This window comes from Criblamydia sequanensis CRIB-18, from assembly GCF_000750955.1.
Classification (GTDB): domain Bacteria; phylum Chlamydiota; class Chlamydiia; order Chlamydiales; family Criblamydiaceae; genus Criblamydia; species Criblamydia sequanensis.
Window position 1 is genome coordinate 223,211 of sequence record NZ_CCEJ010000001.1, and the last position, 56,354, is coordinate 279,564.

General features: G+C 39.6%; 62 protein-coding genes (2 of these 62 running past the window's edge). 47 read left to right on the forward strand and 15 right to left on the reverse strand.

The features are described 5' to 3' along the window. From CSEC_RS00885 to CSEC_RS13295, 3 genes are all read right to left on the reverse strand, one after another. A protein-coding gene (locus CSEC_RS00885) for an anthranilate synthase component II (protein ID WP_041016516.1) crosses the window boundary here: on the reverse strand, positions 1-420 show its 5' portion. 141 nt of this gene lie to the left of the window's left edge; 420 of the gene's 561 nt are visible here — the first part of the coding sequence; its start codon is at positions 418-420; its stop codon lies off the left edge, out of view. A 28-nt stretch (positions 421-448) separates the two neighbouring features. Beyond that, positions 449-874, reverse strand: coding sequence for a nucleoside-diphosphate kinase (gene ndk / locus CSEC_RS00890; protein WP_041016517.1), 426 nt, complete (start codon positions 872-874; stop codon positions 449-451). Positions 875-1,033: 159 nt separating this feature from the next. Next, positions 1,034-2,968, reverse strand: coding sequence for a coiled-coil domain-containing protein (locus CSEC_RS13295; RefSeq protein WP_041016518.1), 1,935 nt, complete (start codon positions 2,966-2,968; stop codon positions 1,034-1,036). Between the two features lie 221 nt (positions 2,969-3,189). Between CSEC_RS13295 and pheT the strand changes: the two genes are divergently transcribed. Further along, positions 3,190-5,589, forward strand: coding sequence for a phenylalanine--tRNA ligase subunit beta (gene pheT / locus CSEC_RS00900; RefSeq protein ID WP_041016519.1), 2,400 nt, complete (start codon positions 3,190-3,192; stop codon positions 5,587-5,589). A 27-nt stretch (positions 5,590-5,616) separates the two neighbouring features. Further along, the gene (locus tag CSEC_RS00905; protein WP_041016520.1) at positions 5,617-6,576 is read left to right on the forward strand and encodes a toxin-antitoxin system YwqK family antitoxin; all 960 of its coding nucleotides are present in this window, start codon (positions 5,617-5,619) and stop codon (positions 6,574-6,576) included. 32 nt (positions 6,577-6,608) lie between these two features. Here CSEC_RS00905 and CSEC_RS00910 read toward each other — a convergent pair whose 3' ends face one another. Next, on the reverse strand, positions 6,609-7,148 hold the full coding sequence (locus tag CSEC_RS00910) for a hypothetical protein (protein ID WP_041016521.1): 540 nt from the start codon (positions 7,146-7,148) through the stop codon (positions 6,609-6,611). A 120-nt stretch (positions 7,149-7,268) separates the two neighbouring features. Here CSEC_RS00910 and CSEC_RS00915 point away from each other — a divergent pair, with 120 nt between their 5' ends. From CSEC_RS00915 to CSEC_RS00925, 3 genes are all read left to right on the forward strand, one after another. Further along, positions 7,269-7,448, forward strand: a complete 180-nt coding sequence (locus tag CSEC_RS00915) for a hypothetical protein (RefSeq protein ID WP_041016522.1) — start codon at positions 7,269-7,271, stop codon at positions 7,446-7,448. A gap of 192 nt (positions 7,449-7,640) precedes the next feature. After that, entirely contained in the window at positions 7,641-7,826 is a 186-nt protein-coding gene (locus CSEC_RS00920) for a hypothetical protein (protein ID WP_041016523.1), read from the forward strand. A 134-nt stretch (positions 7,827-7,960) separates the two neighbouring features. Continuing rightward, on the forward strand, positions 7,961-8,785 hold the full coding sequence (locus tag CSEC_RS00925; RefSeq protein WP_041016524.1) for a hypothetical protein: 825 nt from the start codon (positions 7,961-7,963) through the stop codon (positions 8,783-8,785). Here CSEC_RS00925 and trhO read toward each other — a convergent pair. Together trhO and CSEC_RS00935 are read right to left on the reverse strand one after the other, a co-directional pair. Further along, complete coding sequence (gene trhO / locus CSEC_RS00930) at positions 8,772-9,785, reverse strand: oxygen-dependent tRNA uridine(34) hydroxylase TrhO (RefSeq protein WP_079977920.1); 1,014 nt, start codon at positions 9,783-9,785, stop codon at positions 8,772-8,774. The two genes, CSEC_RS00925 and trhO, sit on opposite strands and share 14 nt — an antisense overlap. 199 nt (positions 9,786-9,984) lie before the next feature. Beyond that, on the reverse strand, positions 9,985-10,959 hold the full coding sequence (locus CSEC_RS00935; RefSeq protein ID WP_041016525.1) for an aldo/keto reductase: 975 nt from the start codon (positions 10,957-10,959) through the stop codon (positions 9,985-9,987). Between the two features lie 189 nt (positions 10,960-11,148). Between CSEC_RS00935 and trxA the strand changes: the two genes are divergently transcribed. Beyond that, a complete protein-coding gene (gene trxA, locus CSEC_RS00940; RefSeq protein ID WP_041016526.1) occupies positions 11,149-11,469 on the forward strand; it encodes a thioredoxin in 321 nt (106 codons plus the stop codon). Between the two features lie 427 nt (positions 11,470-11,896). Here the strand turns inward: trxA and CSEC_RS00945 are convergent, their stop codons facing one another. From CSEC_RS00945 to CSEC_RS00965, 5 genes are all read right to left on the reverse strand, one after another. Then, the gene (locus tag CSEC_RS00945) at positions 11,897-12,346 is read right to left on the reverse strand and encodes a tRNA (cytidine(34)-2'-O)-methyltransferase (RefSeq protein ID WP_041016527.1); all 450 of its coding nucleotides are present in this window, start codon (positions 12,344-12,346) and stop codon (positions 11,897-11,899) included. A 67-nt stretch (positions 12,347-12,413) separates the two neighbouring features. Beyond that, on the reverse strand, positions 12,414-13,217 hold the full coding sequence (locus tag CSEC_RS00950; RefSeq protein ID WP_041016528.1) for an FKBP-type peptidyl-prolyl cis-trans isomerase: 804 nt from the start codon (positions 13,215-13,217) through the stop codon (positions 12,414-12,416). A 128-nt stretch (positions 13,218-13,345) separates the two neighbouring features. Beyond that, positions 13,346-15,106, reverse strand: coding sequence for an aspartate--tRNA ligase (aspS, locus tag CSEC_RS00955; protein ID WP_041016529.1), 1,761 nt, complete (start codon positions 15,104-15,106; stop codon positions 13,346-13,348). 68 nt (positions 15,107-15,174) lie between these two features. Next, entirely contained in the window at positions 15,175-16,632 is a 1,458-nt protein-coding gene (gene hisS / locus CSEC_RS00960; RefSeq protein ID WP_041016530.1) for a histidine--tRNA ligase, read from the reverse strand. Between the two features lie 134 nt (positions 16,633-16,766). Continuing rightward, positions 16,767-19,265 (reverse strand): FHA domain-containing protein, encoded by a 2,499-nt coding sequence (locus CSEC_RS00965; protein ID WP_041016531.1) that lies wholly within the window; start codon positions 19,263-19,265, stop codon positions 16,767-16,769. 505 nt (positions 19,266-19,770) lie between these two features. On the opposite strand from CSEC_RS00965, the gene pgtP reads away from it, so the two are divergent. The 5 genes from pgtP to CSEC_RS00990 all read left to right on the forward strand — a co-directional run bounded on the left by pgtP (position 19,771) and on the right by CSEC_RS00990 (position 27,372). Then, complete coding sequence (gene pgtP, locus CSEC_RS00970; RefSeq protein ID WP_041016532.1) at positions 19,771-21,153, forward strand: phosphoglycerate transporter protein PgtP; 1,383 nt, start codon at positions 19,771-19,773, stop codon at positions 21,151-21,153. A 110-nt stretch (positions 21,154-21,263) separates the two neighbouring features. Continuing rightward, entirely contained in the window at positions 21,264-25,058 is a 3,795-nt protein-coding gene (gene dnaE / locus CSEC_RS00975; protein ID WP_237559186.1) for a DNA polymerase III subunit alpha, read from the forward strand. Positions 25,059-25,176: 118 nt separating this feature from the next. Further along, positions 25,177-26,217: a tetratricopeptide repeat protein gene (locus tag CSEC_RS00980; RefSeq protein WP_041016533.1), complete on the forward strand. Its 1,041-nt coding sequence runs from the start codon at positions 25,177-25,179 to the stop codon at positions 26,215-26,217. A gap of 21 nt (positions 26,218-26,238) precedes the next feature. Further along, positions 26,239-26,832, forward strand: coding sequence for an LPS assembly lipoprotein LptE (gene lptE / locus CSEC_RS00985; protein WP_161780937.1), 594 nt, complete (start codon positions 26,239-26,241; stop codon positions 26,830-26,832). Between the two features lie 120 nt (positions 26,833-26,952). Continuing rightward, positions 26,953-27,372 (forward strand): ATP-binding protein, encoded by a 420-nt coding sequence (locus CSEC_RS00990; protein WP_041016534.1) that lies wholly within the window; start codon positions 26,953-26,955, stop codon positions 27,370-27,372. A 12-nt stretch (positions 27,373-27,384) separates the two neighbouring features. On the opposite strand, the gene CSEC_RS00995 is transcribed toward CSEC_RS00990, so the two are convergent. After that, positions 27,385-27,801, reverse strand: a complete 417-nt coding sequence (locus CSEC_RS00995) for a hypothetical protein (RefSeq protein ID WP_041016535.1) — start codon at positions 27,799-27,801, stop codon at positions 27,385-27,387. A 21-nt stretch (positions 27,802-27,822) separates the two neighbouring features. Between CSEC_RS00995 and CSEC_RS01000 the strand changes: the two genes are divergently transcribed. Continuing rightward, positions 27,823-29,235: a D-alanyl-D-alanine carboxypeptidase family protein gene (locus CSEC_RS01000; RefSeq protein ID WP_237559187.1), complete on the forward strand. Its 1,413-nt coding sequence runs from the start codon at positions 27,823-27,825 to the stop codon at positions 29,233-29,235. Here CSEC_RS01000 and rsmA read toward each other — a convergent pair. From rsmA to CSEC_RS01015, 3 genes are all read right to left on the reverse strand, one after another. After that, positions 29,227-30,090, reverse strand: a complete 864-nt coding sequence (gene rsmA / locus CSEC_RS01005) for a 16S rRNA (adenine(1518)-N(6)/adenine(1519)-N(6))-dimethyltransferase RsmA (protein WP_041016536.1) — start codon at positions 30,088-30,090, stop codon at positions 29,227-29,229. The genes CSEC_RS01000 and rsmA overlap by 9 nt on opposite strands. A 9-nt stretch (positions 30,091-30,099) precedes the next feature. Further along, the gene (locus CSEC_RS01010) at positions 30,100-31,161 is read right to left on the reverse strand and encodes a peptidylprolyl isomerase (protein ID WP_041016537.1); all 1,062 of its coding nucleotides are present in this window, start codon (positions 31,159-31,161) and stop codon (positions 30,100-30,102) included. Between the two features lie 113 nt (positions 31,162-31,274). Then, complete coding sequence (locus CSEC_RS01015) at positions 31,275-32,420, reverse strand: RsmB/NOP family class I SAM-dependent RNA methyltransferase (RefSeq protein ID WP_041016538.1); 1,146 nt, start codon at positions 32,418-32,420, stop codon at positions 31,275-31,277. Between the two features lie 219 nt (positions 32,421-32,639). On the opposite strand from CSEC_RS01015, the gene CSEC_RS01025 reads away from it, so the two are divergent. From CSEC_RS01025 to gap, 35 genes are all read left to right on the forward strand, one after another. Continuing rightward, positions 32,640-33,062 (forward strand): DoxX family protein, encoded by a 423-nt coding sequence (locus CSEC_RS01025; protein WP_041016540.1) that lies wholly within the window; start codon positions 32,640-32,642, stop codon positions 33,060-33,062. A gap of 220 nt (positions 33,063-33,282) precedes the next feature. Further along, positions 33,283-34,950: an apolipoprotein N-acyltransferase gene (gene lnt / locus CSEC_RS01030; RefSeq protein ID WP_041016541.1), complete on the forward strand. Its 1,668-nt coding sequence runs from the start codon at positions 33,283-33,285 to the stop codon at positions 34,948-34,950. A 130-nt stretch (positions 34,951-35,080) separates the two neighbouring features. Beyond that, entirely contained in the window at positions 35,081-35,971 is an 891-nt protein-coding gene (gene lpxC / locus CSEC_RS01035) for a UDP-3-O-acyl-N-acetylglucosamine deacetylase (protein WP_053331664.1), read from the forward strand. Then, entirely contained in the window at positions 35,940-36,401 is a 462-nt protein-coding gene (gene fabZ, locus CSEC_RS01040) for a 3-hydroxyacyl-ACP dehydratase FabZ (protein ID WP_041016542.1), read from the forward strand. The genes lpxC and fabZ overlap by 32 nt, the downstream gene beginning before the upstream one ends. A 20-nt stretch (positions 36,402-36,421) precedes the next feature. Then, on the forward strand, positions 36,422-37,255 hold the full coding sequence (gene lpxA / locus CSEC_RS01045; protein ID WP_041016543.1) for an acyl-ACP--UDP-N-acetylglucosamine O-acyltransferase: 834 nt from the start codon (positions 36,422-36,424) through the stop codon (positions 37,253-37,255). After that, the gene (fmt, locus tag CSEC_RS01050) at positions 37,255-38,187 is read left to right on the forward strand and encodes a methionyl-tRNA formyltransferase (RefSeq protein ID WP_041016544.1); all 933 of its coding nucleotides are present in this window, start codon (positions 37,255-37,257) and stop codon (positions 38,185-38,187) included. Before lpxA ends, fmt begins: the two co-directional genes overlap by 1 nt. Then, complete coding sequence (locus CSEC_RS01055) at positions 38,184-38,921, forward strand: hypothetical protein (RefSeq protein WP_041016545.1); 738 nt, start codon at positions 38,184-38,186, stop codon at positions 38,919-38,921. Before fmt ends, CSEC_RS01055 begins: the two co-directional genes overlap by 4 nt. A gap of 154 nt (positions 38,922-39,075) precedes the next feature. After that, positions 39,076-39,756, forward strand: coding sequence for a hypothetical protein (locus tag CSEC_RS01060; protein ID WP_154017594.1), 681 nt, complete (start codon positions 39,076-39,078; stop codon positions 39,754-39,756). 50 nt (positions 39,757-39,806) lie between these two features. Further along, positions 39,807-40,853, forward strand: a complete 1,047-nt coding sequence (locus CSEC_RS01065) for a hypothetical protein (protein ID WP_041016547.1) — start codon at positions 39,807-39,809, stop codon at positions 40,851-40,853. A gap of 89 nt (positions 40,854-40,942) precedes the next feature. Further along, positions 40,943-41,476 (forward strand): SLBB domain-containing protein, encoded by a 534-nt coding sequence (locus tag CSEC_RS01070; protein ID WP_041016548.1) that lies wholly within the window; start codon positions 40,943-40,945, stop codon positions 41,474-41,476. A 335-nt stretch (positions 41,477-41,811) separates the two neighbouring features. Further along, positions 41,812-42,855: a hypothetical protein gene (locus CSEC_RS01075; RefSeq protein WP_041016549.1), complete on the forward strand. Its 1,044-nt coding sequence runs from the start codon at positions 41,812-41,814 to the stop codon at positions 42,853-42,855. 643 nt (positions 42,856-43,498) lie between these two features. Further along, entirely contained in the window at positions 43,499-44,167 is a 669-nt protein-coding gene (gene rplC, locus CSEC_RS01080; protein WP_041016550.1) for a 50S ribosomal protein L3, read from the forward strand. 29 nt (positions 44,168-44,196) lie between these two features. After that, a complete protein-coding gene (rplD, locus tag CSEC_RS01085) occupies positions 44,197-44,889 on the forward strand; it encodes a 50S ribosomal protein L4 (RefSeq protein ID WP_041016551.1) in 693 nt (230 codons plus the stop codon). Positions 44,890-44,906: 17 nt separating this feature from the next. Then, positions 44,907-45,248, forward strand: a complete 342-nt coding sequence (gene rplW, locus CSEC_RS01090; RefSeq protein ID WP_053331665.1) for a 50S ribosomal protein L23 — start codon at positions 44,907-44,909, stop codon at positions 45,246-45,248. Positions 45,249-45,269: 21 nt separating this feature from the next. After that, positions 45,270-46,115 (forward strand): 50S ribosomal protein L2, encoded by an 846-nt coding sequence (rplB, locus tag CSEC_RS01095; protein WP_041016552.1) that lies wholly within the window; start codon positions 45,270-45,272, stop codon positions 46,113-46,115. Between the two features lie 2 nt (positions 46,116-46,117). Further along, positions 46,118-46,381 (forward strand): 30S ribosomal protein S19, encoded by a 264-nt coding sequence (gene rpsS, locus CSEC_RS01100; RefSeq protein ID WP_041016553.1) that lies wholly within the window; start codon positions 46,118-46,120, stop codon positions 46,379-46,381. A gap of 9 nt (positions 46,382-46,390) precedes the next feature. After that, on the forward strand, positions 46,391-46,726 hold the full coding sequence (gene rplV / locus CSEC_RS01105; RefSeq protein WP_041016554.1) for a 50S ribosomal protein L22: 336 nt from the start codon (positions 46,391-46,393) through the stop codon (positions 46,724-46,726). Between the two features lie 9 nt (positions 46,727-46,735). Continuing rightward, positions 46,736-47,383 (forward strand): 30S ribosomal protein S3, encoded by a 648-nt coding sequence (rpsC, locus tag CSEC_RS01110; RefSeq protein ID WP_041016555.1) that lies wholly within the window; start codon positions 46,736-46,738, stop codon positions 47,381-47,383. Positions 47,384-47,385: 2 nt separating this feature from the next. Further along, on the forward strand, positions 47,386-47,805 hold the full coding sequence (rplP, locus tag CSEC_RS01115) for a 50S ribosomal protein L16 (RefSeq protein WP_041016556.1): 420 nt from the start codon (positions 47,386-47,388) through the stop codon (positions 47,803-47,805). 9 nt (positions 47,806-47,814) lie between these two features. Then, a complete protein-coding gene (rpmC, locus tag CSEC_RS01120; RefSeq protein WP_041016557.1) occupies positions 47,815-48,024 on the forward strand; it encodes a 50S ribosomal protein L29 in 210 nt (69 codons plus the stop codon). A 13-nt stretch (positions 48,025-48,037) separates the two neighbouring features. Then, the gene (rpsQ, locus tag CSEC_RS01125) at positions 48,038-48,283 is read left to right on the forward strand and encodes a 30S ribosomal protein S17 (protein ID WP_041016558.1); all 246 of its coding nucleotides are present in this window, start codon (positions 48,038-48,040) and stop codon (positions 48,281-48,283) included. A 50-nt stretch (positions 48,284-48,333) separates the two neighbouring features. After that, the gene (rplN, locus tag CSEC_RS01130; RefSeq protein WP_041016559.1) at positions 48,334-48,702 is read left to right on the forward strand and encodes a 50S ribosomal protein L14; all 369 of its coding nucleotides are present in this window, start codon (positions 48,334-48,336) and stop codon (positions 48,700-48,702) included. Beyond that, a complete protein-coding gene (gene rplX / locus CSEC_RS01135; RefSeq protein ID WP_053331666.1) occupies positions 48,702-49,070 on the forward strand; it encodes a 50S ribosomal protein L24 in 369 nt (122 codons plus the stop codon). Before rplN ends, rplX begins: the two co-directional genes overlap by 1 nt. Before the next feature lie 17 nt (positions 49,071-49,087). Beyond that, entirely contained in the window at positions 49,088-49,645 is a 558-nt protein-coding gene (gene rplE, locus CSEC_RS01140; RefSeq protein ID WP_041016560.1) for a 50S ribosomal protein L5, read from the forward strand. 12 nt (positions 49,646-49,657) lie between these two features. After that, positions 49,658-50,056, forward strand: a complete 399-nt coding sequence (gene rpsH / locus CSEC_RS01145; RefSeq protein ID WP_041016561.1) for a 30S ribosomal protein S8 — start codon at positions 49,658-49,660, stop codon at positions 50,054-50,056. 18 nt (positions 50,057-50,074) lie between these two features. Beyond that, positions 50,075-50,614 (forward strand): 50S ribosomal protein L6, encoded by a 540-nt coding sequence (gene rplF / locus CSEC_RS01150; protein ID WP_041016562.1) that lies wholly within the window; start codon positions 50,075-50,077, stop codon positions 50,612-50,614. A 35-nt stretch (positions 50,615-50,649) separates the two neighbouring features. Beyond that, on the forward strand, positions 50,650-51,021 hold the full coding sequence (gene rplR, locus CSEC_RS01155; protein ID WP_041016563.1) for a 50S ribosomal protein L18: 372 nt from the start codon (positions 50,650-50,652) through the stop codon (positions 51,019-51,021). A gap of 17 nt (positions 51,022-51,038) precedes the next feature. Continuing rightward, complete coding sequence (rpsE, locus tag CSEC_RS01160) at positions 51,039-51,533, forward strand: 30S ribosomal protein S5 (RefSeq protein WP_041016564.1); 495 nt, start codon at positions 51,039-51,041, stop codon at positions 51,531-51,533. 1 nt (position 51,534) lies between these two features. Further along, positions 51,535-51,990: a 50S ribosomal protein L15 gene (gene rplO, locus CSEC_RS01165; protein ID WP_041016565.1), complete on the forward strand. Its 456-nt coding sequence runs from the start codon at positions 51,535-51,537 to the stop codon at positions 51,988-51,990. A 52-nt stretch (positions 51,991-52,042) separates the two neighbouring features. Then, a complete protein-coding gene (gene secY, locus CSEC_RS01170; protein WP_419761208.1) occupies positions 52,043-53,410 on the forward strand; it encodes a preprotein translocase subunit SecY in 1,368 nt (455 codons plus the stop codon). Positions 53,411-53,490: 80 nt separating this feature from the next. Continuing rightward, a complete protein-coding gene (gene rpsM / locus CSEC_RS01175; protein WP_041016567.1) occupies positions 53,491-53,859 on the forward strand; it encodes a 30S ribosomal protein S13 in 369 nt (122 codons plus the stop codon). Between the two features lie 23 nt (positions 53,860-53,882). Next, a complete protein-coding gene (rpsK, locus tag CSEC_RS01180) occupies positions 53,883-54,296 on the forward strand; it encodes a 30S ribosomal protein S11 (RefSeq protein WP_041016568.1) in 414 nt (137 codons plus the stop codon). A 47-nt stretch (positions 54,297-54,343) separates the two neighbouring features. Beyond that, a complete protein-coding gene (locus CSEC_RS01185) occupies positions 54,344-55,459 on the forward strand; it encodes a DNA-directed RNA polymerase subunit alpha (RefSeq protein WP_041016569.1) in 1,116 nt (371 codons plus the stop codon). A gap of 38 nt (positions 55,460-55,497) precedes the next feature. Continuing rightward, positions 55,498-55,926: a 50S ribosomal protein L17 gene (gene rplQ, locus CSEC_RS01190; protein WP_041016570.1), complete on the forward strand. Its 429-nt coding sequence runs from the start codon at positions 55,498-55,500 to the stop codon at positions 55,924-55,926. A gap of 383 nt (positions 55,927-56,309) precedes the next feature. Continuing rightward, positions 56,310-56,354 carry the 5' end (the start) of a type I glyceraldehyde-3-phosphate dehydrogenase gene (gene gap, locus CSEC_RS01195; protein ID WP_041016571.1) on the forward strand. 978 nt of this gene lie beyond the right edge of the window, so 45 of the gene's 1,023 nt are visible here — the first part of the coding sequence; the start codon lies at positions 56,310-56,312; the stop codon falls past the right edge of the window.

Below are 56,354 nucleotides of genomic sequence, written 5' to 3' on the forward strand. Positions count from 1 at the left end.
GATTTCAAGGGAATTTGGTATCGTTGTCTTATCTACCATTAAGGAATGGTAGCGAATAGCTTTAAAGCCATTAGGCAAGTTTTTAAAAATGCCCTTTCCTTCATGAAATATTTTTGAGAATTTTCCATGCATGGGAGCTCTAGCCCGAACCACTTTCCCCCCGAATAATAAATTTAAAGCTTGCATGCCTAAACAAACTCCAAAAAGAGGAACTTTACCAAGAAAAGCTTGCATGACCTCAAGCATAAATGAAGCATCTTTTGGATGACCGGGTCCTGGGCTGAAAACAACCCAGGAAGGAGATGCATTTAAACAATCTGAAACTTTAGCCGTGTGCGCTTTTACCATTTGGACCTCGCACCCTAAAATTTCAAAATAATGAATAAGATTGAAGGTGAACGAGTCTAAGTTGTCCACCATAAGAAGCGTTCCTTTAAACACTGGAGAACTATCTAGTCCGCTCGCAAATTTCGTTGCCGCTAAAGAAAAATTCAATTTCTTTTTTGGCGTTTTCTAAACTATCGGAACCGTGAACGGCATTTTCATCGATAGTTTTTGCAAAATCAGCGCGGATGGTTCCTTTTTCAGCTTTAGACGGATCGGTTGCACCCATAAGATCTCGGTTTACTTGTACAGCGTTATTGCCTTCTAAAACCATGACAAAAACAGGGCCTGTAGTCATAAAGCTTACTAAATCCTTAAAAAAAGGACGCGCTTTATGAACTTCATAAAATTTTTCAGCTTGGCTTTTTGAAAGATGCATCATTTTTGCAGAGATAACCTTCAGCCCGTTTTTTTCAAAACGTTGAATAATGTCTCCGATATGATTTTTTCCAACGGCATCCGGCTTAATAATGGATAAAGTTCTTTCCATGATTTCTAGTCTCCTAATCAATTTCGTGAGTTTTTAAAAACTTGGGCGTAAGCATAGCTTATAAGAAAAAAAAATAAAACTCTGATTTCAAGGAAAAGGGGAAAGAAAAAAGCCATGGAGGGTTTATCCATGGCTTAAAATTAAAATTTTTCAAAAAGATTAGACTGTCTTAGCTGAATTGTCTTCATTTTTAGCGTTAGGTTCGGCAGTTTGAGCAGCTTTTGCTTCTGCGGACTCAATTTTCCTTCTTGCCGCAAGCCCCTCAAAGGAGCTAAAAAGCGCCTTTGGTGTAGGATTTTGTATAATTTGGCTTCGTCTTTTAGCCGACGCCATTTGAGCAATATCTCCTGCGCTTGCTGTCGGGGGAGCAACCTTCTTCTCTGGTTCATCCTTTTTCCCCTCTAGAGCGTTAATAGCTCTTCTTTTTGAGGCAATATTTTTTTCAAGAGCTTTGAGTTCTTTTTCAACTTCTTCTTTTTCTTTTTGAATGGTGTTTCTTGAATTTTCTAAATCGATTTTGGCCTGCTCTGCTTTTTTAAATCTTTTTCCAAGCTTTTCAACGGTTATATTTAAAGCGTTAAAATTTAGTTTAATTGATCTTGTAACGGCTTTTTCTTCTTTCGGATCTCTTTTTAATAACTCTTGAGGCGCTGTAATGGTTTCTTTAAGCAAATCCTCAATAATTTTTTCTTCTTTTTGATATTCTGTTTCAAGTTTGATGATAGTAGACTCAAGGTTTTCTACTTCCTTCGAAGCATCCTCTAAAAGTTTAGATGCAATCTCACGCTTTAGCTCAGTCTCTTCACCGGCAAGAAGAACCTTAACAGATTCTTCTTGCTGTTCTTGAAGAAGATTTTTTAAATAGTCAAACCCTTGGTTGCAAATATCAAGCTCATTTTTCATAAACTCAATTTTTTCTTTTTTAACGAGCAATAAACGTCCGCCTGATTCTCTCTTTGTATAATTGCTGTCTGTCGCAATCAATGTGCTATAAAGGGTAAATCTTGGAGAAACTTCCTCGCGGAACTTTTTTTGCAACTCTGTTAACTCTTTCTTAAGCTTGGAAATTTTTCCGTTTTTCTCTTCAACTTCAAGGGTCCAGGCATCAATTTCTTTTTGGTAGCCTTCCTTTTTTTGCTTCAATTGCTCTGCGCGTTTTTTTGCAAGCTCTGCGCTATCAATTGTTGCGGCTTTGTTTGGAATTCCAGGAGCTCTCGGCGCATTAGGAGCCGGTGGGGCGCCAGGAGCCGGAGGCGGAGGCGGAGGTGGCGCATCAGGAGCCGGAGGCGGCGTTGGAGCTGCTGGCGGCGTCGGCGCAGGAGGAGGTGTTAAGCTCGATTCTTGGTCTGCTGAAGATTTTAAAGCAGCTTTAGCTCTAAAGGTTCGAACAGCACCAATAAGGGATTTTTTTACAGGCTTTACGGGTTCTCTTTCCTCTTTTTTTATCGCCTTAGTAAAAGTTATGCGAGTTTTTTTGGTGGTTTCATTTTTGACTTCTTTAGCAGGAAATCTTGAAGTGACATTCCTTCTTGTAAAACTCCGTCCTAAAGATTTTGACTTAAATCCTGGGAATCGTTTTTTTGATAGAGGCGCTGCCGCAGTCGTTATTTTTTCCATGGTGGAAAGAAGTTCTTTCGCAGCAGTTGTTTGACGAAGGTAATTTTTATTTTCAAATTCGGTAATGAGGTTTGGAAGAGCTACTTCAGAAACTTCTTTGATTAAAGTCTTAAGCGCCTTTCCTTCTTCTGTATCAGCCTCGCTCTCAAGCTCTTTTTGAGATTTTATAAGGAGATCGTTTAAACCTTTTAATACGACATCATTGTTGCTTGTGAAGCCGAATAGATAGCGGAATGGAGAGCAAAAAATAATTTTAATAACAAGGACAAACCAATTGGAGTAGGTCTGCTTTTCAAAACATCCCTTCTTTTGATTATAAAAAAGATAGCCCTGATCTTTAGTGGAAACGATTTTCCAGTTCTTTTTAATGTTTTCAAGGGCTTCTGAAGGTGCCGGGGCTGAAGGAGGTGTTACAAGAGATCCGCTGTCTCTGCTTGTTGATAACGGCGTCCTTGCCGTTGTATCTACTGATGACATACTTTCTGCCTTATTAATTAATTAAATAAAGTAGAAATAGTAAGATTGTTAAAATAACATTAAATTAAGTAAATTTAAATTTTGCATTAAGATGTTTTAAATTAAAAATTTAATTTTAGATGTTTCCTGAAGAAGAAAAGCCTTTTTCTCTGTTGTTAGATTTCTCTTATTCGAGTATTCTCTTTCTTTCCTATAATATTTAAAAAGACTCTTTGGTTTTTATGAAAATTCCCTTCAGCTGGTTGAAAGATTTTATTGATTTGGACCTTTCCCCTCAAGATATAGCAAAACATCTAACGATGGCAGGTCTTGAAGTTGAGGCTATAGAAACTCACGATCCCTCCTTTGATGGAGTAGTCGTCGGGTATGTCGAAGAGGTGGTTCCCCACCCAAATGCCGACAAACTAAGAATTGCGACCGTTTCAAACGGCAAAGAAAGCGTGCAGGTTGTTTGCGGTGCGCCTAACTGTCGAAAAGGAATGAAGACTGCTTTTGCAGAGATTGGAGCGAGCATTCTTCTTGATAACGATGAGAAATTAAAAATAAAAAAAACCAAAATTCGAGGCGTTGAGTCTAATGGAATGTTAGCTTCCGGAAAGGAGCTTAGAATTTCAGACGATACCGATGGTATTTTAGATCTTTCAGACGAATTTAAAGTAGGCGAAGATTTAAAAAAACATTTTACAGAAGTGGTTTTTGAAATTGCTCTAACCCCAAATCTAAACTATGCTTCTTCTGTTTTCGGGGTGGCAAGAGAACTCTCATCCATTTTAGGCATTCCCTTAAAAAAGGTGCCTTTAAAATTTCCTGTGGAGGAAACTAATGTTTCCGAGGAAGCTAAAGTCATTGTTGAAGCTAAAAAAAATGCTCCCAGGTACATGGGACGACTTGTCAAAGACGTTAAGTTAGGAGCATCTCCCGTTTGGATGCAAAATCGGCTTTCAAAAGCAGGCTTTAGACCTATCAATAACGTCGTTGACATCACAAACTATGTTCTTTTTGAAAGAGGTCACCCTCTTCATGCGTTTGATTTTGATAAAATAAGCGATAAGACCCTTTATGTTAGAGAAGCAAAAGAAAATGAGAGCCTTATAACTCTAGATGGCAAGGAGCGTAAGTTAACAGGAGAAGATGTTGTCATAGCGGACTCAAATAAAGTTCTTGCGATTGCCGGGGTTATGGGAGCTAATAATTCCGAAGTAGGGGAGAGCACCACTTCAGTTTTTCTTGAAGCCGCTTACTTTGATCCGGTTGCTGTAAGAAAAACAAGTAAAAGGCAAGGTCTATTAACCGAGGCCTCAAGAAGATTTGAAAGAGGAGCTGACCCAAATGCGTTGGAAGAGGCTCTTGACAGGGCTTGCTTTTTGCTAAATAGTCTTGCAGGCGGAAAAGTCTTGAAAGAAACCCTCGATATCTCCCACAAAGATTTCGCTCCGAAAATTATTCGCTGCGGCATCCCGAGAGTTAATGAAATCTTAGGCCTGCAATTAAGCTTAAGCGAAGTTGAGACTTTATTGCGGCGCTTAAATTTTGTGACCAAAGCAGAGGGAGAAGCGCTTTTAGTGCAAGTTCCAACCTATAGGTCCGATATTTCCCAAGAAATTGATCTTATAGAGGAAGTCGCGAGGCTTTACGGGTATGAAAATATTCGAGTGAGCGCTTCCATGCCTAAATGGAGAGGGTCTTTAAAAGAAAATGCTATCGGTTTTGATTTTGAGAGATTGATCCGAAAAATTCTCTTGTCGCAAGGGCTTCAAGAATTTTTAACCTGTGATCTGATAGGCCCTAAACTTAAAGAGATTGCTGAAGAGGCGTTGATGCCCTCTGAGGTTGAGGTGTCGGTATTGAATCCTACCTCGATAGAACAATCGATTTTAAGGACCTCTTTAATGCCTGGGCTTTTACAAGTTGTAAAGTTCAACTATGATAGACAAATATTTGATATAGATGGCTTCGAGGTTGGCAGAATTCACTTTAAGGATGGGGCAAGCTTTCGTGAAGAGAGCATGGCAGCGATAGTCCTTATGGGGAAAGAGCGTCCCGTTGAATGGGAAGAAAAGCCGGTTTCAGTAAATTTTTATGATTTAAAAGGCGTTATTGAAAATCTGTTTGACACCCTTGGGATAAAAGACGCTAAATTTCAAAACCAAAAATTGAAACCCTTTCATGATGGCAGACAAGCTTCGGTTTTTGTCGGGGAGTTAAAAGTCGGGGCCCTTGGGGAAGTTCACCCTTCGATTTTAAGAAAATTGAATGTTTCCGAACCCATCTATTTCGCAGAATTCAATTTAGCAGATCTTTACCGGGTATCTAATTTGGTTCCTAAAATTAAAGAAATCCCTCTTTACCCTACTTCAGAAAGAGATTGGACCTTGACTTTAAATGATGATGTGCCTTTCGATTACATTCTGCATTTGATTACGAGTGTTCCGTCCACTCTCTTAGAAAGCTGTCAATTGGTAAACGTATGGAAAGGTTCAAAACTAGGTGCCGGTTTAAAGAATTTGACGTTTAGGTTTGTTTATCGGGACCGTAATAAAACACTTTCACAAGAGGAAGTGGATAAGGAACATACAAGAATTTGCGATGCTGTCCGTACAGGACTTGTTAAGAAAAATTAGATAATTGAAGTTGATAGTGGGGAAAAAATGAAAGCGAAACTCATATTTATTGGGTGCATGGCAAGCCTTGTCTTAACAGGCTGTGGCACAAAAAAAGCCTATCAAGAGAGACATTACGTTTTAGGTGAAACCTATGTTCATAAGTATGGAATGGAGGTACAGCCGGAAGAGTGGATGACAAGAGGGCAAAGCGGCCAGGTCATCTCGGAGATGGATAATGGTGTCACTGTGACTAAATGCTATTCAGATGGTATTTTGAATGGGGAAACGAGCTATACTTACCCCCATAGCGATCGCATTCAAAAAGTTGAGGTGTACAACATGGGAAATCTTTCCAAGGTTATCCTTCATGATCCAAATGGCCATCCTATGTTTGAAACCCAATATTTAGGCAATGACAATTCGCTTGTCACCCATTGGTATGAAGGCGGATCGCCAAGATCCCAAGAACAATACCATGGCGACAGTTTAACATCCGGCACTTATTATACACCGGATCGAAAAGTTGAATCTCAGTTTGATGGCGGCGCAGGCCTTCGAATTTTACGTAATGAAAGCGGCGAGCTCCTTTGCCATGAAAATGTGATGGGCGGTATGACAACAAAGCGCACTCTATATTATCAAAATGGCGCTCCAAAGGAAGTTATCCCTATATCCAATGGCAAGATCAACGGCATTAAAAAAACTTACCTTTCCCAGGGCGAGCCAAGCACTATTGAACAGTGGGCAAGCAATGCTCAGCATGGTGTGACAACTGTGTTTAGGGCCGGTGAAAAGTATGCGGAAGTGCCTTACTACAATGGAAAAAAGCATGGCATTGAAAGAAGATTTCGCGATGGCAATATGGTGGTTGAAGAAATAACTTGGGAAAATGACTTAATGCATGGTCCTTACAATACTTATTTAAACGGTACTGTAAAAACCGAATGGTTTTTTTATGGGCAGCGGGTCACTAAAGCTTCCTTTGATATTCAAGCAAGAAGTTAAGCTATAAGCCTTATAAGGGGAATAACTTCCTCTTATAAGGTTTTCTCTTCTACAGGATAATTTTCAAAATTCCAAACTTCTTTCACAACATTTTGAAATTCTTCCGTTTCTAAGTTAAGGTCGTATTCTTTAAGTAAAATAGGTTTTTTTTGGGTATCTTCTAGTAGAACACCATTAAAAGTGTCTCCTAAATTTTTATAAAAAAGCTTTTGTCTGCATAGTAGAATCTGAGTGGGGTAATAGCATTCTGTCAAACGACAGACCCCCTCAACAAAATGAGACACTTCAAAAAGAATCGTGCGATCCTCCTGATCTTTGATAAGAGAGTGCACCTTTCCATCTTCTTCTTTAATAAATTCCTTTTGCCAGGCGATCTGGGCCTCCGGCTTCAATTTTCTAAAGTCAAAAAGGTTGGAGTCGTAGATAAGGGAAGAAAATTTACCCTGGGTAAAATATTCTATTGAAATCCTTTTACGGTAAGGGTCCTTGACTATATTAAATCCAAGAAGCGGGTCTTTTGTTCCGATTCCATAAGGCTGCCCGTCTTTCCAGTAGTAATCTAAAAAATACATTATGGTCCTATATGTTTTTAAATCTCTTAAGGTTAATACACTAAGATTATTATTGTGACACCCCTAAAAGTGGCACAGAACTTGCTTCATTCTAGACAAAGGCAAAAAAGGGGGTCAACTATGAAACCCAAATCCATAAAAGAATTAAAACAGACGATTGCGAAGCTTGAATTTCAAAATGATCAGCTTTTAGCAGAGTTAAATTATCTTAATCGCCTCCTGAGATCTATTGGATTTCCGGAAGGGCTAAATTCGGTTAAAAAAACGGCTGAGGAGCTGCTTTCTCAAGATAAAAATTAGGCAAATCTTAATCTCTAGCATGTAGATAGGTCCATTTTCTGGATTAATGATTTTTAGTATCAAGGGTTTAGATGAGATTAATTAAAAATTCAAGATTCCTTTATTCAGCGTTAACATTCAAGCCTTTTACTAGAGGCATAAACAAAACGGAAAATCTATTGATGGCCTTGAATACGTCAGTAGGAGGTAAGGATGACCAAAGCACAACTTAAAAGAAAAATTGCCCTTTTAGAGTCTATAAACGATCACCTTCAAACAGAGGTGAGTTACATGGATGAGCTAATGAAGATGGTGGGCTTTCAGCACGGACTTGAAACTGTAAAAGCGGCAGCCGGGGAAATTATTCGTCAGAAACTTACTGAGGCCAACGATATTTAAGTAATAATAATACGTAGTAAAGTTATATCATAATAATAAATAATAGCAAAAGCAAGCTCTGGTAATTATCAGAGCTTGCTTTTTTTTCTCTTATTTTCAATACTTTTGTAGTTGAATAAATAAAGTGTGAAACAATGACTCGATTAAACCTCTTGTCTCAAAAGACAACTTGGGAAGATTTTGAACGCAGTTGGGATGAGAGGGAAAAGGAAGCGGAAAAAGAGCTGCCTCTTAAAAAGCTAAAAGTTTTGCCCGACATGGTCGGGATCACTAAAGAAACAGCGAAAAATTTAAAGTGGAAAAGCCTCTTATGGATGATAAGAAAAGACCGAGGCTTTCGTATCTTGCGCCACTTCTTAAAGCATCCTTTCAAGTATGGCAAACAGTTCCTTAAATCATGGAGAAGCGGGAAACCTTTTAAGCGGGAAGGGGATTATTTTCTTTACGGATTAAATTCTCTTTCAGATTTTGAGTCTTTGCTTTTAGATAAAGAAGCTCTTTTTGTCGTGGGCTTTTCCTACTGCCATAAACCTTTTGAATGTCCCTCCGGTCGATTTTCGGCCGGTTGCATAAGAGATACTACTCATAATGTTTGCAAGCAATGTTTTATCGGCAAGACCATCCATGGGCTTGCAAAAGAAAATAGCCATCCGGTTTTGATTCCAACGGTTCATCATATCGGCAATGAATTATTTGATCTTTTGCATGAGAAGCCTGATCGTAAGATTGTATTTTTAATCACAGCTTGCGAGATGACTCTTGAAATGTTTGGAGACTATGGCAACATGATCGGCATCCAGGGAATTGGAGTCAGACTTGGCGGCCGAATCTGCAATACCCTGCAAGCTTTTAAGCTTTCAGAGGAGGGGGTAAAACCCGGGCTCACTGTTGTTTTGGATGCAACAAAAGAAAAAATGCTTCATTGGGTCCGAAAAAGAAGCGAAGCTATGAGTGGTTAACAGGATTCTTTTTTGCCTTTCGTTTGTTTTTGCCTTGACCGTGCGGATTTTTCTTAAAGCCGAAGTACTCGTAACTTTTCTTAAAAGGTTTGTGAGGGTTTTGCTCGTGATAAGGTCTTAGTTTTTCTCCTTCGCCGCACTTTTGAGAGCAGCACCCTTTAAGCTGATCCAAGCAAGTTGGGCAGCTAATATAAAGAAGGTTGCATTCCATATTGGCGCAGTTATAATAGCTTTCAGCTTGATGATTGCACTTGTGGCAGCGGCCGCAAGTTTCTGTTTCTGATTCTTCCGCAATAGGAACGGTCATGCGATCATCAAACACAAATAACTTGCCTTTCCAATGAGCATTTCCTTCTTCAAGTCCGTAGTTAATGATGCCCCCGTCTAACTGGAAGACATCATCAAACCCTTTTTCCTTTAAAATGGCAGAGTAAAGCTCGCAACGAATGCCCCCTGTGCAATACATCATGACCTTCGGCTTATCAGGATGTTCTTTTTCAATTTTTTCAGCATAAGCATTAAAATCTCTAAAAGTGACGCAAGGAGGCCTTTCTGCTCCCTCAAAGTGTCCAATATCCCATTCATAATCGTTTCTTACATCAAGAAGAAGCACATCTTTTTCATTTTCGAGCATTTCACGAAATTGTTTTGGAGCGATGTGGACTCCGGCTTTTGAAAAATCAACCGGGGTATCTAACGCCACGAGTTGACTTTTTAATTTCACAATTTTTTTAGGAAAAACGTGTTCATGCCAGTAATGGATTTTAAAAACGAGATCTTCAAAAGGGGGCCTGCTCTTAAGCCAGGCCATATAGGCCTCTGCATCTTCTTTTGAAGCGCTCATTTGGCCGTTTAGCCCATCTTTTGAGAGGTAAAGACGGCATTGGATATCGCGGTTCTCAATAAAATTTTTATGCAGGAGGACTTCTTCCTCAGGGTTTTGAAGAGGAGCAATCCTATAGAAAGCTAGAACGTAATAACATTTATCTTGAGAGGACATGGCTTGCCGTGATTTTTAATTTTAAAACAAGTTAGTATAAACAATTTACGCCTCGAGATCAAGCTTCAAAGATTTAAAATTTCTAAAAAAATTATTAGGCTTTTGTATAAGAACTTTCATTTTTGTTTAATCTATATAGTCTTATTCAAAGTAGAGGAGTAATTGAAAAATATTGGAATCCGGCTTATCAAAAATAGACTTAATTTAAGCGCTCTTCCGATCGATCAGTGGCCAAAGGAGGCTCTTTTGAAAGAGAGGATATTTCTTTTCGAAGCTCCGCTGTCATTGGAATCTCTAAACATTTTAAACAGTCTTTAAGCTGCTCTTGATTTCTTGCTCCTAAAAGAGGGGAGGTCACAGCTTTATTGGAAGCTACCCAAGCAAGGGCAAGGCTTGCCGGCGAGTACCCATATTTTTTGGCAAGTGAGACAAAACTCTCTGTAATTGCCATCGCTTCTTCATTTTGGTACCTTCCTTGATACATTTTTCGAGATTCAAGACGAGTGCCTTTAATCTCTTTTGAAGACGAGTATTTGCCGGTCAGCATGCCGCCTGCTAGAGGGTTGTAGGGGATGACTGCTAAATTTTCAGAGAGGGCTAAAGGAAAAAGTTCAACCTCCGCTTGTCTTTTAATTAGATTATACATGGGTTGGATCACTTGAAATGAAGCTAACTGATGTAGAGCTGAGAGGCCAAGAGCCTTCATAATTTGCCATGCTGAAAAATTGCTCACCCCTAGGTAAAGAACTTTGCCTTGCTGAACAAGATCACTCATGGCCCTTAATGATTCTTCAAGAGGCGTGCTTTCATCAAACTTATGCATGAAGTAGATGTCGATATAATCTGTTTTTAGCCTGCTTAAACTATCGTGGATCGCTTGAAAGATATGTTTTCTTGAGAGTCCTTTGGAATTTACTTCATCTTTTGTTGGAAAATAGGCTTTTGAGGTTAAAATAATTTCGTCTCTTTCCTTTTGAATAAGCCTGCCTAAGATTTCCTCAGCTTTTCCTTCGTTATAAACATTGGCGCAGTCAAAAAGATTAATACCTGCTTCACGGGCAAGGAGATAGAGCTCGCCGGATGTTTTTTCGTCGGATTCTCCGCCAAAAGTCATCGTCCCAAAAGATAGAGCTGAGACTTTAATTCCTGTTTTGCCAAAAGTTTTATATTCCATGCCGTTGATCTCTATTTTGCAGAACTTGTTTATTATGAAAGACTAGCCTCTAAAAGCGGTTCGATAGGAATTTATTCGAGCAACTGATATAATGCAAGAAAATGGAAAATTGAAAACCTTATGGGACAAATAGTCTTTTACGAGGTTAAAGAATTAGAAATTAAGTTTGCTGAATAAGGAGTTTTTTAAATGGCAAATGAAATAAAACATGTAAACGATGAGAATTTTGATTCAGAAGTCAAACAGGGTGTTGTATTAGTTGATTTCTATGCTGATTGGTGTGGTCCCTGCAGGATGATTGCTCCTATCATTGAAAAACTAGCCGCTAAGTTTCAAGGAAAGGCTTCAGTTGTGAAATTAGACATTGAAGCTGCCCAATCCACGACTGCCCGCTATAACGTAACCTCTATCCCAACCTTAATCCTTTTTGTGAACGGGGAAGAAAAAGAACGTATTGTAGGCGTTAGAGACGAAAATACACTCGATCAACTTTTACAAAAGTCCCTCTAACTTTTTCATAAAACTTAACTTACTTCTTAAGGTAAGTTAAGTTATTTTTTTTATTTCAAGTTGTAAAATATTCAGCCACCTTTCATGAATATTAAAAGGTGCGTCAGATGAAATATTTATTTCCAATTTCTTTATTAAAAAAAAAATCCCTAGAGAAACTGCGAAAAAATCACAATTCTTACGTCTCATGCTTTTCAAGCTAAAGCCAATCGTTCTGTTAGCGTTGAAAAGAAAAAATTATGCGCCAAGCTAATTTCAAACAGCTTCACAAAAAACGGCTCTCTCTTCGATGCTGAAATAAAAGCAAATATCATTGATGCATTGAGCGAGATTCCTGATTTTAAAGCAGGTCATATCGAAGAAGCTCCAAAGAAAGTCTTCGGATAAACTCATTTCAAAACACTTGGGGGAAGCTCACAAGCGTTTTTTAAAAACCTTTAAAGTTCATTTGCCTTAACGCTTCAAAAAGAGCAATTCCAACAGTTGTGGCTAGATTAAGGCATCTTTTTCCGGGTTTCATCGGCACTTTTAAGAATCTTTCAGGGTACTTTTCATGAAAATGATCCGGAAGACCCTTTGACTCCGATCCGAAAATAAGAAGATCGCCTTCTTCATATTCGACTTCATGATAGAACTTAGAGGCTTTACTCGAAAAAAAATAAAAAGAGTTTTGATTTACAAGGTAGTCTTCAAGATTCGGAATGATTTCAACATTCACCCCTTCAAAGTAGTCCATGCCGGCTCTTTTTAGTTGCCTATTGGATAGGCTAAAGCCTAAGGGTTCAACCAGAACCAAAGGGGTTTCTGTAACAGAACAAGTTCTTATAACATTACCTGTGTTCTGGGGTATTTCAGGATTAAATAAAACAATTTTCATAGAATAAGGAAAGAGGGGGGATAAAAAGCCCGGAAAGCCTCATGCTTTCCGGTTCTAGCGTTAAACTTTATTGATTGTAGAAGTCATCTTCGTCATCATAATCATCATCTGTGTCATCCTCTTGCGTTGTCGCATCTTTATTGGAATCAGGATTAGAAGCTTTGACTACTTCAACATCAAAAATTAAAAGAGCGTTTGGAGGCAAGTTTCCAAGCATTCCGTAGCCTAATTCAGGGTGTACGAAAAGCCTTCTTTTCTCGCCTTCTTTCATTCCGACAAGGCCCTTGCTAAAACCTGGGATCGTTTGATCTAGTGGAATCGTAATTGGGCCTCCAACTTCTTCAGAAGATCCAAATACCGTGCCATCGATATATTTGCCGGTGTAGTGAATTAAGGGTGAGGCATGGGCTTGTACTTCATCACCACGTCCCTCTGAGAGGATCATGTACTGGAGCTTGCCGGGCTCAATTTCCTTAACATTTTTTTCTCTCGAGTTTTTGTTTAAGAAAACAACCGCTGCCGCCATATTCTCTTTTGCAAGGGCTGCGTATGCTTTTTCCTGGAGTTTATTCATGGCTGATTCATATTCTTGATCAGACATAGGAGCCGGTTTTCCTTGATAGCCATCGCGTATGCCTGCAATGACCCCTTCAACATCGAAGGAAATTCCTGGGGACTTTAAGTTTCTACCGATAAAATGCCCAAATGCTTGAGATAGCTTTTTTAAATCGAGGTCCTGGTTATCTTGTTCGGCTGATAAGTGTTGTAGCTTATCATTTGAGGTTTCCGAAGAAGGTGTGAAGCTTGCAAATAAAGCACTCACACAAGCAGATAAAATAAAGGATCTCTTAAGACAATGACGCTTATTCATAAAAAAAATGGCCTCCTCGGGTCATTTAAAAATCTTTTTGAGCGCTTCTAAAGCGAATCTTTCTGTATAGTTGAAATTTCCAAAGTAAGTGTCCAACTTAAGATAAATACGCTAATTTGTCTATGAAATTAATTTTCGATAGAAAGCTTAAGTTCATTTAGCTGTCGTTTACCGACATTTGACGGACAATCCAACATAAGGTCTGCTGATTTTTGTGTTTTAGGGAACGCTATCACATCCCTTATAGAATCCGTTTTACAAATGATCATCATCAATCGATCAAGCCCAAATGCCATTCCAAGGTGAGGAGGAGCCCCGTAACTTAAAGCATCTAAAAAGAATCCAAAACGAGATTTCTGTTCTTTTTCTGAAATGCCGAGCAGCTTAAATATTTTGCTTTGTAGCTCTAAATTATGAATCCTTTTTGAGCCGCCTCCGATTTCATAGCCGTTTAAAACCATGTCATAGCCGGATGAGCGAACTGAGGATGGGTCCGTATCAAGAAGAGGTAAATCTTCATCGATGGGAGAAGTAAAAGGGTGGTGGACGCTTGTCAGCCGACCTTCTTCTTCGCTCCACTCAAAAAGAGGAAAGTCTGTGACCCAAAGGAATTCAAGACGTTCTTCATCAATTAAATTTCTATCGGAAGCAATCTTTCTTCTTAAGTGGTCAAGGGCTTGATTGGTTTTCGATTTTTCATCAGCAATCATGAAAATTAAATCATTTTCTTCAATATTTGCTCTTTCAATAAGATCTTTTTGAACGCTTTCAGGAAAGAATTTTACAATGTTTGAAGTTAATTTTCCTTCTTGGAACTTCATCCATGCAAGGCCTTTAATCCCTAAATGTCCGACAAAAGAAGTGTAATCATCGATAGATTTTCTTGATAAATCGCTTCCTCCTTTAATTACAATTGCTTTTACAATCCCTTCATTATTTAAAGCATCTAAAAATACTGAAAAGGCAGATTCTTTTACAATATCAGAAATTTCAACAAGCGCCATCTCAAACCTTAAATCGGGCTTATCAGTACCGTAGCGGTCCATAGCTTCTTTATGAGACATTCTTTTAAAGGGAAGCGTTATTTTTACATCTCTTTGGTTTTCAAATAAGGCCTTGATCATGTTTTCCATAATGGACATCAACACGTCTTCTGTTTCAAAGCTCATCTCAACATCAATTTGAGTAAACTCAGGCTGTCTATCGGCCCTTAAATCCTCATCTCTAAAGCATTGGGCGATTTGAAAATAGCGGTCCATGCCCGCTACCATAAAAAGCTGCTTAAATAGTTGAGGGGATTGAGGAAGGGCAAAAAATGAACCCGGATAGATTCTTGATGGGACAAGATAGTCCCGTGCTCCTTCAGGGGTTGATTTGCCAAGGATCGGGGTTGTCAATTCAAGAAAGCCCTGGTCGTGTAAAAAATTTCGTATGAGGTGCATCGCTTGATGGCGTTTAACAAGATTTTCTTGGATTTTGCCTCTTCGAATATCCAAAAATCTATATTTTAACCTTAGCTCTTCGTTGGTATCTATTTCTTCATCGCAGATAGAAAATGGGGGCGTTTTGGCTTTAGAAAGAATATGAAGGGCGGAAACGGCCACTTCAATTTCGCCAGTTAATAGTTTCGGGTTGATCATCCCTTCTTTTCTTTTTTTAACCACCCCTTTAATACTAATGACCCATTCAGACCTTAGATCTTTCGCTTCATCAATCAGCTCAGGGTCAAGGACTAGTTGCGTCACACCGAAACGATCGCGCAGATCAATAAATATTAATCCCCCATGATCCCGTCTTCTATCGACCCAACCGGACAAAGTGACTTCTCTATCTTGATCTTTTTCCCTTAATGCATCCAAGCGATGCGTACGGCGGAAATCAAATGGCATAAGATTCCTTATAATATTTGGGAGACTGGAATCGTTCTATCGAGAATCCATTCTCGTTTTTCATTTTGTTATTCTTTTTTTTGTTTGAGTAATTCCGAAATGAAAGAAACCGCATTTTGTAATTGTCCGCTGAGTTCTTTAGTTTTGGAAATCGCTTGAGAGATATGTTTTATAAAGAAATCGACTTCCCGATCATTTCTGAATGGCTTAAATAGTTCAGAGTAAGAAAGAGCTAAGTTTTCCTTTTTCTCTTCGATGCTTAAAATTCTTTCAAGGCTTGAGAAAGGAATTGGAAAGGATTCGCCTGTTTCCATATCCTTTAAAAAAAGCTCTTCATTTTTTAATTCATTCTCGCCAATGACAGCGACGTACTTGGCTCTTGCATCATTGGCTTCTTGCATGACTTTTTGAAGCTTTCGTTTAGAATAATCTAAACTGACCGAGATGCCTTTAGAACGTAGATCATGGACGAGGGTAAAGGCTTTTTTTGCAGCTTCATCCCCAAGAGGGATCACAAATAAGGTAGGAGCCGGGTTAGTTGGCAAAAGAGTCATTTGCTTTAACATGGTTTGAATAATCCGCTCGATACCTGTTCCAAAACCAAAGGCCGGTAAATCCACCCCGCCAAGCTGTTTGATAAGCCCGTCATATCTTCCCCCGCCAACCAAACTATTTTGGGATCCAAGTTCAGTTGAAACGATTTCAAACACTGTGTAGTTATAATAATCCAAGCCTCGAACCAGGGTCGGGGTTACTTCATAAGGGATTGAAAGGGTTTCTAAAAGGCTTTTCACTTGTTCAAAGTGAGTCTTCGCTTTTTCTGAAATTGAGTCGAGAATGGAAGGGGCGTTTTTTATGATCTCCTGATCTTCTTCGGCTTTCGAGTCTAGAATTCTTAAAGGGTTTGTCTCAAGCCTTCTCTTGCTATCTTCTGAAAGAAGCTCTTTTTTGGAAGAAAGGTAATCAACAAGTTGTTCCTTAAATTTTTTTCTTGATTCCGGATCCCCTAAAGAATTTAACCGAACAAGAAGGTTTGTGAGGCCAAGTCTTTTATATAGAGTGTAAATAAGATCGATGACTTCAACATCTTGCTCAGGGGATGCGTTTCCTATGGCTTCAACCCCGAATTGATGGTGCTGTCTAAACCTCCCGGCTTGCGCTCTTTCGTAACGAAACATGGGGGCGATATAGAAGAATTTGTGTTGGGAACCTTTGGTGTCAAGACGGTGCTCGATAAAGGCTCTCATGGCAGGAGCTGTGCCTTCAGGTCTTAAAGTTAGGGATCTTCCGCCTTTATCTTCAAATGTGTACATTTCCTTGGAAACAATGTCTGTTCCTTCGCCAACACTTCTTTGAAACAATTCTGTTTTTTCAAAAAGCGGTGTTCTTATTTCTTTAAAGCCATAGTCACTCGCTGTTTTACGGATGACAGACTCTACGTAATTCCAAAGATATGAACTTTTCCAGGGTTCTTCATCGTCAACAGGCAGGATATCAAAAACACCGGGGGGGCTTTTATAGGACATAAAACTCTTTTCATCCGCTATAGTTAAAGTTAAGAAAGTAAAATATCAGGGCGCAAGAACCCAATATATTAACTTAAACCAAAATATCGGTAAAGCCGATTGAATGAGCTTAAGCCTCACGGGCTCTCAGAGTTTTAAGTCTCATGATTTTCTTGAATATGAAGGTCGTACTCTGAAAGAAAATAATCAATTTCTTCAGGGTCGAAAATCCAAGCTTTTTTAAAAATGGTCCTTAAAGTGGATAAACCTTCATTTGTAAACTCATCTTTAGGTAAACCTTCCCCCGATAGGATGAAGAAGGATAGTTTTTCTAAAACTTTGTTTCGAACTAGATTTTGAATGGCTAGGACATGGTAAGGGTTATCTGAATTATCTTTTTTAATAAAAAGGGATGCTTTTTCTATTTCAGCAAGGAGCTCGTTTAAATTTGCTGCGTTTTCAATATTTAGGATGGAATTAAGAGTTTCATCATCGATTCCATCGGGGATGGAAGTGCCGCTTTCATTGGCCAAAGGCTCTTTTATCGGCTGAGCAACACCTTTTAGTCCTGCAGCATCTACATAGGCAATAAACTCGGCTAACGCCATTTCGCCATCTTGCAAATAGAGTTCATGAAGTTTCTTTAAAAGGTGGTCTCTTGTCTCCAAGGTTTTTTCAAGGAACTGGTTTGAGAGAGTTTCGAAAATATTTGGAAAATCCGTCATTTCTTCTTTCATTTCTGATTGAATGATTTCAATTAAAGACTCTCCCATAAAGCTAAGGGCTGCCTTTCTTTCTTTAGCAAGTTCTTTCAATTTTAGAAATAAAGGCTTTTCCTCATCGATTTCATGTAATTGAAATGGGGCGTTACGGGTAGGTGCCTTATCGGCATAAGCAACCGCTTTTGAGAGTGCCTCTAAAGGTTTATGGGAGCCGACGCCATCTATAATCAACTCGTTTTCTAAGTCATCGCTTGTTCCATTATCGGTAGCTAAAAGTTTAGAAACGGTTTTTTTCGCGTCTTCGTCATAATCGAGGTAGGCGATAAGAAACCTTCTCTTCGGCATCAAATTTGAAAGAGCTTCCCTTGCGTTCAAAGCCTCAAGGCGCCCTTTAGTCGTATAGAGGATGGGCTCTTTTAGTTTGACAATGACCTTAAGTTCATCATGCAAACGTTTTAAATCGCTGATATTAGGCTCTTTAGCCAATTCTATCGCCTTATGCATAATCTTTTCACCGATTTGGGAATACCTTGGGCAGTTGTAGATTAAGTTCACTCCTTCTTTGCAGACTTTATGCAGATCTTCGGGGGTTGCGTACCCGTTGCTATTGTCTTTATCTGAAAGCTCGCTTAGGGGAATTATCTCTCCTTGATTAATCAACGTGGCTAATTCATCGTTGCCGTCTGGCGATAGGCTGTCAGGATTGATTAAAAGCCTGTTCAGTACCCTTAAATCTTTAATTCGTCTTAAGGTCATGGAATTGGAGTCCACAGCAATGGAATCAGAAGCTTGCACCCAGGGGATAAAAGAAGGTTCGGATTGCGCGATCAAAACAAACCTTGAACTGTCTTTACTTGTATAAATTCGAAGCAAGTACTTCCCATTAAGCTTCCCTTGGGAGTCTAGGACAGCAGAGGGTGGATGATGAGGGGATAGAACAGATTCAAGGCTTGTTTTAAGGAATTGGGGATCGGACCAGTTTTGCATTCTGGGGTGGATATGATTGACTTGCGCATACACTAAAGCTAAAGCAATGTCTGTCACGCTTCTTGCAGCTTCTATCTCATCTTGATGCTGCTTACTGGAAAGGTTGTTATAAATACTTCCGCCGATGATCAAAATGAGGGTAATTAAAATAATGAGAACGGCTGCGAAAATTCTAAAATAAGTATTTCCAAAATAGCTATTTATCGGTTCTGAAAAAAAAGACTTTTTTTCATCTTCACGATTTTTTGATTGGGCTTTTTCAGAAACGCCCTCTTCCGAATTGTCGGGAAGGTCCAAAATCGTTATCGGTTTAGCTATAGTCTTTTCTTTTATAGGCTCTTTTTCTTTCGATTTTTCTTGCTTTGCCGCGAAAAGTTCTTTTTCGGGCAGCTCTTCCCATTCCGTGAATAAAGATTCTATTTCTTCATGGCTCATGATGGGTGGAAGGCCTTCTGCATTAAGAACATCTTCTAAATCAAGATCTTCATCATATCCCTTTTTGATCAGACGAGTCTCGCTTTTAAAAAATGTTTGTTTCGGCTCTTCGAAAACAGATTCCGTTTCACTTGCCTTTTTTAAAGTTCTTTCGAGAACTGGAGATACGCCTTCTTTCAGGCTGGCAGACGGGAATTCTCTATAAGAATGTGCGGCAGCTTTCTCTTCAAAAACAAGACAGTGTTCACCTACTTTTAATACGTCATTATTCTTAAGCCGTCTTTTTCCAAAAGGGAGTCCATTTAAAGTTGCGAAAGGATCGTTTGCGAAATTATGAACGGAGTATCTGCCGTCTTGTTCTTCCTGAATTTTAAAATGAACCGGTTGAATGGTATCGCCTTTAAGAGCAATGTCAATTTCTGAGACGCCGACGCGCCCTATCAAAATTTGATGCTTCTCAAAAGAATAGATTAATTCGCCTTTTCCCGGATTTAGTGTGAGTTTAATCATGGTTTTTATTTCGGGTTAAAAATTGACCCTTTTCATATTAAGAAATAAGGCTTAAATCGATCCATCTTTCTAATAGATCTTAAGTCTTAATGGTTAAAATTTAATTTTTAACAATAAGGCTCGAATCTAGGTAAAAAAACTTGTAATTATGGAATCTTCTAGCACATTCTGTTTACCCGGGTCAATGGGAGATCCAAAATTTATTTGAGAAGTTGAGAATAAATGTTTTAGAGTAGAAAATCCACATTGGCGAAAGTTTTATCACAACGATTGCTTTTTGGTGAATTGTTTTTTTTTGAAGGGTTTTGACAAATTTAAATTTTATTAAATCTGTAGTTGTTCATGTTTTAATTAAATTTTTTAAATTAGTTGGAACTTAGGGTGAAAAAAAATATCAAACCTTGTAAACTAATGCCTTTTCCACCTTCGGGGTTTGAACCCAAACCTATATAATAGCGGATTTGCTAAGGGTTAGAGAGATTTTTTTAAAAGGGCGTAAGTTTCAATGAAATCATTACTCCAGATTTTTAAACCGGATCCCTATCTTCCTGAAATTGAAGATAAGACGGAAGTTAATCGAATGTACCATTATTGGCGCATTCGAATTCTCTACTCTATGTTTGTCGGTTATGCCCTATATTATTTCACAAGGAAAAGCTTCACCTTTGCAGCTCCTGGTCTTATTGATGAACTTGGCCTTACAAAACAGCAAATGGGACTTCTTGGAAGTGTATTTTCCTTAAGTTACGGGCTAAGTAAATTTTTAAGCGGAATTCTCTCTGATCGATCCAACCCTAGATATTTTATGGCCGTGGGTCTTTTCGTTACGGGAATATTAAATATTTTATTCGGCTACAATTCCTCCCTTATCATGTTTGTTATTTTTTGGGGGTTAAATGGATGGTTCCAAGGCTTTGGCTGGCCGCCTTGCGCAAGGTTTTTAACTCACTGGTACTCTCATTCAGAAAGGGGGTCTTGGTGGTCGACTTGGAATATTTCCCATAATCTGGGAGCTTTTTTAATCCCTTGGATAGTAGGCTTTGCTTTGGAGTATTACGGGTGGCGCTTTGCGATGTATATCCCTGGGCTTATTTGTATTGCCGGCTCCTTTTTCTTAATCAATAGGCTTCGTGACACCCCTCAATCGCTTGGACTGCCTCCTATTGAGACTTTTAGAAACGATTATTCCGGGACAACAAAAGAAGAAGTTGAAAATGAACATGAATTGTCGACTAAAGAAATTCTATTTGAGCATATTCTAAAAAACCCTTACATGTGGGTGCTTGCCGCAAGTTATTTTTTCGTGTACTTAGTCAGAACAGGAGTCAATGATTGGTCCACTCTTTTTCTCATTGAAGAAAAAGATTATAGCTTAATGGGCGCCACAGGTTCAGTTTCCCTTTTTGAAATAGGGGGTCTTTTAGGAAGCCTTGCTGCCGGTTGGTCTTCCGATTATCTTTTTGGCGCAAGACGGGGGCCTGTAAATGCCATCTTTGCGATCGGTATAGCTTTATCAATTTTTCTTTTTTGGTTTACTCCTGTAAACTACCCCATATTAGACTCACTTGCCATTTTCCTATTGGGATTTACGATTTTCGGACCCCAAATGCTAATTGGTGTCGCGGCAGCTGAGCTTTCTCATAAAAAAGCGGCAGCGACCGCCACAGGTTTTATTGGATGGCTTGCCTATATTGGGGCAGCCGTTGCCGGTTACCCTTTAGGCTCGATTACCCAAAATTATGGGTGGTCAGGTTTTTTCATCGCTTTATCAACTTGCGCTCTTTTATCGGCAGCGCTTTTGATTCCGCTTTGGTGGATAGATGATAAAAAGTCTTATAAGTTCCGACCTAAAAAGGCCGAACCTGCCATGCAAAATAAGCAAGCCTAAGGGATTCTCTTTTCCCTTTTGTTTTGTTTCTATAAGATTAAAGGTCTTATTTTTTATAGACTCTATAATGAAACGAACCCTGAAATTTATAATCTATTGTTTGAGAACCGATGAAAGAAATGCAAGATTTTGTACCGCTGCATGTGCATTCGCAGTATTCCATTTTAGACGCCACAGCTTCCGTTAAAGGAATTGTCAAGAAAGCGAAAGAGTTTAAGATGAGCTCTCTTGCCTTGACCGATCATGGCAATCTCTTTGGCGCTGTTGAATTCTATAAGGAATGCAAAGATGCGGGAATAAAACCGATTATCGGTTGCGATTTTTATGAAGCTCCCAACTCTAGATTAGAAAAAAAAGCCGACAATCGATATAAAGCCGCTTTTTCCATAACCCTTCTTGCAAAAAATAAAGCAGGTTATGAGAACTTAGTTAAGCTCTCATCCTTAGGCTATACGGAAGGTTTTTACTATTATCCTCGAATCGATTTTGAACTTCTTGAAACCCATAATGAAGGGTTAATTTGTTTGACAGGCGGGCTCGACAGCAGATTCGCGCAAGAGTTTTTTTCAGGGGGTAAGGAGTCTTTAGCATTAGCATTAAAGCGCTATCAAACGTTATTTCCGGAAGATTTCTATTTAGAGATCCAGCGTCACGCCATGACAGACAGTCTTTTAGTTAAAGAAGGAATGAAAGAAGAAGCGTGGCTTTTGCAACGCTATAAGGACTTTGAGCAAAAGCAAACCCGTTTCAATGAGGCGCTTGTTTCTTTATCCGAAGAACTTAAAATCCCGCTTGCCGCAACCAATGCAAGCCATTATTTAGAAAGAGACGACTGGAAAGCCCATGAGATTTTGCTTAATGTGCAATCGGGAGAGCCTTGTGAAATTCTTGAAAAAGATGCTTTTGGGAACCCAAAATTTAGAACCCCCAATCCCAAAAGAAAAGTTTACCCCTCGCACGAATATTATTTTAAATCAAAAGAAGAGATGAATCTTCTTTTTAAGGATTTGCCGCAAGCTTTATCTGAAACTCTCAAAATTGCCGATAAATGCCATGTAGAAATAGATTTTAAAGCAAAGCATTACCCTGTTTTTATTCCTCCAAGCTTAACTGAAAAGGAATATGGGCATGAGGAGCGTAAGGCTGAAGTTGAAAAATTTCTTTGGGAACTCTGCCAAAAAGGGATAGAAGAGAGATATAATAGCGAGCGGCTTGCAGCGGTCGCTAAAGTTTATCCGGGTCAAGACCCTCTTGAAGTAGTTAAAAAACGGCTTGAGATGGAAATGAGCATTATCGCGCCAAAGGGCATGTGCGATTATTTACTTATTGTTTGGGACTTTATCAACTGGGCAAAAAGAAATGGCATCCCGGTAGGTCCGGGTCGAGGATCAGGCGCAGGATCGATAGTTCTTTATTTAATTGGCGTCACAGATATAGAACCATTACGATTCCACCTCTTTTTTGAAAGATTCATCAATCCCGAAAGGATCTCTTATCCTGATATCGACGTGGATATTTGCATGGAGAGAAGGGGAGAGGTCATCCAGTATACTCTTGAAAAATATGGTAAAGAGAATGTAGCTCAGATTATCACTTTTGGAACGATGAAGGCCAAGATGGTGATTAAAGATGTGGGACGCGTCTTGAGTGTGCCCTTGGCTAAAGTGAACGAGATAGCCAAATTAATTCCGGATGACTTAAATATCACCCTCGATGGGGCTCTCGAAAAAGACCCTGACCTCAAAAAATTATATGAAGTTGATGAAGAAGCCAAAAGAATTATTGACATCGGTAAAAGACTTGAAGGCTCCATAAGAAATACCGGCATTCACGCTGCCGGCATTATTGTGTCTCATGAACCTTTAACAGAGCACATCCCTATTTGCCTTTCTAAGGATTCGGATATGCCGGTGACCCAATATTCCATGAAACCTGTTGAACAAGTCGGAATGTTGAAAATCGACTTTCTCGGTTTAAAGACCTTGACGGCTATTCAATATTGTGTTGAAGCCATTCAGCAAAATCAAAATGTCTTAATTGATTGGGTCAATCTGCCATTAGATAATAAGGCAACTTTCGATCTATTAAACCAGGGAAAAACCCTTGGCATATTCCAGCTTGAATCCGGAGGCATGCAAGACCTTTCAAGGCAGCTTCATTTGGACCGATTTGAAGAAATCATTGCGGTAGGAGCCCTCTACCGCCCGGGTCCTATGGATATGATTCCTTCCTTTATCAACCGAAAGCATGGCAAAGAACCCATCGAGTATGACCACGATTGGATGAGAACAATTCTGGATGAGACCTATGGAATTATGGTCTACCAAGAGCAAGTCATGCAAATTGCGAGTGCTCTTGCAAAGTATTCTCTTGGCGAAGGAGATGTTCTGCGTAGGGCAATGGGTAAAAAAGATCATGCCGAAATGGCAAAACAGAGGGAAAAATTTCGGCAAGGCGCTCTTGAAAATGGGATTAGCGAGGAAATAGCGACCCGAATTTTCGATAAAATGGAAAAATTCGCCTCCTACGGTTTTAATAAGTCTCATGCTGCAGCTTATGGGTATCTCTCATATGCGACGGCTTTTTTTAAAGCCAATTATCCAAGAGAGTGGATGGCATCGCTTCTTACTTGCGATAGCGCCGATATTACTAAAGTTGCTAAATTCATTGGCGAGTGTGAAGCCATGGATATACAAATGCTTCCCCCGGATGTCAATGAGGCCGATAGCCGATTTACTGCGACACCCCAGGGGATACGTTTTTCGATGTCCGGGATCAAAGGGATTGGCGCCGGAGTAGTCGATGCGATTTTAAGAGAAAGAAAAAATAAAGGGCCTTTCACATCGCTTTACCAGTTTATTAAGCGAGTCGATAAGAAAACAGTTGGAAAGAAAGCGATTGAGAATTTAGTTGACGCCGGATGCTTTGATTTCACAAAGTGGAGCCGTGATGAGCTTAAAGAAAAAATTGAAGAGATGTATGAAAGCTCTTTAAAAGAAGAGAAAGACGTTAAACATGGAGTCATGACCTTCTTTTCCCTTTTGGGGGAATCTGATGAAACGCGGTTTTTAACTCCTCCTAAAATTACTCGCCGCACAAGCACACTTGATAGGCTATTCAAAGAAAAAGAGCTCCTTGGATTCTTTTTAACGGGCCATCCGATGGATGATTACAGAGAAATTTTGAAGAGACTTTCTTGTGTTCCTTTTGAAAGTTTAAAAAGCCTAAATCACGATAGCATTGTAAGAACTGCCTTTTTAATAGAAGATTTGGATGTCAAAATTGCTTCTAAAACTCAAAAGAAATTTGCTATTTTAAAAGCCGGGGATGGAAGAGAGCATCTTGAAATTCCTGTTTGGGCGGATCTCTATGAAGAAAAGCAATCGCATCTTAAAGTAAATGCGTTGATTTATGCTGTGATCCACGTAGAACAACAGCCTGCATTTAGACTTAGCATTAAATGGCTGGACGATTTAATGAGAGCTGATGAAGCGATGATCCTTTCTTGCGATGAAGCCTTTGATCGGGCAAAACATCAAGTGGAGCGTTTTGCAAAATTACGGGCTCTTGATAAAAGTGAAAACAAAAAAGAATCGGCTTCTTCAACGAAAAACGATTCGCCTCCAAAAAATAAAGCCAAACCGGGTCCCTCTATGAGTTCAAAATTAAAATTTAATTTACTGCTAGATGTTGATAAGATTCGTTTTAGCGAAGTTTTGAAATTGAAAGAATTAATAAGAGAGGCTCCGAGTGGGGTTTTATCTCGTATTGATTTTTTGAAAAATAAGCAAGTGATGGCTCACTTGCACTTACACGGCAATGTTTTTGAAGGCAGGATGACAGAATTTGAAGAGCGAGTCAAAGAGCTCTTCCCAGAGTGTCAATTTGTTGCCGAAAAATGTTAAGGAGTTTTTTAAAAAATTTCGAACAAAAGATCGATACTTAATTTTTAATCTTGTACCCTTTGCAAGAAGAAATTATACTTTATTCCAAGTGTGATAATCTTTATCAATGAGTTAAAAAATGAAATTTGGATTCAAGCTTTGTTTAATTCCGGTTCTCTTATTAAGCGCCTCTAGGATTTTTTGCGACCCGGCAAGACCTTCGTTTTACGAAGAGATTCTAAGCAGAAAGCCGAAAGCTCAAATTTGTGCGGGCGAGCTTTGCTTATTAGGCACAAATGCTTATGAGAATGGAAGATGGAACGAGGCAATTAAATGTTATCGAACGCTTGCTTTCTATTATCCCAAGGATATTTCTGCAAAAAATGTCTGGTTTTACATCGGAGTTTCCTACTTTGAAATGGGGGAATATGAAAAAGCTTGCGAAGCTTTTGATAAACATCTTGAATCTGAGGAAGCCTCCTATTTTGATGCTGTTATCGATTATAAATTTTATATAGCCGAACAATACCGTACAGGTTTAAAAAAGAGGCCTTTTGGACTAAAGCATGTTCCAAGATTTGCTCCTTCAGGTGATGCAGCGCTCGAGCTTTATGACAACATTATCGAAATTGCCCCTTTAAGCGAAGCTGCTGCAAAATCTCTTTTTAGCAAAGGTTGCATCTTAAGACAGGGCCGCGAATTTCGAGAAGCGATAGAGACTTTTAACTTATTTCTTAGAAGATTTCCAAAACATGAACTTGCTCCTGACTGCTATTTAATGCAACTTGCTCTCTATTATGATTTAAGCAGCGTTGAGTTTCAAAACCCCGATATCATCTCTTTTGCAGAACTCATTTTAAATAAATTTAAACAAGAATATCCAAGAGAAGATCGCATTCTTGAAGCAGAGGGAATCCTTTTATCTATCGAAGAAGCTTATGCCAGAGGTTTTTATGAAACAGGCATTTTCTATGAGAGAACAGGAAGGCCAATGGCTGCTGCCATCTATTATCAAACTGCGATTGATCGTTTTCCAATGACGAGAACCGCCTATGCATGCAACCTAAAGCTTAACGGCTTATCTGTCACTCCGCCGCAGAAAAAAGTTTCGGAATCGATTGAAAAAAGTTCTAGTTTTGAATTAGATGATGAAGCTTTTGAAGGTCTTAAGGACATCTAATTTTTAATAGGTATGCTTTTTTTGGGGAATTTAAAAACTTGCAAGTTGTTGGTGCATAACTTTAAAACATTGACCGGGATTGCGATCTTGTCTTTTGTTTTAGTCTCCTGCGGGTATCGATTTGGAGAAGCTCCAATACCTTGCCAGTATGCAACCATATCCGTTCCGTATATTATTAATGATTCTGACGGCTATTTGACTCAGTCTGTTATCCGTGCCATAAGTGAAAGACAGGGCCCTCGTTATAGTCAGTGTACGGGAGATCTTATTCTTAAAGTCGAAATCATAGATTTATGTGAAGAAAACATTGGCTTCCGCTATGATCGCAATCGAAAAAATAAACTCACTAGAACTATTATTCCAACCGAGGGAAGAGCGATTGCCATAGTTGAGGTTGAGCTTATTGATGCTTTAAGGTCGGCAACAATACTCGGCCCCGTTCGCATCACAGAAACTTTAGACTATGATCACGATTATTATGAAAGTAGAGGCGGTGTAAACGTTCTCTCTCTTGGTCAGGTAACTGATTATGAGTCAGCAAGGGATGCGGTTCAAAGACCTCTTTATAGATGTCTTGCAAATAAAATCATTGAGTATGTTTATGAAAGCTGGTAAAGCCATATTAACAACGCTAATAAGAACGGTTTTTCCCTCTGGCTTAAGTAAATCAGCTCCAAGGGTTTATTAAATTGAAATTCAATAAATTAATAATTTCAGATATTTAGGTTTCGCTGAATGCATAAAGACTTTCCGGCATCTATAGTTTGTTTGCATGACATGCTTTCTACTATCCGGTCGGTTGCTTTAAATTGCGGCTTTACACCTGAAATTTTACAAAAAATTGAACTCGCTTCTGAAGAAGCCTTAGTGAACATCATCAAGCACGGTTTTTTAAATAAAGCCGGAACCATCGATATTTACTGTGAACCTTTTGAAAATAAAGGAATAAAAATTGTCATTTTAGATGATGGGATCTCTTTTAATCCATTAACCTACCATGAACATTTTCCTTGTTCGAATGAAGAATTTGGAGTGGGCGGATGGGGAATTATGATCATTTTAAATGCGATGGATCATGTGGAATATAAAAGAGAAAATAATATGAATTGCTTAACTCTTGTTAAGTTTTTTTCAATGGAAAATTCTATTAATTAAATTAAAAGAAGTCTAATAATAGTTCTGTATATTTGTTAGCACGTTTTCATTTTCTTCGATATCACTTATAAATTTATCCAGAATAGAAAGAACTAAATGAGACGTATTATAAGCGCCGACACATTTAAAGCAAATTTCAGGATGGAGACTTTCCCGTCCGTTTAGAGCAATCAATGTATAAGACACTGAAATACCTTGCTCAATGAAAGGGACAATCCAAACCACGAAATCTTGATTCACAAGCAGGATTTTATCCGGGTTTTCAATCACATGAAATATTCGATTTGAAGAATCCTTAGCTTCAAAATCCAGAAGTCCAAAATCTAAGAGCAGTTTTAGATCTACTTGAACGATTCCTTCAGGAAGCCATCTGTTTATTTGATTCCAATATTGTTTGAAACAATGTTCGAGTTCAATAATATTATCCATATGAACCTTCGGTTAACTTTCGTGAATTTACCTCATATGAAGCAACATTCATGCCATGAGCTTAAAATTGGTCAAGATTGGATAATAAGAAGATTTTTTTCTTTTATTCTTTACGGATTCTTAACCTTTTTTCCTGGGGCTCTTTTTCCTGAACCCCTAAACATTGAGGTTAAAGCTGATTCAGCAATTCTTATAAATGCCGATACCGGGGCTATACTTTTTGAAAAAAACGGAAGGAAACAACAATTTCCGGCAAGTATTACCAAAATTGCCACCTGTTTTTATACCCTTCAACAATTTGAAGATAAGCTAGATGTAGAAGTGACAGCTGAAGCTGAGGCCATTTCGACAGTGACAGACGTAGCTAAAAGAAAAAGCCGCTATACTCTTCCTGCTTGGTGGCTTGAAACTTCCTCCTCGCATATCGGATTAAAAAAAGGGGAAGTATTAACCCTTGAAGATCTGCTTTATGGAATGATGATAGCATCCGGCAATGATGCATCCAATGTCATCGCCCAATTTATTAGCGGAACTATTCCTCTTTTTATGGAAGAGGTGAATCTGTTTCTTAAGAAATTGGGATGTACGGATACCCATTTTTGCAACCCTCATGGTTTGCATCACCCTAAGCATGTCACAACAGCCTACGACATGGCTCTTATGACAAAGGAGGCTTTAAAAAATAGCAACTTTAGAAAAATTGTAAAGACCTCTCGCTACACAAAACCGAAAACTAATAAACAACCCTCAAGTGTACTTTTGCAGACAAATAAACTTCTTCGCAAGGATAAGAAGCAGTTCTACTATCCAAAAGCGATAGGTGTTAAGACAGGCTTTACTTCGGATGCTCAAAATACGCTTGTAGCGGCAGCAGAGAAAGATGGCAGATGTTTAATAGCGGTCCTTTTAAAGACAAAAGAACGTGACGATATATTTATTGATGCTAAAAAACTTTTTGAAGCGGCTTTCTCCCAGCCAAAGCTTCAAAAAACTCTTTTAAAGTCCGGCTCGCAAAAAGGTTTACTCCTTAAAGGGGCCAAGCAAACTCTGATTCCCTATATCCAGAAAGATGTCAAAATGGAATATTATCCGGCCGAAGAGCCTAACTTAAGCTGTAAGATGCATCTTAAGAAAGACCTTTTTCCACCGATTGAAAAAGGTTCTGTGATAGGGGAGATTCAAATTTTGAATAAAGGGGAAGTTTCTCTTCTTTCTGTTCCGGTTTATGCAAAAGAAAGGGTGGACTTAAGTCTATCTTCTTCAGTTAAGAATTTTTTCTTTTCAAGAAAATCGAAAGAAGACAAGGTGGCTTCTTCTCTTTCTCTTATTACTTTTTTTAAATGGCTTCTTAGCCTTTCCCTAATGATTGGAATACCTCTTGGGCTATATTCTCTTTATAAAAAAAGTAATAGCCCTACACGTAATCTAGGGTAAAGGGAATTCTTTTTTTACCGATTGATAAAGATTTAGAAAATCTTGAAGTGATAAATTTTCAGGTCTAGACAATTCATTGATCCCTATGGAGATCAAAGCTTGGTTCCAGTCTACATGAGGGAAAAGAGACTTAAGGCTTGTTCTTAACATTTTTCGCCTCTGCGAGAAGCCCCCTCGTACGATCTGAAAAAACATTTCTTGCTCTTCAACTGAAGTTAAAGGAGGGTCTTTTAAATCTAATTTAATGACTGCGGAGTCTACAGAGGGTGCGGGAATAAAGCTTTGCTTTTTTACCTTAAAACAAAACGAGGGGTTCGAAAAAAAGTTTAAGAAAACGGTGATCGAGCCATATTCTTTTGTAGACGGCTTTGAAGTGATTCGATCAGCTACTTCTGCTTGAACCATGACGACTAATTTTTCAAAACAATCTTTTGCTTTCACATAATGGGTCAGGATGGGGGTCGTGATATTGTAGGGCAAATTGGCGATCAGTTTTGCTTTTTTGGGTTTGATGCTCTTTTCAAATGAAACAAGATCAAATTTTAAAGCATCTTCTTCAAAAACGGTTAATCGGCCGCCTTCTTTGTTTTCAGTAAGTCTTGGAAGAAGTTTTGCAAATTTATGGTCTTTCTCAACGGCATATAAGTCGACATTTTTTTCAAGCAAAGCTTCTGTCAAAACACCCGGCCCGGGTCCAATTTCAAGAATGACATCTCCTTCTTGAACATTTGCGTCTTCAAGAATTCTCTTTACGAGGTTGCCATCAATTAAGAAATTTTGGGATAGAGCCTTTTTTGCATGCAGGCCTTCTTTTTCAAGAAAGGCTGTAAGCTCGCTTGGTCTATAGAGGGGCATTGGACAAGCCTACTTCAGAGTGAATGGTTTAAAGTCTGAAGGAAGAGTGCTCTCTAAATCCTGCATGTTGATGTGCTGGCTTTGATAAAGCTTTTGCAGATAAGCAATAGTTTCTTTTTCTTGCAATTCCGCAAAAATCTTTTCTTTTAACTTATTTTCCATCTCGTTGAAGGGGGGCGGGTTGGAAGATTCTTTTTCAACAAGATAAAATAAACGAAGAACTTCTTCATTTTTTTTGTTTTTTTGCAGCTTGGGCAAACTGAGTTCTTTTGGTTTTAAAAGATCGAGGACGATCTTTTGCTCTTCTGAAATTTCTTTATCGGAAAGTTTTAATTGATTGGAAAAAGAGACCGTTTTAAATGAGTCTTGGAGCCCTTTTTGAATAAAGGCTTTTTCAATTTTCTCTTTATCAAAACCTTCTGCAAGATTGGTGCTGCGAATTAAATCAGCGGTTTCTTTGCCCCTTATAGGGTCTTTATCTCGGATCGTTATAATATGGTAAAGATAGTTGGGGTGGGCCTCAAAAGTGTTAAGAAAGCCCTCATAAGCTTTTTTTATATCTTGCGGCGAGATAAGACGGAGTATCCGGCTTTGAATTCTGGCCGCAATAGTTTTACGGATAATTAATTCTTCCCTCAAAAGTCCCTCAGCTTCTTGGTAAGACATACCCAATTTGTCTAAATTGGCGATGATGTTGGGTCCAAAAAGAGTTTGCATTTCTTGGCGTATATCACCGGCTGAAAGAGTAATCCCGATTTCTTTGCCGTCGTTTAAAATCAGATCTTTTTCAATGATTTCCTTGAACATATTCTTCCAGCTCATCTGATAGAACTGGAATCTGGCTTCGAGGGAATTTGCGTATTGAGGGAATTGCCTATAAAATAAAATGTCCATTTTTTTCATCACATCGTAGACTGTAACCGGCTTCCCATTAACGTTTGAAAGCACACGGTTGTTAACCTCGATATGAGAAGGAGGTTTTAAAAGGAAAGGGTCGTTGCTTCCGAAAGAACATAATAAAGGGAGGGTAGCGAGAGCTAAAATAAAAGAATGAAATTTAATTTTTTTCATAGGCCACTTTTTAATTTTATTTATCCTTGATTAGAACAAGTCTATTGTCTTTTCCTATCTTTTGGAAGCTTTATCTCTTGTCAAAGAGGAGCGTTTTCAAAAGGCCAAGAAATTTACTTTATTTTTTCAACTTTTTTAAATAAAGCAACAAATAAGCCATCCTTTTCTTTTCTTTTAGGAATGGTCGCAAATGGAGGTTCAATAAGCTCTAAAGGATAAGTTTTTAGAAAGTGAGCTACCTGATCTTCATTTTCTTCTTTTAGAAGGCTGCATGTCGCATAGGCGATAATGCCATTTGGCTTTAAATAGCTCAAGGCTTGCTCAAAAATTGTTCTTTGAAGCCCAAGCAAACGCTTCAAAGTCTCCTCTGTTAATTTCCATTTCATGTCAGGGTTGCGGCGAAGAGTTCCTGTTCCTGTACAGGGCGCGTCCACTAAAACCCAGTCCATTTTTCTTTTTAATTTTGAGAGTTTTTGAGTTTCCGTATTCTCTATCAATTGCGCATTTTGGATGCCGGCTCTTTTAAGTCTTTTTTTAGCTTCTTTAAGAGCGTGTTTTCGAACATCGTGTAAATATATTTGACCCTTGTTTTCCATAAATGGCGCAAAACAAAGCGTTTTTCCACCGGATCCGCTGCAAAAATCAAGAACGCAATCGCCAGGTTTAGCTTCAATTTTAAGACCGACTAGCTGGCTTGCTTCATCTTGAACTTCAAAAAAACCTTTTTTAAACTCCTCTAATCCAAATAGGTTTACCCTATCTTCAAACACAATCCCATAAGGAGACTCTTCCGTTTTTTGAATGGGGTATTCGTCAGACCATTTATCAAAAAGATCATCGCGATCTATTTTTAAAGCATTAGCCCTTATGCAAATGGGTGCCTTTTCGTTAAGGACAGACAATAAGGGGAAAAGCTCTTCTGTCTCAAAACTGCGAGACAGTGCTTCATAAAGAAATTTCGGGAAGCTGAATTTTACGTGATCCGGTAGGTCTTTTGTAAATTTTAACGCATCGATCCCTTTTTCTTCTAAAAGTTTCAGTCTTCCTTCCCAGTCGTTCTCAGAACCTAAAATGTAATCTAAAAGCCCTTTCCAACGCATCAGTGTATAAGCTGTATCTGCAATGTAGGCTCTGTCTTTAGAGCCAATAGCTTTGTTATTTTTTAAATAGTCTCTTAGTTGAACATCCATGGGAACTGTTTCTTTAAGAGCATTTAAAAAAGAAAGAAGGTGATATTTTCTAAAAGGGACGTTGATCATAAGGCCTGCAAATTATTTTTTAAGAAGTTGATTTTAAAGTTGTTAGAGAAATTTGACAAGAAATAAACAATTTTTTTTTGCAAAGGAGATTCTCTCTCTTTATAAAAGAGGGTATAAAGTTTAAGAAAACAGTATAAGCGTTTATCTTCAAAAAAACGATGCTTTACTTCATTTTTGTTTTTTTTAAGACGGGCAATCAACTTTAAGGAAGTTATAGTTATGACATGGATTTATTCTTTAGGCCTGCTTCTCGGGCGCATTTTGATTGCGTCCATATTTCTTATAGCCGGAACGCAAAAAATTTTAAATTATAACGGCTATCTCCAGATGATGACCTCCAAGGGAATCCCTTTTGCTTCAGTTTTACTTTTAGGAGCCATTGTTTTTTTACTTTTGGGAAGCATTTCGGTTATTTTAGGCTATAAAACAAGAATTGGAGCCCTGCTTCTAATCTTATTTTTAATCCCAACCACTCTTATTTTTCATAATTTTTGGGGTTTGCCAGCAGAAGAGGCGTCGCTGCAGCAAATTATGTTTATGAAGAACTTGTCTATCCTAGGCGGCCTTATTCTTTTGGTCTCTGCAGGACCGGGAGGATGTTCTTTTGATGCTTGCTTGGGAAGATTTTTAAGAAGGTCTTAAATCCTCTTTTTCAGAGACCCTTAAAACCTTTAAGGGTCTCTAATTCCTGACGCATCCTATCTTCCTTGCGGTTTTAGCCGGCAGATAAGAAGATGCAAACTTGATGGTTTCGAAAGTTGGAGAGGAGGGAAGTACACTCAAATGCTAAAAAAAGATCGAGATTTTTATTTACTATCCTTATGATGCTTCTTAAAGCAAGACAAGGATACCTTTGATTACTGTGTACATAAAAAGATATGCGCTTATTTTTTTAAGCTGGATCCTTGTAGCATTCGGACAGCCGGCATGGTTTGGATTTCTTGGGCCTTTAGCTGCAAGTATTGCATTTTCTCTTTTTTGGAAAGAAACCGCAACCTTTGAATCTTCTAAAAAGCGATTTATATACGGCTTTTTCTTTTTCTTTTTTGTTCAAGCCGTTCAATTTTCATGGTTTCTTTCCCATCCTTATTACTACATCTATTTTGTTTACTTGGCGCTTTTGACACTTTACGGGATTCAATTCGGCTTCCTTACCCTTTTAGTGAAAAAAAATTGGGTAGAGAATATCGGTTATGTTTTTTTTCTATCCGGTCTTTGGGTTTGGATGGAATGGTCTCGTCTTTTTTGGCTGTCGGGTGTTAGCTTCAACCCCGTTGGCTTATATCTTTCCGAGAATATTTTTTCTCTGCAAACAGCCTCTTTAGGGGGCGTCTATTTACTTTCGTTTCTTGTGATTTTTACAAATCTTCTTTTCCTAAGAAGTTTAGATGAAACTCATAAGATAAGACGTCTTGCAGGTTCTTTTTTATTTGCTTTAATCCCTTATTTCTTTGGTTTTTTTCAAATTTCAGAACACCTTCATAAAATCGAGCATGAAAAAGAAAAAAAATTAAACCTCTTACTTGTACAAACTGCCTTCCCCATTGAAGAAACGCTTTCCTTTTCATCCAAAGCTCAAAAGGTGGCTTATGTTATGGATGAATGGAAGGAAATAGCAGCCCTTATCGCTAAGGATAAAGAAAAACCGCTCGATTTGATTGTATTGCCGGAAATGTGTGTGCCCTTTGGAGTCTACTCCTGTCTTTTTCCTTTGACTCATGTTGAAAAAGTCATGACGGACGCCTTTGGAAAAACGGCCATAGCAAGCCGCCCTGATTTAGATGAATATGTGTTTAAAGTTGAAAACACAAGCCATGGGGCCTATTCTTTTGTCAATAATCTTTTTTGGATTAAGTGGCTTTCGAGACTTACAAACGCAAGTATTTTAATGGGTATAGAGGATGTTGAAGACAGAGGGGCGAAAAGAGAATATTTCAGTTCCGCTATCCTGGTTTCCGGAAATCAATCCGAGATTCCTCGTTATGATAAACGTATTCTTGTACCGATGGGTGAGTATATTCCCGGAGAGTTTCTAAAAAGCATCGCGTCTTGGTATGGTATCCAGTCTTCTTTTACGCCTGGGAGCGCTGCAAAAGTTTTTAAAGCCAAAGACACTTCATTTGGAGTTGCGATTTGCTATGAAGAAACTTTTGGCAACCTCATGCTTGAAAATAAAAAGGAAGGCGCTGAACTCCTTGTAAATTTAACAAGCGATGGCTGGTTTCCGGATTCCCGATTGCCCAAGCAGCATCTTGACCATTCAAGGATAAGGACAGTTGAAATGGGAGTGGCATTAGTAAGGTCTTGTAATACCGGGGTGACGGCTGCCTTTGATAGTTTAGGAAGAGAAATAAAGCAATTAGGCAAAGATTTTATTGATTTGCAAAATGAGAGAGGGAGCCTTTTTGTGGAGCTTCCCATCTATCATTATAAAACTTTTTATAGTCAAACAGGCGATGCGGCCATCTTGGGTTTCTCTTTTCTATCTCTCTTGTTTATAAATAAGGGAAGAAGAAAATTAAAATTATAAAAACTACCTGAATTTTTGTTTAATTGATTTTTAAGTAAAAATTATTTAAGATATTTAACCGCTTAACAAATTTTTTGTTTCTTAGTTATTTGACTTTAAGTAACTAAGCATAAATTGAGGAGAAAATTAAATGGATGAGCCAAGAGGGCAGCAAACAATTTTAAATGAAGCTGCATTTTCAGGCATTGGCATTCATACCGGCAGATGTGTTTCCTTAAAGTTTTGTCCTGCCCCCGAAAATACTGGGGTTGTTTTCAAAAGAATGGATCTCCCGAGCGAACCTGTAATTCCCGCGACAGTTGAATACGTCGTAGATACGGAAAGAAGCACAACTCTTGGCCTTCATGATGTTCGAATACATACAGTGGAACATGTCTTGGCTGCTGTCCGAGCGCTTGGAATTGATAACCTTATTATTGAGTTAACCAATATAGAGCCGCCGGCTGCCAATGGGGGATCGGACATTTTTGTAGATCTTCTTGAACAGGCAAAAATTGTTCCTCAAAAAGCTGAAGCTAAAATTGTTTCATTAAAGTATCCGGTTTTTGTCTCTCATGGAGATATTCACCTTGTGGCTCTGCCCTATAAAGGATTTAAGATTAGCTACACCTTAAGTTACACCAAATCCCAAGCGCTGCATTCTCAATATGGCTCTTTTGAGATCAACCCCGAAATTTTTAAAAGAGAAATTGCCCCTTGTAGAACTTTTGCCCTTTATGAAGAAGTCTCCCATCTTATGGATTTAGGCCTCATAAAAGGAGGCAGCTTGGACAACGCGGTTATCATCAAAGAGGATGTCATCTTTAGCAAAGGGGGCCTTGCTTTCCAAGATGAGATGGTCAGACATAAAATCCTTGATCTCGTCGGTGACTTATCTTTGGTCGGATTCCCTTTTGAAGCCCATATCGTTGCCATCCGGTCCGGCCACTCATCAAACTGTGCTTTAGCAAAAAAAATTTTAAATTCGATCACCATGGAGAATACACGAGATGTCAGCGAATGCTTCTCTTTTAAATGTTAAAGAAATTATGCAGATATTGCCTCATCGCTACCCATTTTTATTAGTGGATAAAGTGATTGAAGTTGATTTGGAAAAGGGTCGTATTGTAGCCCAAAAGAATCTGACGATTAACGAAGCCTTTTTTCAGGGCCATTTTCCTGAAGCACCCATCATGCCGGGAGTTTTAATTATCGAAGCTTTGGCGCAAGCGGGCGGTGTTCTTGTGTATCTAAAGGCGAATGAAAAGACTTCAAAAATTGCCGTTCTGATGAATATTAAAGAAGCTAAATTCAGATCGCCTGTGAGACCGGGGGATGTTCTAAAACTTGTTTGCGAAGGCATTCACTTCAGCGCAAAAGGGGGAAAGATAAATGCTCTAGCTTATATTGACGATAAAATTGCAGCTCAGGCTGAAATGGGTTTTGCTCTAGTAGACAAAGGCAATATCTAATTTTTTGGGAGATACTTGAAATGAATAAACGAAACATCCATCCGACTGCTATTATACAACCTGGCGCCCAAATTGGCGAGAATGTCACAATTGAGCCTTATGCGATCATTAAAGAGAATGTCGTGTTAAGAGACGGGGTAACGATCAAATCCCATGCTTATATTGATGGCTATACAACGATTGGTGAAAACACGACTATTTACCCTTCCGCTGTTATTGGGACGAAGACACAGGATTTAAAATATAAGGGGGAGAAAACATTTGTCCATATCGGAAAGTCTTGCGAAATTCGGGAATTTGTTACAATTAATTCTTCCTGCCAAGAAAATTCCGTTGTGGAAGTAGGAGATCACTGTCTTTTGATGGCTTATTGTCATGTGGCCCATAATTGCACTATTGGGGATTTTGTAGTGATGTCTAATGGAGCGACCCTTGCAGGACATGTCAATGTTGAAGACCATGCCATTATTGGCGGGATGACCCCGATCCATCAATTTACAAATGTTGGAACCTACGCCATGGTGGGGGGCTTAAGCCGTATAACCAATGACATCCCTCCCTATACAATAGGCGGTGGAATTCCCTTCAAGTATGGCGGCTTAAATATTATCGGTTTAAAGCGGCATGGTTTTTCCTTAGAGGTAAGACAAGAGCTCTCAAAAGCTTTTAAACTTATTTTCAGATCCCAATTAAAGCTCAAGGAGGCCTTAGCTGCTTGTGAAACGGAGTTGAAGCAGACCCCGGAAGTTAAACATTTTATTCATTTTTGCCACACTTCAAAAAGAGGTTTGATGGGGATCGGGTCTGAGAAAAATGAAGAAGAAACAGAAAAATTAGAAGCGGTTTTAGAATAATGCGAATTGTTTTTTTTGGAACACCGAACTTTTCAGCGCATTTACTTGAACACCTCCTTAAGTCGGGGGTTGAAGTTGCTCTTGTTGTGACAAGAAAGGATAAACCGAAAGGACGTAACCTTGAGGTGTCTAAGTCGCCTGTAAAAGAGCTTGCTGAATCCCTTGGGCTATCCTGTTTTTCCCCGGATAAAGTATCGGAGAAGGCTTCTATTGAAAAATTAAGGGAAATAGGCGCTGACTTATTTGTGGTCGTGGCTTTTGGTGAAATTGTAAGCCAGGAAATTTTGAATTTGCCAAGCCTTGCCTGCATAAATGTCCATACAAGCTTATTGCCGAAATATAGAGGAGCCGCCCCCATTCAGAGAGCTATTATGGATGGAGAAGTAAAAACAGGCGTCACTATCATGCATATGGTAAAAAAAATGGATGCCGGCGATATCATTTCTCAAAAAGAAGTGCTTATTGAAGAAGAAGAAACTTTTGGAGGCCTTGAAGAAAAACTGTTAGAGATAAGCAAAGAGCTCCTTTTGCAAACCCTCCTTAACTTTAAAAAAGGGAAGCCTAAAGCCATTCCGCAAAATGAAGCCTTAGTTACCTATGCTGCTAAAATCGAACTTGAAGACTGCAAAATTGATTGGAAGCTTCCTTTAAAAGAAACTCATAACCTGGTTCGCGGGGTTAATCCTTACCCCGGGGCCTGGACAGAAATACGTTTAAATGGGAAATTAACCCCCTTAAAAATATGGTTAACAAAATATTGGGAAGAAATAAAAACACCTTTAACTCGACTGACTATTGAAAACAATCGCCTCCTCATTTCATCTGAACAAGGCACCCTAGAAGTTTTAGAGCTTCAACTTCCCGGAAAAAAAAGAATGCGCACCTCCGAATGGTTAAGGGGAGCGCGTATACAATCCATTGAGTTAGTATGAGCACTATTTACACAGCAATCCCCTCATCCCCATTTTCCAGCTTTGGAGCTCCTGCTCCAATGGCCTCACCAAACTTGTCGGCGGCACCAAGCTTAATGACAAAAGTGGCAGATTTTGCAAAAACAGCCTTTAATTATGCTTCGATCTTGGGACAAGGCGTCTTTTTTGTTTGTTTGGGTTTACGGGACTTAATCGTTAGAAAAATTAACCCAATCCCGGATCATTTTTCCGCCCAATTAAAGAGTTTTAAAAATCCCCTATTTGGGGAGAAAGCCGCCGCAGGTTTTTTTGATAGCGCAGCTTATCCCTTGCTTAAAGGATCTTTATTTTTGGCTTCAGGAGTTTTTAGTGTTGCGGGAGCTGTCCACCAGGTGGCAGGCTATCAAGCCAACCTTTTTTCGGGCGCTATGAATGTTTTAGCCCCGGTGACCTTTGTGTTTACAAATATTCTTCTTTTCATTCAGTACGCTCGCGTGCTTTGCCAGACGCTTTTTTTACTGGAAACTGCAAACCCTCAGGAAAAAGAGCTTTTGGAAAAGATTTTCGCAAGCTCAATCACAGGGCTTGTATCGACTTTTTGTTACATCCTTTCAACTTTGGCTTTTATGTTCCCGCCTCTTACTGTATTGGGCATCATTCTTTGCGTCATCGGGATTCTTGGAGATACGGCCCATTTCGTCATCGATTTCTTTTCGGGAGTAGCCGAGGAAAAATTACTTAGCGGCACCCCTTAAAAAACCTTTAAAAAATTATTTATTATAAAAAATATTGGTTTTAGTAAAAAATTGTTTTTAAGGATACTTCTGTCAAGAAAATTTTAATATCTAATCTTTACTAAAACTTAATTCTATGGTATAATTATTCTCTATCGAACAGGAGGTTCATCCCGTGACATCAGTATCTACATTGGGCAGCAGGATTCATGGCGCTACAGAAGCGACCCTTGAAGGAATTGTCCAAGTTAAAGAAAACCCGGATGCATTATATAAAGCTTTAAACGTGGCTTATTATACCACGATGGGCGTTCAACAAGTTGCAACCGCAACCTCTCCTTTACTTATCCATCAACAAGCAGCCGGTGGAATCTCCGTCATTGATGTCTTCGAAATTTTTTCGGTTCTAGACTATTGGATTAACGGAAAATTCATAAAAGATGCAACCTGGGAGGGGTTTTTTAACCTTCTTGGCAATATTTGCATGGGTATTGCGACCATGGGAGGAATTGTCCTCTGGGCCGCTGAAATGGGCTTCTATAAACTCGCTGACGCAGCCGTTAAGATCGGCAGTTGGATTATAAACGTTGGCTCAGCCCTCCTATTTTTAGTTCGATTCACAGCTATGGCAGGGTTCACGCTTTTTTGTGCCAACGCTGTAAAAGACGCTGTTTTAGCAAAAAATGATAAAGAGCGGACAAAAGCAATTCTTGATGTGGCGGCGCTTGGAAGTTCTGCAGTTCTGCAAATCTTATTTATGGCGGCAGCAAATGTGTGGGCTATTGTTTTATTTGGGGTAATATCAAGCGGCCTTGGAATTGCAAGCTTTTTATACGGCCATTTTAATAAAGCGTAAAATGTCGATTTAACAATTTATATTTAAGGAATTAAAAGAAGGTTTATTTCATGACTGTTGGAAGAAGTGCGGGAGACGCTATCATAGACGTGGTTACAGCTCCAATTACCTGGGCTGGACAAGTAAGAAGCAGCATTGGGGCAATAGATGGCCTAGGCAAGGTGATTACAAATAGCGCAAAAGCTGCAAAAATTATGGGTGCCGAGTCGGAAGTATTGGATAATGTGACTGGTCAGTTAAGCGCTTTTAACGGGGTTGTAGGTGCCGCAAATATTTTTGCTCGTGGCGCATTCTGGGTCTCCTTAATTGGGAAAAAAGATGCGGTAAGCTCTAAAAAAGTAGCTGCCGAGGTTTTCTTAACTGCTGCGAACGTAGCTGAGACTACACTTTGGCTTGGCAAAGTCGGGCTTGAACTTGGGTCAGCGGCCCCGATTATTGAACTTGTCAAAAACGTAGTGCTATTACCTGTTTCTTTCTGCAATATTTGGAATGCTTCCGATGAAATCAAAAAAATTGATCAAGTTTTAAGAACGAAAGAAGAAAAAGTTGAGAAATGGAACCGATTAAAGGCTTCTACAGATAAAGGTCTCTATATTCAGGGAAAAATCGACGAACTTGCGGACCAGATTTTGGATATAAAGGCTGAGAAGCATGCGAAAAAAGCTGATGCCAAAGCCTCAGGCCATCCTACCGGCAACCTTAAGAAAGAATTTAAAGCTCGAATCACTCCTCTCCAAAATAAGCAAGATCGCTGGATTGAGATTCGAGATCAGAATAAAATAGATGCGTTTTTCGACTATAAGATTGAGGCGCATGGCGAGGTTGTAAAAGCGGCCGAGCATAATAAAGGCAAAGTCCAGACTAAAAACTGGCTTGTGATTGCCAATTCAGTGATGAAACTTGTCCTAGGCATTCTAGGTCTTGCGCTCCTAATTGCTTCCATCACAACTCCTTGGCTTCTTGCTCTTGTCGCAGCTGCGTGGGCTGCAACTCATGCGCTTGGATTTGCTAAGGAAATGTATGATCTTGCGCCAGCTAATAAACTTCGCGAGCTGGCTTCTTTGAAAACAAATATGATGGCTGCCAATCTAGCCTAATTTATTTATAAAGCCGCTATACAGCAAGTGATTCTTTCATGAAGCGTAAAGCGGCTTTTTTTTGCTCCTATTCGGTTCAATTGGTTTAGATGAATAGTCGATCTAACGCATCTCTTTATCCGCATGAGTGGTTTGCAATATCTGTCTACCTCTCGATCTTTATCTTTATCGCTCTTATTTCTTGGTTAAATGGAGGTCTTGAATCCCTCGAGGTCCTTTCGAAAGAATCCGTTGAGCAATCACTTTCTGTTTACATAAGCGGGGCTGTCAAAAAACCGGGCTGTTATCGGCTAGGGCGAGGTTCCACTTTGGGAGAAGCGCTTTCTTTAGCCGAGCTTCAAGACAATGCCGATACCCGAAACCTGAATTTAGAGGGAAATCTTATTGATGAGCAAAGAATCAAGGTTAAGGGCGTCAAAAAAATACCCATAGAAGTTATTTATAAGTCCCGCGGGCTCAAAAAAGACATTGTTTGGGTTAAAGCCAAATCACGATTTGAAGAGTTAAAAAATGAAATTTACTTGGAAAATGGGGAAGTTATCCTTTTTCCGAAGCGTCGGAAAATTGTTAGAGAAAATGATCAAATTATTGTAGAAAAGAAGCCGGGGTTAAAGCCATCCTAAGACTTATGGCTTTTCTTAGACTTGTTATTAATTAAATTTTTTGCTAATCTTCTTTTCCGAATGTTTTTTTTACTTCGAGATTGACAAACGCCTCTTCTCAAGCAAAGTTCACGATTTTATCCCCCCAAAAGCCGACATCATCCTTTTTCATTCGCTAAATTGATAGAAACCCTATCCTTCCTTTCGATTATTTGTTCTTAAGAAGAGGATGGAAGAGGGGACTTAATTTTTGAGCTATGCTGCACAGGCTGCGAGGGTCTAGAACTTAGGAAGACACTTTTGGCAGTCGGATAATCTGTTTAACAATTTAATTTTAGGATTAGAGGTTGATTGTCATGAATGTTGGAAAAGGCGCAAGTGAAGTTTTACTAGAAGTTGTTGCAGCTCCTTTTGAAATTGGAGCTGAGATCCGAGGAAAAATTGATATTATGGAAGGTGCGGCTAAAGTTCTGATTAATGGAGCGAGAGTTGCAGAATTTGCCGGAACAGAATCAGCCTCGCTTGGAAGTGTGACAGGACAGTTAAGCGTTTTCACAGGATTTCTCTCCGCCTGCAGTATTTTTGAGCGCGGAGGGTTTTGGGTTTCCCTTATTGGAAAAAAGGAACCTGTAAGCTCTAAAAAAGTCGCCGGTGAAGTATTTTTAACCGCTGCGAACGTGGCTGAAACGACTCTTTGGCTTAGTAAAAGAGGATTATTTGATCTAGGCCCGGCTGCCGGCCCTATAGAAATTGCTAAAAACATTATCCTTATCCCTGTTTCTTTATGCACTATATGGAGCGCTTCAGATGAGATCGTAAAAGCAGGAAAAACAATAGAGGATAAGGAAGCTAAAGTTTCAAAGTGGGCTGATAGGAAAAGACTATCAATTTTGGAAAGAAAAGATTATGCGCAGACAAAAATCGATGCTCTTTCAGACGAAATAGTCAAAATAGCAAAAGAGAAAATAGATGCTGAGAGAACAGGACTTAGTCCGGAAGATGAGGAACAGTTTAAAAATCGATTTGCTCCTCTAATGAAAAAACATAACCGATGGGTTGAGATTCAAAGACGGGAGGATAAATTTGATAAACTCTGCGACTTTAAGATTGAAAACCATGGTAAAATATTAGATGTAGCCAAGCATAATAAAGGGAAGATTCAGACCAAGAACTGGCTTATAATTGCAAATTCTGTAATGAAGCTCGCCTTAGGAATTCTTGGGCTTGTTATTGTTCTGGCGTCAATAACTGCCGTATGGGTACTCGCTCTTGCAGCAGCTCTTTGGACAGCGACACATATTATTGGCCTTGCTAAAGAGTTGTTTGATCTTAGGCCGGTCAATAAACAACTGCAAATTCCGTCAGTGGAAACAAAAATGATGGCAGCGGATCTCTCTTAAACTCCCTGATTTTGCGCCTAATCCACAGGCTCTTCGCAACAAGTCATATCGTTTTCAATGCCGGGACATTTTTGTCTTTCGGCAGTGCCGGGACATTGCCTTCAAGCAAATCTTAAAAATCTATTGACACCTTGCGGTGCTTGCTATGGATTAGGCAGCAAAATCAGGGGTTAAATTTAAAAGCCCTTTGACTCAAGGGCAAGGGCAGTTTAAAGAGTGCAAAGCGGCTTATTTTGCCCTGAATTATATTTCCCTTAGGCAATTAGGGTCCCTATAAAATTAAAGTTCCCCGTAGAAACTTTTAGTCGCTTGATGAAAAAGCGAAATAATTATGCGTATAACTTCGGAAAAATAGGGTTTTTCTCAAGGAATTTCTCTCGTAAAAGTTAGTCTTTAACTATTTTCCTTAATTTAGAGATTTCCACTTGTGATAAATCAAGGGTTTTGCTAAGCTTTCCATTCAAATGCTTTCTGTATAGTTGCGTTTTTAGGCAACACTATTCCCTTCAGGGTCACTGAATTGAACACGTTTCGCGTGTAACCTTTCACGAGAATCCGAAGGTATAAAATCTGAAAGAACTACGATAAAAAACAAAAAAAGACCACTGAGACATCAGTGTGAGCTTGATTTAAGGAAAAGAGTATGGCGCTCAAATTGATGGGTAGAAAGCGTGGCATGGTACAGCTGTTCGACGATGCAGGCAATGCCGTTCCATGCACAGCGATCGAACTAAGTAAAAATGTTGTTACGCAAATTAAAACTGAGGAAACTGACGGTTATGTTGCTGTTCAGCTTGGGTTTGAAGAAGTAATAGCTAAAGACTCTAGAACGAAAGAGAAAAGAACAAAAAAACCACAGCGCGGTCACTTTTTAAAAAGCGGCGTTCAGCCTGTGAAAAATCTTTCCGAATCAAGGCTTGAAAAAGTTGAAGATATTCAATTAGGTCAAGAATTTGGAGTAGAAGTCTTTAATGAGATTAAACACGTAGACGTTACCGGAATCTCAAAAGGAAAAGGATTTCAGGGGGTTATGAAGTTGCATAACTATAGCGGCGGACCTGCTTCCCACGGTGCTTCTCAGTTTCATAGATCAAGAGGGTCTCAAGGTATGAGATCGACCCCCGGTCGTTGCTTGCCAGGTATCCCGCAAGCAAGCCATATGGGTGACCGTAAAGTAACAGTTCAAAATCTTCGGGTTGTCGAAGTTCTTCCGGAAGACAATGTGCTTCTGGTTGAAGGCGCGATTCCAGGTCCTGTAAATGGACTTGTTTATATCACCGCCGCAGAGAAAAAGAAATCAAAAGCGGCGTAAAGCCAAAAGTTAGGTTAGTGGAGTCATAAGTGGCAACCTTAGCAAAATACAATTTAAGTGGCGAAAAAATCGGTTCAGCAAAAGTGAGCGAATCACTTGCAACAGCCGAAGCCAACACACAAATGATTAAAGATTATATTGTCGCCCTTCGTGAAAATCAGCGCCAATGGTCTGCAAATACAAAAGGACGCTCTGAAGTCGTTCATACAACTGCAAAGCCTTTCAAGCAAAAAGGAACAGGTCGCGCCCGTCAGGGAATGCTTGTTTCTCCTCAGTATAGAGGGGGAGGTATCGTTTTTGGTCCGAAGCCAAAATTTGATCAGCATGTTCGAATCAACCAGAAAGAGCGAAAAAAAGCAATCCGATGCCTAATTGGTGAAAAAATTAGAGCTGGAAGATTCCACATTATTGAATCAACATCATTGGATGAGCCTAAGACTAAAGCTGTGGCATCTCTTCTTAAGCAAGCCGGAGCCGAAGGTAAAAGAGCTCTTTTCCTAGGTGAAGGTGAGTATATGGAAGTGGAACACGAAGATGTTGTACACAAAGTGAGCGTAAAAAGTTCAAAACATAGCAATTTCATCAAGAGTTTGCGAAACATTCCTAAGGTTTCTTTTGCATTAGCAAAGAATATCAGTGGGTATGATGTGATGATCGCGCATGATATTTATGTCACAGCGCCCGCTTTGCAAGAGTTAGAAGAATGGCTCTGTAACGAGTAACTGATAAGGGAATCACCATGAAAGAAAATATTAAAAACCCTTACGCAATCATTAAGCATCTGCATGTGACTGAAAAGTCAAGAGTACTGCAGGAGCTGAAAAACGCATCTAGCAATCCGTCACTTAAAAAGTGCGAATCTCCAAAGTATGTGTTTGTTGTCGATAAGAACGCAAATAAAAGCGAGATTGCAGGGGCAGTAGAAGCGATTTATAAAGATAAGAATGTCAAAGTTGTGAAAGTGAATACAATCCATGTTAAAGGCAAAAAACGCCGTTTACGTGGAAAGCCTGGCATGACGGCATCCATTAAAAAAGCAGTTGTCACCTTAGATATCGGCGACAACCTCGATCTCGTTTAAATAAGGAAAGGTAATTGAGTCATGTTGCGAAAATACCGTCCAATAACACCAGGAACAAGGCAGCTAGTGTTGCCCGTTCACGAAAAGTTGACGCGTGCTGAAGAAGGAAAGCGGGCAAAAGTAAAACCTCACAAGCCTCTTCTTAAGTCAAAAAAACGTACAAACGGACGAAACAACCACGGTCATATCACCTGCCGCCACAAGGGTGGAGGTCATAAGAGACGCTATCGTTTAGTTGACTTTAAGCGCGATAAGGAAAATATTCCTGCAAAAGTTGCGTCTATTGAATACGATCCTAACCGATCTGCTTACATTGCGCTCATTAACTACGCTGATGGTGAAAAGCGATATATCTTAGCTCCAGAAGGACTAAAGCAGGGCGATCTTGTTCAGACAAGCAGTGAGCCTCCTTTTTCTGTTGGGGTTTGCATGAAGTTAAAAGACATGCCGCTTGGTTCTACCGTTCACGGGATTGAACTCTATCCTGGAAAAGGAGCCAAATTGGTGCGTTCAGCCGGGTTATCAGCTCAGTTGATGGCGAGAAGCAACGGTTATGCTGCTATCAGAATGCCTTCCGGAGAAGTTCGTCAAATCAATGAAGATTGTAGAGCATCTTTCGGACAAGTATCAAACTCTGAGCATAATTTGAGAGTTGAAGGAAAAGCCGGAAGATCAAGATGGAAAGGTATCCGTCCAACCGTCCGGGGTACTGTTATGAACCCAGTCGACCACCCTCACGGTGGCGGTGAAGGAAAAAGCAAGGGTAACCACCCTCAGACGCCTTGGGCTCAATATACTAATGGCTTCAAAACGCGTTCACTTAAGAAGTCCAATAAATTCATCATTAAAGATCGTAGGAAGAAGTAAGAATGGGCAGATCACTTAAGAAAGGTCCGTTCGTCGACCATCATTTACTTAAAAAAGTAAACGAGATGAATGGAAAAAATGAAAAAAAACCGATTAAAACATGGTCAAGGCGTTCAATGATAATTCCTGACATGATCGGACACACCTTCGAAGTCCACAACGGTAAAAAATTTATTACCGTGTTTGTCACAGACAATATGGTGGGTCATCGATTAGGCGAATTCTCTCCGACTCGCATGTTTAAGGGGCATCCCGTTAAGAAATAGGTAAGAATAATGGCTCTAGCTAAAGCAGTTTCAAAATATATCAGGATCAGCCCCCGTAAAGTTAGGGTTGTCGCAGGCATCATTAAAAATATGCCTGTGGATGCAGCAAGCTTTCAATTGAAAGCTTCTAACTTGAAAGGCGGACGTCTTTTGAAAAAGACATTGGACAGTGCAGTTGCCAATGCAGAAATCAATCATGACCTCAAACGTGAAGAATTGAAGGTTATAGAAGTTCGTGTGGATGAAGGTCCAAGGTTAAAGCGGGCGCGTTCTCGTAGTAAAGGCGGACGGCACCCCATCTTGAAACGAACAAGCCACCTGACAGTAATTGTCGGTAAAGAATAGGAGTTGGCAATGGGACAAAAAGCAAATCCAATTGGTTTGCGCCTGATCAGAAATAAGAATTGGCGCTCAAAGTGGTATGCCAACAAACAAGAATTTGGCTCACTGTTAATAGAAGATACTAAAATTCGCGACTATTTGAAGAATAAGCCGGCGTGTCAAGGCGCATCAATGATTTTGATTCGTCGTATGAGCGAAAAGATTGAAGTTACAATCGCAACCGCAAGACCCGGTCTCGTTATCGGTAAAAAAGGCGCAGAAATTGATGTTCTTAAAGCCGAGCTGTCAAAAATGACTGGCAAGGAAGTATGGATCGAGGTTGAAGAAATCAAAAGACCTGATCTCGATGCAAGAATAGTAGCTGACGGAATCGCGAAGCAATTAGAAAGACGTATTCCTTTTAGAAGAGCTATGAAAAAAGCCATTCAGTCCACGATAGACGCGGGAGCGCTTGGAATTAAAGTTCAAGTTTCCGGTCGTTTAGGCGGTGCTGAAATCGCAAGAACCGAATGGTACAAAGAAGGTAGTATTCCTTTGCACACTCTTCGCGCGGATATCGATTTTGCTAAGGGACGTGCAGAAACAACATACGGAAGCATTGGCGTTAAAGTTTGGATTAACCGAGGCGATGATGACCGTGTTAAGAAGGAAGGTGCTTAATTATGGTCTTAATGCCCAAAAAAACAAAGCATCGTAAATTGCACAAAGGCCAATATAGCGGTCTTAGCAAAGGCGGAAATTTTGTAGAGTTTGGTGATTTTGGCATCCAAGTGTTAGAGCGTGGTTGGATCACTAACCAGCAGATCGAAGCTTGTCGTGTGGCGATCAACCGATTCTTCCAACGTCGTGGTAAAGTTTGGATTCGTATATTTCCAGATAAACCTGTGACTAAGAAGCCGGCAGAAGTTCGTATGGGAAAAGGAAAAGGTAACATCGATCATTGGGTTGCTGTTGTCCGTCCCGGTAAAGTTCTTTTCGAAGTGGGTAACGTACCAAAAGAAGTCGCACAAGATGCTCTTAGAAGAGCGGCTGCGAAACTTGGTTTAAAGACACGCTTCGTTGAACGTGTAGAAGTAGTTTAAGGAGAAGTCATGTTAAAAGCAAGTGAGCTGAAAGATAAGGCAAGTGAAGAGCTAGAAGCAATGCTTATAGACCTCCGAAAAGATTTATTCGCTTCGGTTAATGAGGCGAAGCAAACTAAACGCATTGATAAGCCTCATCTTGTCAAGCAAAAGCGCAAAGACATTGCACGAATTTTGACAGTCATGCGTGAAAAGAAAAGACAAGCAACAAAGCAATAGTTGAGGTTTAGAAATGGAAGAAACCAGCAGAGCTAACAAAAGAAAAACTAAAAAAGGGATTGTCATTTCAAATAAAATGGTTAACACAGTTGTGGTAGCCGTTGACAGTGTGAAAAGACATCCCCGATATGAGAAAGTGGTTACTATAAGAAATAAATTTTACGCGCATCATGAGGGTAAGCCTCTTCAAATTGGCGATGAAGTTATTATTCAGGAAACACGCCCTATATCGAAATTGAAACGCTGGCGCGTAGTTTAAAGTCGGTTAGTGTACCGACGTTAATATAATAAGAGTGGAGTAAACGATTTATGATTCAGCAGGAATCAGAGCTTGAAGTCGCTGACAATACCGGCGCAAAGCGTGTGAAATGCTTCAAAGTCTTAGGTGGATCGAAAAGACGCTATGCGCAAGTTGGCGATATAATCGTCTGTTCTGTGAAAGCGGCCGCACCGGATGGGAGCGTTAAAAAAGGCGATGTCGTTAAATGCGTAATCGTCAGAACGACCAAGTACATCAAACGTAAAGATGGATCCAAATTGCGTTTTGATACTAATAGTTGCGTGTTAATCGATGATAAGCTAAATCCTCGCGGAACCCGTATATTTGGGCCCGTAGCAAGAGAAGTTCGAGACAGAGGCTACCTTAAAATAGCATCGCTCGCACCGGAGGTAATCTAATGAAGAAAATTAAAGCTGAAAAAGCTGTATATGCGACAAAAAAAATCCGTAAAGGTGATAAAGTTGTTGCCATTGCCGGAAACAACAAAGGACAACAAGGCACTGTTCTTAAAGTTATCGGTGATAAAGTGATTGTACAAGGTTTGAATTTGCGAAAGCGCCATGTTAAGCGCTCCCAGCAAAACACAGCCGGTGGAATCATAGAAATGGAGAAGCCCATTCACGTATCTAATTTAAGTCCGTCTGTGAATGAGGGTGAACCTGTAAAGCTTAAAGTTAAAGCGAACGACAAAGGGGAAAAACAGCTCGTCTACAAAGACGGCGACCAAGATAAAGTGTATCGTTCCTTAAAAAAACATAACAATTAAACGAGTTGAATTAAACAATGTCTCGTCTAAAGAAAAGATACGATAGTCAAATCAAAGAAGCCCTTCAGCAAAAGTTCGGCTACATAAATCCCATGATGATTCCTAAAATGGAAAAAATCGTCATAAACATGGGTATTGCTGAAGCGTCAAAAGACAAAAACTCGATACAGGATTGCGTTAAAGAGATGACGTTGCTTTCCGGTCAAAAACCGATCATCATCAGATCAACGAAATCCATTTCGAACTTCAAGCTCCGGGAAGGTCAGCCTATAGGCATTAAAGTGACCCTAAGAGGAAAGCGGATGTACGATTTCATGGATCGATTTTTTAATATTGTCTGCCCTCGTATTCGTGACTTCAGAGGTTTTGAGTCGAAAGCGGATGGTAGAGGTAATTACTCGCTTGGTTTAGATGACCAGCAAGTGTTTCCGGAAATAAATCTTGATGAAGTCAAAAGAACGCAAGGGATGAATATCACATTTGTCACTACTGCAGAGACCGATGAAGAGTGCATCGAATTGTTAAGAGTACTCGGTCTGCCTTTTAAAAATTTACCAGTAGCGGTAGCAGCATAGGAGAAAGACGTTATGGCATTAAGCGATCCAATAGCCGATTTCCTGACAAGAGTTAGAAACGCAAGTTCGGCTGAAAGACGATATGTTGATATTTGTTGGAGCAAGATGAAAGAGAAGCTTGCAGAAATCTTGAAAGAACAAGGCTTTGTTGAAAACTACCTCGTTAAGAAAGAGAACGACAAAAGAGGAACTATTCGTATTTTCTTAAAATATGATAGCAGAAAACCGGTTATCCGAGGACTGAAAAGAGTATCCAAACCGGGATTAAGACGTTATGTAAAACATGAAGACATTCCAAACTTCTTTGGTGGATACGGTGTTGCTATTGTATCTACATCGCAGGGTGTAATGGTCGGTAATGAAGCGACAAAACGCCGTATTGGCGGTGAGCTTCTTTGTATGATTTGGTAAGCGAAAGGAGTTAGTGAAATGTCTCGTAAAGGAAAACAGCCGGTTGAGCTTCCAAAAAATGTCGAAGTAAAGCTTACAAAAGGCCATATTCTAGCGAAAGGCCCTAAAGGTCAGCTAGAGCGTGACTTTCCTGAATATGTCATTATTAAGCAGGAAGAGAATGAGCTTTTAGTAAATGTCGATGAAAATGTTGACGAGCAAAGTGCTTTGCATGGTCTTTGGAGAGCTCTTATTAATAACCTGATTGAAGGTGTTTCTAAAGGCTTTGAGAAAAAGCTTGAAATGATCGGTGTAGGTTATAGAGCAGCCGTTAAAGGTAAAGTTGTTGATATTCAAGTTGGTAATTCTCATCCAACCGTTTTGACAATTCCTGAAGGAATTACTGTGGCTGTTGAAAAGAACACTTTGATTACGATCTCTGGCGCAGACAAACAGAAAGTCGGCCAGTTTGCAGCGGATATTCGATCCAAAAAGCCGCCTGAACCATACCAAGGGAAGGGCATACGTTATCAAGGCGAATACGTCCGTAGAAAAGCAGGAAAAGCCTCAGGCAAATAAGCTCTAAGGCAGCTAAAAGAAGGCAAAAAATTACTATGAATCACTCACGAGTAAAAAATAATCAGAAAAGACTTAAGCGTGCAATTCGTGTTCGAAAGCACCTTAGGGGGACAAGCGTAAAGCCTAGGCTTTCGGTTATTAAGTCGAATAAGCATTTGCAAGTGCAGCTCATTGATGATGATGCTGGCAAAACACTTTGCAGCATGTCTACTTTAAATGCTGAATTTAAAGGAACAGACTTAGGAAAGAAGTCAAAAGCTGCAGCTGCAAAAATGGGCGAAATTATCGCAGACAAGGCAATCAGCCTTAATATCCGTGAAGTCATTTTTGATCGCGGTCCAAGCAAATATCATGGAATTTTAGCGGAACTTGCTGATGCGGCAAGAAACCGTGGATTACAGTTTTAACCGTTTTTTAGGTCACGATGGCAAAACAAAGCGATTCATCAAAAAAAGAAAAAGTTCAGAGCGACATCACTGAAAAAGTGCTGTACATCAACCGTTGCGCAAAAGTCGTCAAGGGCGGCCGAAAATTTAGTTTTTCGGCGTTGATTTTGGCAGGAGATGGGAAAGGTAAAGTCGGTTATGGGTTTGCCAAAGCGAATGAACTTACCGACGCTATTCGAAAGGGTGGTGAAGCAGCACGTAAAAACATGCAAAGCTTTCCTATGGAAGGAACGACTATCCCGCACGAAATTGAAGTCAAATGCGATGGCGTTACAGTCCTACTAAAGCCTGTAGCAAGAGGCAGTGGCATCATTGCCGGTTCAAAACTAAGAGATGTGCTTGAACTTGCAGGAATTAAAGATATCATGGCGAAAAATTTGAGAGGTAATAACCCTGTTAACATGGTTAAAGCAATATTTAAAGCACTCTCCCAATTGCAAAGCCGTGCAGTAATTAAACAAGTAAGAGGTTAATATGTTGACTCTCGGATCACTATCCAATACCTCAAAAGATCGAAAAAGAAAGCGTCGTGTCGGCCGTGGCATTTCATCCGGTGCTGGTAAAACCTGTAACAGGGGTACCAAAGGTGAAGGCGCAAGATCCGGTTGGAGAAAGCGTGAGACTTATGAAGGCGGACAATTTCGTACTTATATGAAATTTCCTGAAAGGGGATTTAGCAATGTTCGATTCCAAAGAAAGCTTGATGCGATTAATCTGGATCAAATTGATGCAATATATGAAAATGGCGAAGTTGTCAGTTTAGCTACACTAAAAGAGAAAGGCTTTTTAAAGAGCAAATCCCATGGGCTTAAAATTCTAGGCAATGGCAGTTTGACAAAGAAAGTTAAAATCGAAGCTGTAGCTTTATCAAAGACCGCTAAGGAAAAATTGGAACAAGCAGATATTCAAGTTAAGTTGCTTGAAGTTTAAAGATTGTAGTTCTGTTATCGAAAAAGCCGTGAATGGGAGCGAATAGCGCATGCTGCAGGGTATACAACGTGTTTTGCAAGTGCCGGAACTTAGGCAAAAAATCCTATTTACTTTTCTGATGCTTTGCGTTTGCCGCATCGGGGGATTTATTCCTGTACCTGGTATCAATGGTGAAGTTGCTTTGTCGTATTTTAGACAGGCAATGGGAGGAGGACAAAATATCTTCCAAATGATCGACATCTTTTCGGGAGGCGCTTTCTCTCAAATGACTGTCGTCGCTCTTGGTGTTGTACCCTATATATCAGCATCCATTATAACGCAGCTTCTTGTAGCCACGTGGCCTTCGTTACAAAGAGAAATTCGCGAGAATCAAGATGTTGGAAGACGGAAGATTAATAAGATCACCCGTCTTCTAACGATTATACTCTCCGTTCTTCAGTCAGGTTTATTCGCGAAATATGCGGTTCAAATGAACTTTGCAAGACCTGGGATTATAACAGGTGAGCTCTTGGATTTTCAACTTTTTGGCATGCCATGGCTTTTTTACCTTGTTGTTGTGGCAACAATGACGACAGGGACCATGTTTTTAATGTGGATCGGTGAACAGATTACAGAAAAAGGGATAGGCAATGGGATGAGTTTAATCATCACCATCGGCATTTTATCCCAGTTGCCAAGTGCTATGGGAATGATTTTCCAGCAATTGAATTTGGACTCGCAAGAGCCGGGGCAAATGAATTTCGCTTCAGTCCTTTTACTGATCGGAGTTTTTGTCTTTGTTACTCTTGCTACTATTTTGATAATCCAAGGGCATCGGCGAATTCCATTGCAGCATGCTCGAAGGGTTGTAGGCCGCAAGGAAGTACAAGGGGGAGCATCTTATATCCCTCTTAAAGTGAATTATGCCGGAGTGATACCTGTTATTTTCGCCTCTTCCTTGCTTATGTTTCCTACAACTATCGGTTCTTTTATAGGGGCCGGTAACTGGGTTGGGATGGTAGCAAGTTGGATGGACCCTAAAACGAAAATGTATTTGATCATGTATGTGATGTTGATCATTTTCTTTACCTATTTTTGGACAGCGACTCAGTTTCATCCCGATCAAATTGCATCGGATATGAAGAAAAATGGAGCGTTTATTCCGGGGATTAGGCAGGGGCGTCCGACACAAGAGTATTTGGAGACCACTATGAATAGAATCACGTTCTTAGGGGCTGTTTTCCTAGCGTTGATAGCGATTTTGCCAATGATTGTGCAAAAAATCTTAATAGTGCCGCAAACAATAAGTTATTTTTTCGGTGGAACTGCACTTCTTATTCTTGTCGGCGTTGTACTTGATACCATGAAACAAGTTGAGTCGCACTTACTGATGAAGCGCTACGAAGGTTTTATGAAGCGAGGACGTTTTAAAGGACGCTAAAAGCGATTCTTCGTACTTGCCTCAAATAAAAGATTATGATAAATTTATCCGTGTTATTTTTAAATTTTTAGGAGAAATCAATGCCTAGGGTCATAGGTATCGACATACCAGAGAAAAAACGCTTGGAGATTGCGCTGACATACATATATGGAATCGGCCGCACCCTGTCAAATGAGATTCTCGCAAAGCTTGGACTAAATCCCGATATGCGTGCAGCAGAGCTTTCGCAAGACGATATAGCTAAATTAAACAGTCTTCTTCAAGCAGAATATGTCTTGGAAGGGGATTTAAGACGACAAGTTCAGAATAATATTAAACGCCTTATAGGCATTCATGCTTATCGCGGCACTCGCCATCGCGCTGGCCTCCCTGTTAGAGGACAACGAACAAGAACAAATTCAAGAACGCGAAAAGGCAGACGCAAAACTGTCGCTAATAAGAAGAAATAATTTAATATATAGGAGCTAATGCCTTGGCTAAGCAACAAACCCCGGCTACACAGAAGAAAGTAGTCAAAACAAGAAAAAGATCAGCGCAAAACGTTCCAGTTGGAATTGCGTTTGTCAAAGCAACGTTTAACAACACTATCATTTCTATTACCGACCAAATGGGTCGTGTCGTATCATGGTCTTCTGCAGGAAGAGCTAACTTTGTTGGCTCTAGAAAGTCATCTGCTTTTGCAGCAACTGTTGCAGCGCAAGATGCCGGGAAAAAAGCACAAGAAGTGGGCATGAAAGAAGTCGAAGTTGTTTTGAAAGGCCCGGGAGCAGGTAGAGAGTCTGCCGTACGCGGACTTCAATCAACCGGTCTTATCATTACTTCTATTAAGGACAGAACACCCGTCCCACATAATGGATGCAGGCCAAGAAAACGCCGCCGTGTCTAAAATAAGATCAATTGAGTCAGGTTGGATAAGCATTTAGGAGTTGCAGCATGTCAGTAAAGTATGGCAAATTTGAATTGCCAAACAAAATTATCCTTGAAGAGGAAAATGCGTCGAAGACATTCGGCCGTTTTATTGCGGAGCCGTTTGAAAGAGGTTTTGGCCATACTATCGGTAACGCTATGCGACGCATGATGCTTTCTTCTCTCGAAGCACCCGCAATTGTTTCAGTTCGGATTGAAGGCGTTCCTCACGAATTCATGGCCGTCGAAGGTGTCATTGAGGATATGACAAATATTATTTTAAATTTGAAAGGAGCTTTAATTCGTAAGCTTCCTTCAGATGAAGATCCACATTCAAAAGAACAGCGCATTTTAACAACGGTTGTTGAAGTGACGCAAGAGATGCTGGATGCTAACAAAGGTTTGGTTTCAATCAAATTAAAAGATGTCATTAAAGATGGCAATTTTGAAATTGTAAACCCTGAATTACACTTGTTTTCCGTAACAAAGCCGATGAAGCGGCAAGTTGACCTCCGAATTGGATTTGGAAGAGGGTATGTACCTTCTGAAAGACATCAAGTTTTTGACAAGACAGCAGACGATATTTTACTTGATGCTTGTTACTCGCCGGTTAGGCTTGTGAACTACTTTGTTGAGAACACACGTGTTGGCCAAGATACAGATTTCGATAAGTTAATTATGGAAGTCATTACAGATGGCCGAGTTACCCCAAGCGAGGCGGTTTCATTTGCCGCTCAGATCGGACAATTGCATTTCGACGTCTTTAATAAGCTAAAGACAAAAGCCATCAGCTTTGATGATGATGGTAAGTCTCGCGAAAGTGAAGATGACGATATCTTAGAAAAATTATGTTTGAGAATCGACGAAATTGAACTTTCTGTTCGATCCACAAATTGCTTGCAAGGGGCAAATATAGAAACTATTGCAGAGCTTGTCATCATCCCAGAGAGAAAAATGCTCGAATTCAGAAATTTTGGAAAAAAATCTCTTAATGAGATTAAAGCCAAATTGCATGAGATGGGACTTGGGCTTGGCATGGACTTAGATCGCTTTGGCATCACGCGTGACAACGTCAAAGATAAAGTAAAAGAATTAATGGAACGTTACAAAAAGAAAAAAGTTGTGCCTGCTGAAGTCGCGTAAGCGTAAGGGCTCAAGTAGAATTAGTATAGGTAATATCAATGAGACATTTAAATGATGGTAAGAAGTTAGGAAGAACTTCATCGCATCGTCGCTGTCTGATGGCTAATATGGTGAAGTCGTTAATTGACAATGAGCGTTTGACAACGACTCTTCCCAAGGCTAAGCAACTTAGACGCTATGCAGAGAAAATGGTGACTCTTGCCAAAAAAAATACATTATCGACTAAGAGAAGAGCGATCGCAGAAATGATGATCCAATTCAATAAGTTGACTCCTAAAGAGATGCGCGCGGTTAAAAGCGGCGATACCTCTTCTTATAACGCGGATCGTAAAGTAATCGATAAGCTTTTTAGCATTTTGGGTCCACGTTTTAAAGAAAGACAAGGCGGTTATACTCGAATCGTAAAATTAGATTGCAGAAAAGGCGATAAAGCTAAGCTCTGCGTAATTGAGTATCTTCCTGAATAGTTTTTTTTCAAATTGCGGTTTTGATGGATTAAATTGAAACCGCAGTTTTTTTCTTTAAAGCTCAGGTTCTTATAACCGGAGTTTTTCTTTTTTTGTAAAAGTCTCTCCCGCTTCCATCACCTTTTGCTTTACATCAGAAAACTAAAAATCTATTATGGGAATTGCTCACAGCATTCCTTATGCAGGTAAGCTGTACGAGGTGAGTAACTTGGCTTCTCTCCCTCTTTAAATTATTTTATTTTTTTAAGAGACTGGTTCCTGGATAAATAATTTTAACCAAAGCAAAAAGCCAACCGGAATCGTTTAAATTTTTGTACAAAGATTCAGGAAATAGAATCTAATTGGGCTTTAAGCGATTTTAAAATGAATGGGAAATGAGATTCATGCCAATACGAGTTGCGATTAATGGATTTGGGCGAATCGGCAGA

Coding starts and splice junctions, on each gene's coding strand:
- rplC (WP_041016550.1), top strand. CDS start 43,499: ATGGCGCTCAAATTGATGGGTAGAAAGCGTGGCATGGTACAGCTGTTC.
- ndk (WP_041016517.1), bottom strand. CDS start 874: ATGGAAAGAACTTTATCCATTATTAAGCCGGATGCCGTTGGAAAAAAT.
- fabZ (WP_041016542.1), top strand. CDS start 35,940: ATGTCAGCGAATGCTTCTCTTTTAAATGTTAAAGAAATTATGCAGATA.
- CSEC_RS00925 (WP_041016524.1), top strand. CDS start 7,961: ATGACTCGATTAAACCTCTTGTCTCAAAAGACAACTTGGGAAGATTTT.
- trhO (WP_079977920.1), bottom strand. CDS start 9,785: ATGTCCTCTCAAGATAAATGTTATTACGTTCTAGCTTTCTATAGGATT.
- rplR (WP_041016563.1), top strand. CDS start 50,650: ATGAATCACTCACGAGTAAAAAATAATCAGAAAAGACTTAAGCGTGCA.
- pheT (WP_041016519.1), top strand. CDS start 3,190: ATGAAAATTCCCTTCAGCTGGTTGAAAGATTTTATTGATTTGGACCTT.
- rplV (WP_041016554.1), top strand. CDS start 46,391: ATGGCTCTAGCTAAAGCAGTTTCAAAATATATCAGGATCAGCCCCCGT.
- rplE (WP_041016560.1), top strand. CDS start 49,088: ATGTCTCGTCTAAAGAAAAGATACGATAGTCAAATCAAAGAAGCCCTT.
- CSEC_RS00965 (WP_041016531.1), bottom strand. CDS start 19,265: ATGATTAAACTCACACTAAATCCGGGAAAAGGCGAATTAATCTATTCT.
- rpsM (WP_041016567.1), top strand. CDS start 53,491: ATGCCTAGGGTCATAGGTATCGACATACCAGAGAAAAAACGCTTGGAG.
- rplP (WP_041016556.1), top strand. CDS start 47,386: ATGGTCTTAATGCCCAAAAAAACAAAGCATCGTAAATTGCACAAAGGC.
- dnaE (WP_237559186.1), top strand. CDS start 21,264: ATGAAAGAAATGCAAGATTTTGTACCGCTGCATGTGCATTCGCAGTAT.
- CSEC_RS00905 (WP_041016520.1), top strand. CDS start 5,617: ATGAAAGCGAAACTCATATTTATTGGGTGCATGGCAAGCCTTGTCTTA.
- rplX (WP_053331666.1), top strand. CDS start 48,702: ATGAAGAAAATTAAAGCTGAAAAAGCTGTATATGCGACAAAAAAAATC.
- CSEC_RS00990 (WP_041016534.1), top strand. CDS start 26,953: ATGCATAAAGACTTTCCGGCATCTATAGTTTGTTTGCATGACATGCTT.
- CSEC_RS00945 (WP_041016527.1), bottom strand. CDS start 12,346: ATGAAAATTGTTTTATTTAATCCTGAAATACCCCAGAACACAGGTAAT.
- CSEC_RS01070 (WP_041016548.1), top strand. CDS start 40,943: ATGAATAGTCGATCTAACGCATCTCTTTATCCGCATGAGTGGTTTGCA.
- lpxC (WP_053331664.1), top strand. CDS start 35,081: ATGGATGAGCCAAGAGGGCAGCAAACAATTTTAAATGAAGCTGCATTT.
- rsmA (WP_041016536.1), bottom strand. CDS start 30,090: ATGCCCCTCTATAGACCAAGCGAGCTTACAGCCTTTCTTGAAAAAGAA.
- rpmC (WP_041016557.1), top strand. CDS start 47,815: ATGTTAAAAGCAAGTGAGCTGAAAGATAAGGCAAGTGAAGAGCTAGAA.
- CSEC_RS00915 (WP_041016522.1), top strand. CDS start 7,269: ATGAAACCCAAATCCATAAAAGAATTAAAACAGACGATTGCGAAGCTT.
- CSEC_RS13295 (WP_041016518.1), bottom strand. CDS start 2,968: ATGTCATCAGTAGATACAACGGCAAGGACGCCGTTATCAACAAGCAGA.
- CSEC_RS01055 (WP_041016545.1), top strand. CDS start 38,184: ATGAGCACTATTTACACAGCAATCCCCTCATCCCCATTTTCCAGCTTT.
- rplQ (WP_041016570.1), top strand. CDS start 55,498: ATGAGACATTTAAATGATGGTAAGAAGTTAGGAAGAACTTCATCGCAT.
- aspS (WP_041016529.1), bottom strand. CDS start 15,106: ATGCCATTTGATTTCCGCCGTACGCATCGCTTGGATGCATTAAGGGAA.
- CSEC_RS01025 (WP_041016540.1), top strand. CDS start 32,640: ATGACATGGATTTATTCTTTAGGCCTGCTTCTCGGGCGCATTTTGATT.
- rpsQ (WP_041016558.1), top strand. CDS start 48,038: ATGGAAGAAACCAGCAGAGCTAACAAAAGAAAAACTAAAAAAGGGATT.
- pgtP (WP_041016532.1), top strand. CDS start 19,771: ATGAAATCATTACTCCAGATTTTTAAACCGGATCCCTATCTTCCTGAA.
- CSEC_RS00980 (WP_041016533.1), top strand. CDS start 25,177: ATGAAATTTGGATTCAAGCTTTGTTTAATTCCGGTTCTCTTATTAAGC.
- CSEC_RS01075 (WP_041016549.1), top strand. CDS start 41,812: ATGAATGTTGGAAAAGGCGCAAGTGAAGTTTTACTAGAAGTTGTTGCA.
- fmt (WP_041016544.1), top strand. CDS start 37,255: ATGCGAATTGTTTTTTTTGGAACACCGAACTTTTCAGCGCATTTACTT.
- CSEC_RS01065 (WP_041016547.1), top strand. CDS start 39,807: ATGACTGTTGGAAGAAGTGCGGGAGACGCTATCATAGACGTGGTTACA.
- CSEC_RS00920 (WP_041016523.1), top strand. CDS start 7,641: ATGACCAAAGCACAACTTAAAAGAAAAATTGCCCTTTTAGAGTCTATA.
- rpsE (WP_041016564.1), top strand. CDS start 51,039: ATGGCAAAACAAAGCGATTCATCAAAAAAAGAAAAAGTTCAGAGCGAC.
- hisS (WP_041016530.1), bottom strand. CDS start 16,632: ATGTCCTATAAAAGCCCCCCCGGTGTTTTTGATATCCTGCCTGTTGAC.
- rplN (WP_041016559.1), top strand. CDS start 48,334: ATGATTCAGCAGGAATCAGAGCTTGAAGTCGCTGACAATACCGGCGCA.
- CSEC_RS00910 (WP_041016521.1), bottom strand. CDS start 7,148: ATGTATTTTTTAGATTACTACTGGAAAGACGGGCAGCCTTATGGAATC.
- rplB (WP_041016552.1), top strand. CDS start 45,270: ATGTTGCGAAAATACCGTCCAATAACACCAGGAACAAGGCAGCTAGTG.
- rplO (WP_041016565.1), top strand. CDS start 51,535: ATGTTGACTCTCGGATCACTATCCAATACCTCAAAAGATCGAAAAAGA.
- CSEC_RS01185 (WP_041016569.1), top strand. CDS start 54,344: ATGTCAGTAAAGTATGGCAAATTTGAATTGCCAAACAAAATTATCCTT.
- lpxA (WP_041016543.1), top strand. CDS start 36,422: ATGAATAAACGAAACATCCATCCGACTGCTATTATACAACCTGGCGCC.
- rpsH (WP_041016561.1), top strand. CDS start 49,658: ATGGCATTAAGCGATCCAATAGCCGATTTCCTGACAAGAGTTAGAAAC.
- CSEC_RS00995 (WP_041016535.1), bottom strand. CDS start 27,801: ATGGATAATATTATTGAACTCGAACATTGTTTCAAACAATATTGGAAT.
- rplW (WP_053331665.1), top strand. CDS start 44,907: ATGAAAGAAAATATTAAAAACCCTTACGCAATCATTAAGCATCTGCAT.
- rplF (WP_041016562.1), top strand. CDS start 50,075: ATGTCTCGTAAAGGAAAACAGCCGGTTGAGCTTCCAAAAAATGTCGAA.
- CSEC_RS00935 (WP_041016525.1), bottom strand. CDS start 10,959: ATGGAATATAAAACTTTTGGCAAAACAGGAATTAAAGTCTCAGCTCTA.
- rpsC (WP_041016555.1), top strand. CDS start 46,736: ATGGGACAAAAAGCAAATCCAATTGGTTTGCGCCTGATCAGAAATAAG.
- CSEC_RS00950 (WP_041016528.1), bottom strand. CDS start 13,217: ATGAATAAGCGTCATTGTCTTAAGAGATCCTTTATTTTATCTGCTTGT.
- trxA (WP_041016526.1), top strand. CDS start 11,149: ATGGCAAATGAAATAAAACATGTAAACGATGAGAATTTTGATTCAGAA.
- rpsS (WP_041016553.1), top strand. CDS start 46,118: ATGGGCAGATCACTTAAGAAAGGTCCGTTCGTCGACCATCATTTACTT.
- CSEC_RS01015 (WP_041016538.1), bottom strand. CDS start 32,420: ATGATCAACGTCCCTTTTAGAAAATATCACCTTCTTTCTTTTTTAAAT.
- CSEC_RS01010 (WP_041016537.1), bottom strand. CDS start 31,161: ATGAAAAAAATTAAATTTCATTCTTTTATTTTAGCTCTCGCTACCCTC.